Here is a 57,671-nt window from a genome sequence, read left to right on the forward strand (position 1 = left end):
AATGAGTTATTCTCCTGAACTCTGCCTGAGATACATGACAGGGTTCAGGGCCATTTTTCACTTGAACATGAAACGTAATATATCCTGTTGTTTGTAAGCGCTTTATAAAATTTCTGAAATCATATGTTATGAAATGACACAAAATAAGATTCAGTAACCCTTTGAGCAGTTTATACAACGGGATTAACGACCTTCAAAGGAGAGATCACATGAAATACCTTATTGCCATCCTTGGCTTACTCGTTGTTTTTGGACTGGCTTATATCGCCAGTAACGGAAAGAAACAGATTCGATACCGACCGCTTGCGGTAATGATTGTTTTACAGATTATATTGGCTTACGCTTTGCTGAATACGGAAGTGGGAACATGGCTGATTGGCGGATTTTCCACCGTATTTAAGAACTTGCTTGATTATGCAGCCGAAGGGATCACCTTTGTTTTCGGCGGTTTGATCAACATTGGAGCAGAAGGCGGGAGCGGTCCGTTTTTCCTGACTGTGCTAATGCCGATTGTGGTCATCTCTGCCTTAATTGGTATCCTGCAGTATATCCGAATCTTACCTTTTGTTATAAAATATATTGGTCTGGTATTAAGCAAAGTCAACGGAATGGGCAAACTGGAATCATATAACGCGGTTGCTTCTGCCATTTTGGGGCAATCTGAAGTGTTCATCTCGGTGAAAAAACAAATCGGGCTACTGCCGAAACATCGGCTGTACACCCTCTGTGCATCAGCAATGTCCACGGTATCGATGTCCATTGTCGGCGCCTATATGACAATGATTGAACCGAAATATGTAGTGACAGCGCTTGTGCTTAACCTTTTCGGCGGTTTTATCATTGCTTCCATCGTCAATCCGTATCGGGTTACGGCGGAAGAAGATATATTGGAAGTGCGGGAAGAAGAGAAACAATCGTTCTTCGAAATGCTGGGAGAATACATTCTGGACGGATTCAAAGTAGCAATTGTCGTAGCGGCGATGCTGATCGGTTTTGTCGCCCTGATTGCCTTGATTAACGGAATCTTTAGCGCTGTAATCGGTATTTCGTTCCAGGAACTGCTTGGGTATGTGTTTGCACCTTTTGCCTTTGTTATGGGTGTCCCTTGGAAAGAAGCGATTCAGGCAGGCAGTATTATGGCTACCAAAATGGTGTCCAACGAATTTGTTGCGATGCTGAGTTTGAGCGAGCAAACGGCATTGTCTGCCAGAACAACAGGAATCGTATCCGTCTTCCTCGTATCCTTCGCCAACTTCTCCTCTATCGGTATTATTGCCGGTGCGGTAAAGGGACTTCATGAGAAACAGGGTAATGTGGTGGCCCGCTTCGGTCTGAAGCTGCTTTACGGTGCATCGCTGGTCAGCGTGCTGTCTGCGATCATCACTGGACTGTTTTTGTAATTCGGATTATATGGAAGCTGGAAGGAGTGCTTAAGTTATGTCAACATTCAAAAGAGTACATCTGATCGTTATGGATTCTGTAGGAATCGGCGAAGCGCCGGATGCAGCAGAATTCGATGACTTTAACGTCGATACGTTGGGTCACATTGCACGTGAACGTGGTGGTCTGAACATGCCGAATATGGCAAGTCTCGGACTGTCCAACATTGAACCAATCCAAGGTATCCCTGTCGCGGATAAACCTAAAGCGTATTACACCAAAATGCAGGAAGCTTCCCGAGGCAAAGACACGATGACAGGTCACTGGGAGATCATGGGCTTATACATTGATACACCTTTCCGTGTGTTCGAGAATGGCTTCCCGGATGAGTTAATTCAGCGCATTGAAGAGAAAACGGGCCGTAAGGTCATTGGTAACAAACCAGCCAGCGGCACGGAAATTTTGGATGAACTGGGTGCGGAACATGTTGAAACAGGCGCGCTGATCGTATACACCTCAGCTGACTCTGTCCTGCAAATTGCAGCGCATGAAGACGTTGTACCTTTGAAAGAACTGTATGAGATCTGTGAGTTCTGTCGTGAAATCACGCTTGAAGACCCGTACATGCTTGGTCGCATTATTGCCCGTCCGTTCGTAGGTGAAGCGGGGAACTGGAAACGTACGGCGAACCGTCATGACTACGCGCTCAAACCATTTGGACGCACGGTGATGAATGAATTGAAAGATGGCGGTCTGGATGTGATTGCTTTGGGTAAAATCTCTGACATTTATGACGGTGAAGGGGTAACGAAAGCTGTTCGTACTGTGTCCAATATGGATGGGATGGACAAGTTGTCTGAGACGCTGGACGAAGAGTTCACTGGACTCAGCTTCCTGAACCTGGTGGATTTTGATGCATTATATGGTCACCGCCGTGATCCACAAGGTTATGCGCAAGCCCTTGAAGATTATGATGCACGTTTACCTGAGATTTTTGCGAAAATGACAAACGATGATCTGCTGTTGATTACAGCTGACCATGGTAACGATCCAACCTACCGCGGCACAGATCATACGCGTGAATATGTACCACTGCTGGCTTACTCCCCGCGTTTCAGCGAGGGTAAAAAGCTTGAACTACGTAGCACGTTTGCCGATCTCGGTGCAACCGTGGCAGATAACTTTGGTGTGAAATTACCGGAGTATGGCAAAAGTTTCTTGAATGAGTTGAAGTAAATTGCGTTCAGACGCGGATGTAATAACTTGAAACCAACAAGACTCGACATCAAGAACTCAAGGTTATCTATCGTAACAAAGATCATCTATATCGGAGGAGATTACACATGAGTACACATATCGGAGCAAAACCAGGAGATATCGCAGAAACGATCCTTTTGCCAGGAGATCCGCTACGCGCCAAATACATTGCTGACACGTATCTGGAAGACGTTGTTTGTTACAACGAAGTTCGTGGCATGCTCGGTTTCACAGGTACATATCAAGGTCACCGGATTTCGGTGCAAGGTTCGGGCATGGGGATTCCATCCTTCGCAATCTATGCGAACGAGCTGATTAGCGAATATGGCGTAAAAAACTTGATTCGTGTAGGTACTTGCGGAGGAATGCAGGAGCATGTACGTGTACGTGATGTGATCCTTGCTCAAGCAGCTTGTACCGATTCCAGCATGAACAAACATGTTTTCGGTGGATACGACTTCTCACCAATTGCAACGTTCTCGTTGTTGAAAGAAGCCTATGACCGTGCCACTGCAAAAGGCATGAAAATCCACGTAGGTAACGTATTTAGCTCCGATTCCTTCTATCGCGATGACCGTTCCGTGACAGAGAAATTGATGAAACACGGCGTGCTTGGCGTGGAGATGGAAACAACAGCGCTTTACACGATTGCCGCGAAATTTGGCGTGAACGCTTTGACAATCCTGACCGTAAGTGATCACTTGCTGACAGGCGAAGAAACATCAGCTGAAGAGCGTCAAAAAACATTTAACGACATGATGGTTGTGGCTTTGGATACAGCAATTACACTGTAAACATATCGAAACTGGTGTTGAAGCATGGAGTGGAGGAACCGGAATCGATTCTGGAGAAGCAAAGCGTGCGCCTTTGTCTCCGAATTTTAACCATGGAAATGGGTGATCAGAGAAATTTGGAGACAACAGCGATCGAAAGAACGATCCGGGTCCGTAACGGTCCCGCTCAACGGTATACCATAAAAATAATCCCTAATGATTGTATCGAAACTAGTGTTGAAGCATGGAGTGGAGGAACCGGAATCGATTCTGGAGAAGCAAAGCGTGCGCCTTTGTCTCCGAATTTTAACCATGGAAATGGTGATCAGAGAAATTTGGAGACAACAGCGCTCGTAAGAACGATCCGGGTCCTGAACGGCTCCGCTCAACACGTGTCCTAGACAATCCATTTTACAAAAGGAGAGATCATCATGAGAATGGTAGACATTATTGCTAAAAAACGTGACGGAAAAGAACTGACCACAGAAGAGATCGATTTCGTCGTTCAAGGATATACGCAAGGAGAAATCCCGGATTATCAGGTCAGCGCATGGGCGATGGCTGTATTTTTCAAAGATATGACGGATAAGGAACGTGCCGATCTGACGATGTCGATGGTAAACTCCGGCGAAACGATCGATCTTTCAGCTATTGAAGGTGTTAAAGTTGACAAGCACTCCACTGGAGGCGTGGGAGACACGACAACACTGGTACTTGCGCCACTCGTTGCTGCACTGGATGTACCTGTTGCGAAGATGTCTGGTCGTGGCCTGGGACACACGGGCGGTACTACGGACAAGCTGGAATCCGTTGCTGGGTTCCACGTTGAGTTGGAAAAAGAAGAGTTTATTCGTCTCGTAAACGAACATAAAGTAGCGGTTATCGGTCAAAGTGGCAACCTGACACCTGCGGACAAAAAGCTGTATGCACTTCGTGACGTAACGGCAACGGTAAACTCGATCCCATTGATCGCTAGCTCCATCATGAGCAAAAAAATTGCAGCAGGTGCAGATGCGATCGTACTGGACGTAAAAACAGGTGCAGGTGCGTTTATGAAAACAACAGAAGATGCTAAAGAGTTGGCACACGCCATGGTTAGCATTGGTAACAATGTAGGACGTAAAACGATGGCGGTTATCTCCGATATGTCCCAGCCACTGGGTCTTGCCATCGGGAACGCCTTGGAAGTGAAAGAAGCGATTCTTACACTACAAGGTAAAGGTCCGAAAGATCTGGAAGAACTGTGCCTGGCACTGGGACGTCAGATGGTATATCTTGCAGGTAAAGCAGATTCACTGGAGCAGGCGGAAGAGAAACTCAAAGAAGTGATTCAGAACGGTAAAGCACTGGAGAAATTTAAACATTTCTTGGCCAATCAAGGCGGCGATGCTTCTGTGGTCGATCACCCAGAGCGCTTACCACAAGCACAATATCTAATCGAAGTTCCAGCAGATCGTGACGGGTATGTAGCTGGAATCGTTGCAGATGAGATCGGAACGGCTGCGATGTTGCTTGGTGCAGGTCGTGCAACAAAAGAGTCCGAGATCGATCTGGCGGTTGGTTTGATGCTGAACAAAAAAGTTGGTGATTCAGTGAAAGCCGGTGAATCTCTGGTAACCATTCATGCGAATCGTGAAGATGTCGATGCCGTGATTGCGAAAATCAAGGAAAACATCACCATTGCAGATCATGCCGATGCACCTGTATTGGTTCATGATATCGTAACGGAGTAAAAGGAAAAATAAGGTAGAATAACGGAATAGATAAGCAAGGTAACGATGTACTCATAACTTACCTGCTGATTGCAGTCCGCTAGACTGCCACAAAACTGCCGCAAGATCCCTTACTGGCACACAGTTGTAGATACACACTTGTAAACATACAGGTGAACATAATATATGAAAGACGACGGAGCAGATATAATCTGCCCGTCTTTTTTTGTTCGGAGACGACGTGCACGTAAACTCGAAACACGGCTGAGTACATAATACGACAATCCTCAGTCCAATGTTCTGGTTCTCTATGAACCTTGAAAATGTTGCTTAACCGCTCTTCGTTAGTTTAAATTGTCATGATCATCATGATTATCATCAGCTCGGCTACTAACTTGTGTGCAAATGGGGCGTCTGAAACGATCCAATGAGATTAATTTTCTAACGATTACAAGGAACGCTCTTTGAGCTATTTCCCGCGTTTAAATATTCTAACGAAAACCTTATTTTAGAATTTTGATGTGAAAAAGGGCTTTTTCTTGTGTTTTTAGCAAAATAAGCTCTCTGGTGATCGTTAGAATTTCAAAAAGCCTATTTTCACCTAAGTAAGCTCGTCTGAGATCGTTAGAAATAGAAGTGTGCTGGCGATCTTTTCGTAAAGTGCTCCACTTCAACTCAATGATGCTCTACTTTCTCTCACTTACTCACTTACTTACGATCTTATCATATGCCTTAACGGAATCGGCATTGGTGTAAATATAAGGAGAGGCTGGCTGATTAATCGGTGTTACGGACGTTGCCTGAATTTCCATCGTATCTTTACCGTCGACTTGCGCGGAGCCAATGGTACCACGGATCTGTACCCAACTGTCCTTCTCAAACTTGTTGGCATCCGGAATATGAATCATCACGCCAAAAGGAGCGGCATCTGCTGGGCAACACATCACGAGAAAACGTCCTAATGCAAAATGAGATGTATGCTCCATGTTATCGTCCCGGTAAACAAATCCGGTCAGCATAATCTCTTTGCCTGTGAATTGGCGCTGGAACATATCGATGGTGCCGAGGGTTTCCGAGAATATCTCTGGATACACCTGGATGACAGGTTGTACGTATAACTTTTCTGCCAGCTCCGCGAATTCCCGGCTGTATTCATCCGGTGGTACAAACTGCACACTGGCAGGTAATTCGGATAACTTGTCATTTTGCTGCTTTATACCTTGCGTGACCGTATAATCCTGCACGTTCAACTTAGCAGACTCGTCTGGCAGTGGGTCTTTACGCCTTATTTCAGGTGGAGTATACGTCAGAGACATTCCTTTCTGACTTGCCATCGAACTGCCTAAAGCTTGATCCGGTAGTAGAAAACCGAGCAATAGCGGCAAAGCAATTAGACCGTAGACCATAAAACTGCGAATCAGGCCGGAAGGTGGAGCATGTTCACAATCGCAATCGAATTCATTTCGACCCCAAAAAGCATGCCATGCCATAATAACAGCAATAAACAGGAGAGGAACAGCACAACCGAGAAGCAGATTTTGCATCATAGGAGCCAGATAGTAATGTAGAGAGTTGCTCGATTTGAGGTGCATAATATACACAGCCAGACTGCCAATCCAGCCTGCTCGAATGAGCGTATGCCACTGAATGACGATCCTTTTTGAAAAAAAGTTCTTGTTCATCGCATGATTAGCGTGAGCCATGACTTGCACTCCTTTCTTGTATGAATCTCATCTATGGATCATTTCAAATGAGGAGATACCACCCGGTAAACTAATTAACAGCATTAATGATTAATGTTGTTAATAACATAACAAGTACTCTTCAGCTAAAAGCAGTTTCATCTCAATCACCCTAAGAAGTTCACGAGCCAAGACCCGGCAAAAACCAGAAGGATAATCGCCAGACTTAAGCCAATGACAAAATGGGTGCGGAAGGTGGAGAGTAACATAAGCGTGCTTTTGAAATCCAGCATCGGGCCGAGCACAAGGAAGGAAATCAGCGGACCCAAAGCAAACGTATGTGAGAAGGCTGACGCAACAAAAGCATCCGATGTAGAACATAAGGACAGAACATATGCAAAGCCCATCATAAATACATACGAGGCAACCGGGCCATTTCCCAGCGCAACAAGATCACTGCGACTCACAAATGTCTGAATACACGCAGTAATCAATGCTCCAATCACCAAATATTTGCTCATATCGACGAACTCTTCACCTGCATGGATGAAAAAGCTGCGCCAGTCCTTCTTATGAGAGTGATGATGGTCATGGTTGCCACCGTGCGAGTGAGAATGAGCTGAAGAAGCCATTTTGAACCCAGGATGTGTCTTTACTTCCGTCACGACCGTTTTGGGCATGCGCAGAGGATTGCGTTTCACAAAAACATACACAAGCCCACCAACGGCAGCAGCCACCGTAAAAGCCAGTCCCATTCGAGCGATGGTGATCTCTGGATGACTAGGAAATGCCATGAGAGTTGCTGTAAACACAATCGGATTGACGACAGGACCGCTTAAAATAAACGTCACCGCGATATATGCAGGCATGCCTTTATGCATAAGCCGCCGTACAACCGGAATCATTCCGCATTCGCAGATGGGAAAAACAATACCGAGCAGGCCCGCTACAAGCACGCCCCCAACCGGATGTTTGGGGGTCAGTCTTCGCACCATCTCTTCCGATACGAACCATTGCATCAGAGAGGACAGGAACACGCCCATGAGCAGAAAGGGGGCCGCTTCCAGAAAAATACTCACAAATACTGTTTTTATATTTTGCAACGCTTCACTATTCCAGACCTTATTGAGATCCGGGGCGAACGCAATAACAACCGGAACCAGAAAGGCACAGGGAACCAGGAAGGTGAGAAGTTTCAAACTAGCTGCGATTCTCATGAAAAGACCTCCGTAACTAGAACTTTGCTAGAATATATGCTTGTACTTGCCGTAACATACATCGATTCGGGCAGTTAATCAGTTGTTTTACGATTAAAAAGCTCGCTCAAAGGGACTCAGTTGACAAGCAAAGGTGGAATAAGGTATAGTTCTCGATGTATTTAATCGTAATAATTACGATTAAATACATCGCCCATATAACTAAATCAGCATAAGTACATCATCCATCATCTTAGTTCACCATCTAGATATCCCGAAAGGTTTGATGGATCACTTAAATTCACCCATAAGAAGTGGAGGAAGCAATAATGTCAGTATCAGAAAAACAACAACATATTCAAAATCGAGTGCCAGTTACGGTTCTTAGCGGTTATCTTGGAGCGGGTAAGACGACATTGCTAAACCACGTGTTACATAATCGGGAGGGCATGCGTGTCGCCGTCATCGTAAACGATCTGAGTGAAGTCAATATTGATGCAGGGTTGATTCGGGACGGAGGCGGTTTATCGAGGATTGATGAGAAGCTGGTGGAGATGTCGAACGGGTGCATCTGCTGCACACTTCGTGAGGATTTGTTAAAAGAGGTGGAGCGGCTTGCGCTGGATGGGTCGTTCGACTACATATTGATTGAATCGACGGGCATTGGCGAACCCGTTCCTGTGGCTCAGACATTTACGTACATTGACGAGGAACTTGGTATCGATCTGACTCGATTCACTCGTCTAGACACGATGGTAACGGTGGTGGATGCCGCTCAGTTTTGGCGTGACTTTTATTCGAAAGAGACGCTTAAGGATCGCGGACAGGAAGCCGGAGAAGATGACGTGCGGGGCATTGTGCATTTGCTGACCGACCAGGTTGAATTTTGCGACGTTCTTGTGCTGAACAAATGTGATCTGGTATCCGAAGAAGAGCTATCGAAGCTGGAAAAAGCACTGCATGCGATGCAGCCAGAGGCCAAGTTGGTTCGCACGACGCATGGACAGATTGATCCGAGAGAGATTTTGAATACCGGTCGGTTTGATTTTGAAAAAGCAAGCCAGTCCGCGGGCTGGATCCGCGAATTGATGAAAGAGGAGCATACGCCTGAGACCGAGGAATACGGTATTCATTCGTTTGTATATCACCGCAAACGCCCATTCCATCCCGAGCGCCTGCTGCGCTGGATTGCCAAATGGCCAGACAGTATCGTTCGCTCCAAAGGGTTAATGTGGATGGCTACTCGCAACCATATGGCCATTTCATTTAGCCATGCGGGTACGTCCAAACAGCTTGCACCGGCAGGAATATGGGTAGGGGCGATGAGTGAGGAAGAGCGGCAACTTCATTTTGGCGACACGCTTCCAGCTATTCCCGATTGGGATGAAGAGTGGGGTGACCGGGTAACCAAGCTGGTGTTTATCGGGATCGATATGGATCGTGCAGCCATTGAACGAACATTGGATGAGACATTACTTACAGATGAAGAGATGCAGATGAACTGGCGCGAGATGAAAGACCCTTTTCCACAGTGGAGCTAAGAGAAGAAGTTGACAAAAGAAAAGGCATAGGCTACTATCATTAAATAGTAATAATTACGAATAGATAAAGGGAGGCAACATCATGAGAGTCATTGTAACTTTAGCCTGCACGGAGTGCGGGGATCGCAACTATACAACAACGAAGAACAAGCGTAACCATCCGGAACGTCTGGAGATGAAGAAGTATTCGCCTCGTTTGAAGAAGATGACGATTCACCGGGAAACCCGCTAAAAAATTTTGATTTTTTTAAATCGTAATATTTACGAAAATGGAAAGAGGTTAACCCATGATTTTATCTTCCATGCGTGATGTCGTATTTGGATATGGTAAAGAGCCCGTCATTGATCATCTGTCGTTGGATATTCATGTGGGTGAATTTGTCGGCATCACGGGGCCGAATGGCTCTGCGAAGACAACCATGCTGAAGCTGTTGCTGGGGCTCTTGAAGCCCTGGAGCGGTTCGGTACATATGAATACACAGCAACTTCGAGGCAAAAAGCTGGAGATCGGTTACGTACCTCAGCAAGTAGCCTCGTTTAATAGTGGTTTTCCCAGTACAGTCATCGAACTGGTGCGATCCGGTTGTTATCACAGTTTAGGTCTTTTTCGGCGATTCACCTCAGACAAAGAAGCGATTGTTGAACGAAGCCTGCGTGAGGTCGGCATGTGGGAATACCGCAACGCACGCGTAGGAGAGCTTTCGGGCGGACAGAAGCAGCGAATCTGTATCGCACGAGCCCTGGCTGGACAGCCGCAAGTGCTTGTGCTGGATGAGCCCACCACCGGGATGGATCGGCGCAGTAGAGAAGGGTTCTATGAATTGATGCGTCACTATGCAGATGTTCATGGTCTCACCATCATTATGGTCACACACGGTCTCGAAGAAGTGGGTAACCGGCTGGATCGAACGATCACCTTGGAGAGACAAGAAAGTGAGGAATGGCAGTGTTTGAGTACGAATTCATGCAACGTGCTTTCTGGGCTGGAGGACTAATCGGAATCATTGCACCTATTCTGGGTGTATATCTGATGCTTCGACGGCAGGTACTTATGGCTGATACACTTTCTCACGTTTCACTGGCAGGGGTTGCCCTAGGTTCGGTTATGAACCTGAATCCGCTTCTAAGCGGCTTCGCTGTTGCAATTATTGGTGCTCTGCTGGTCGAGCAGCTACGGCGAAGCTATCGGACGTACAGTGAGGTGCCGGTTGCAATCATTATGACATCTGGTCTGGCTTTGGCTGTTGTATTAATGAGTCTAAAAATGAATCTTTCCAAAACTTTCAGTTCTTATCTGTTTGGTTCCATCGTCGCGGTGAGTAATATCCAGCTGTGGATGATGGCAGCGGTATGTTTGATTGGATTGACCTTTTTTTTCGTTTTGCGAAGACCGTTGTACAATTTGACCTTTGATGAAGAGACGGCCTCCATTGGAGGCGTACAGGTGAAAGGTTTATCATTTGCCTTTGCGATACTAACCGGAATGACCGTGGCCTCTGCGATGCCGATTGTCGGTGTGCTGCTCGTATCTGCACTTATTGTATTGCCGGCAGCATTAGCTTTGAGGGTTGCACGCAGTTTTGCCGCAGCCGTTGTTATTTCTATCGTTACAGGATTGATGGGCATTTTTAGCGGGCTCACCGCTTCGTATCAATGGAATACACCTCCGGGAGGAACCATTGCACTCATCCTGTTACTTTTCCTGTTGACTGGAATATCAGCCCAAAAGCTGATTTCACTATACAATCGTAAACGTCATCGCGCCGTTAAGCAGAAGACAGCAACATTATATATTCATTCAAAAAGCAACACATAAAGATGAAATGGGGAATTCAGACTATGAAATTGGGCAAAACTTCAGCGCTGGGAATTATCTTCAGTTTGGCAATTGTTGCAACAGGTTGCGGCCAAAAAACAACAACCTCCAATCCGGATCAAGCTGCAGCAGCTAGTACTCCAGCGGCTTCGGAGCAAAAATTAAATGTAGAGGTCAGCTTTTATCCAATGTATGATTTTACGAAAAATGTAGCGGGCGATCTGGCTGATGTACATACGCTTATTCCGCCAGCCATGGAGCCGCATGATTGGGAACCAACGCCTCAGGACATCGCGAGCATTGAAAAAGCAGATGTTCTCGTCTACAACGGGGCAGGCATGGAGTCCTGGATGGATCAGGTCAAAGACAGCCTAAGCAATAGCAAACTTGTGCAGGTGGAAGCCAGTCAAGGGATTAGCATTCGTGAAGGTGGAGAAGAAGAGGAACATGACCATGACCATGAGGACAAAGCAACAACCACTGAAGAACATGATCACGCAGATGACGCCTCTGCGAAGGAAGGTCACGAGCATGACCATAACGCCGTAACAGGTGAAGAGCATGACCACGACCATGGCGGGCTTGATCCTCACGTGTGGCTGTCACCAGCGCTCGCTATAAAGGAAGTACGAAACATTGAAGCTGGACTTGCCAAAGCGGCCCCGCAGCATGCAGACCAGTTCAAACAAAACGCCGATGCATATATTGCCAAGCTGGAAGCACTGGATCAGGACTTCAAAGCGGCTGTGAAGGACAGCAAACGGAAGGACTTTATTACACAACACGCGGCTTTTGCATATCTGGCAGCGGAGTATGGTTTGCAGCAGGTTCCGATTGCCGGGTTGTCTCCTGAACAGGAACCATCCGCAGCTCAGATGGCAACTGTCATTGATTTTGCCAAGGAACACAAGGTGAAAACAATCTTTTTCGAAACACTCGTTTCATCCAAAGTATCTGAAACTATTGCTAAGGAGATTGGAGCCAAGACGGCTGTGTTGAATCCTATCGAAGGTTTAACCGAGGATGAGGTTAAAGCGGGCAAGGACTACATTAGCGTGATGAGAGAGAATCTGGAAGCGCTGAAGCTGGCATTGAACGAATAGGAACTTTAATGAGCATTTGATGCTTTTCACCGAAAAAGGTACAATATAACAACATGCTGAGGAATGAACGTGACCTATTCCTTTGCCTTTTGCGAAGCAGAGAGCACAGTGATGTGCTCTTTTTCGTTTGAGACGTTTGGATATGCAGACCAGGAGGAACATGATGAACGTACATGAAGAATTTGAGGAACAGGAAGTACTGCTCAGTGAACAGCCTGTACATCTGTGGAGAAGACGGAAACAGGAACTGTTGCACTGGACCGAACGGGACAAACGAACCGTGTCTCCCAAACGGACGGTGATATGGAACGGGGTAGAGGTTGACGCAGAGCTGGTTCGCTCCCTGAGCCTGCTCCATGAAGCAGGGGTGCAGACCGAGTTTTCATGTGCCGGGGTTAGTCCGCTGGATGAACCTGTCGATCATTCACTATATGCGTATGTAACGCTTATCCAGAGCAAAGCCGCCGAACAGTTCGTGAACGATGCCATTTTGCGGATGCGAAATCGACTTTTGGTGACTTTTGAGAAAGGGCGTGGTCGATATGATCTATCTTCTTTTTTCATTGGGCACAATCGCAGCTTTTGCTGGTGGATGGAGCAATGCGCGCTTGACTTCAAAAGACGAAACGAAGCAGGGAAGCCTGACGTACTATAATGGATAGGCTCGCTAGTTGAAGGCAAGGAGGTTTGAACAGATTGAACAAGTGGCTCAAAACGATCCTTTTTCTAATGGCCTCTGTATTTCTGACCCGATTCATCCCGTTCTCATCCTTGTTCCGTAATCTCGATACGATGATTCATGAATTCGCTCATGCGCTGATGACACTGGTTTTGTCCGGTAAAGTGTTACGCATTGAATTATACGCCGATCATAGCGGTGTCACGTATTCATCTATGTTGACATCGGGGAGAGCGATATTTGTTTCGCTGGCAGGATACATTGGTGCATCGCTTTTTGCATGGCTTCTGTTTTACTTGTACCGCAAAGGGCGGCACATGTGGGGCTTGGGAGTTATGACGGCTGTGGCACTTGTGTCGCTGGTGTTATATGTCAGAGGCGAATTCGGAATGTTGTGGTTGACCGGGTTTATCGCGTTGAATGTAGTTATTATGATTTTTGGTGTGAAAATCGCGAAGTACTACTATCTGCTACTGGCCTTTATTACGCTCGAAGAGTCCGTTGTTAGTGCGATGTATATCGGTTGGGCATCTTGGACCCGTCCATCTCAGGCCGGAGATGCGGCCAATCTGGCGCAACAGACGTTCATGCCAGCTCTGTTCTGGGGTACGCTGTTTGCATTGTTTGCGTTATGGTGTGCAAAGGGAGCTCTTGCACTTTTCTTCCGAAAAGAAGGAACGGCAAGTCCCTCGAAGTCGAAATCCCGTGGATTAAACAGAGCATAGAACGTAATGTAGATAGGGCGAAAGTCCGAAGGATGAACAAAGAACACTTCCTTTTTTTTAAAAGGAGGTGTTTTTATATCGTTTTTTTGTTTTGTACCACTCAGCATAATTTGCGGGTTAGTTTCAACTCTCTTTGGATAGTGCGAAGTGTTAGTCCCCGAGGTTATCCCATAAGGCATAAAAATAATAAATTTCCTCCATAATCGCTTGATCATCCTGCGCCGCAATACCGCCCTGGATTCGTGCAAGTGCGCCCAGAATATCATAAATACTCTCACGCTCCACGCTGAATTGAATGCGGTTGACGATCCGATGCCAAGCTTGCAGGGAATACTCGATCTGATCTTTGGCTTGAGTCCACTGCTTGTCCAGAACCTGCTTCTCCAGCTTCTGGATGGATTCCAGTAAGCGATCTTGCGTGCCAAAAGGTTTTTTGAGCCAAGGGCCGCTAATCATGATCGCGATGAACAGCAAAAGCATGATAATGGGGATCGTATAGAGAAGCCATTTATGCTTTTTCATTTCCGAACCTCCCGGGACAAGTTTGGTCAGATTGTTTTTATGAGTTCAAATATATTAGATTCATTCAGATCAGTTACGTTTTTTTTTCTCATCCGTGCTGGTCATGTCTGATAACCGATCCTTATACAAATCGATATATAACTTGTCATTCGGTAAAATGGCAGCAAATGCAATGTCCTGAATCGTCAGGTTTTGTTTTTTCAATTGTTCGGTTAACCAGCTGCTGTCCTTATTGCGCTCGGCCAGTTTTTCTTTCATTAATACACCGTCGATAATAAGCTCGGTCATGAGTTTCTGGGATGGTGGGTGCATGTGCATATCCTTTGCGGTTACGGGCTGATTCTCTGGTTTCAAAGCAATGGATAAGGTGCCATCTGGCTCTAAAATGCCATAATCGACCGTGGTCAGGTCAAATACATCCTTTTGCCGTAGCATCATGGTGAGTTCGTCGAACTTCACGCGCATTTGATTCAGATTTTGTTCCAGAATTTTGCCATTCTGAATGACCAGGGTGGGATCGGAGTCCATAATTTGGGAGAAGGCTCGGCTTTTCAGCGTAATGTATTGAAAAATGATGGTGATCAAGGTGAAGATGGTTAACGCTACAAAATGAATCCACGCTTTGGACGACAAATCCGTGGCAAACGTACCGGCAATGGAGCCAATCGTAATGCCGTTAATATAATCAAAATAGGTCAGGTTGCCCATTTGTTGTTTTCCCAGTACCCTCGTATAGACAATTAAGGTGAGAAAAGCGATAATCGCTCGCACAGCAACGACCGTAGTTTCCTCCATCATATATGCATCACCACCCTTTACACCCTCAATCCTTGCCCACAACGATGCAATTTATTCCTTATCACTTGAGGGTCAAATCAACGCCAAAAAAACCGAAGCCCGTGAGCATATCACGAGGTTCGGTTGGAGTGTGAATCTGTTTCAGACAATCGATGTATCCAAAAATGAGGGCTACACCCCGGAATAAGCCATGAATCCGCCGTCTACAGGGACAACAATACCCGTTACAAAGCCGGACTGATGCTCATCTGCCAGCCACATTAACGTACCGAGCAGATCCTCCGGTTTACCAAAACGGCGCATTGGGGTATGCGCAATAATTTTGCTGGAACGCTCCGTAGGTGAGCCGTCTGGCTGCAAGAGCAAGTTGCGGTTCTGCTCGGTCAGGAAGAAGCCTGGAGCAATCGCATTGACCCGAATCCCTGACTCTGCCAGATGCACAGCGAGCCATTGTGTAAAATTGTTAATAGCCGCCTTGGCAGCACTATACGCAGGTACTTTGGTCATAGGAGATGGGGCACTCATGGACGATATATTAATGACCGTAGCCGGTACATCGCGCTCAATCATGTGTTTGGCAAAAATTTGAGTAGGGATGAGGGAGCCGACAAAGTTCAGATCCATGACCTGCCGAAACCCCTCTACACTTACATCAAAAAAGGTGGTCACATCAGGATTACCCAAATCCTCCGGTTTAAAAATTTCATTTGTTGTGTTGGCACTGGCGTTATTGCCGCCAGCACCATTAATCAATATGTCACATGGGCCGAGTTGCTCGCGAACAATATCTGCCGCCGCCTGAACACTTTCGGCTTGGGTGACATCACATGCAACGGCAATGGCACGGCCACCTGCTTTTTCAATTGCGGATTCAACGTCTTGACCTTTGGATACCGTCCGGTTCAGGATGGCCACCTTGGCGCCGTGTCTTGCGAGTTCTTCAGCCATGGAGCGGCATAATACGCCTGCCCCTCCGGTAATCACGGCTGTTTTACCTTGAAGGCGAGAAGTACGCTCCAGATTCAGGTTCGAATGGTGTTCGCTCATACGTTTGCCCTCCTTTGTAGTGAATCCCAGACACCCCAGAGATACATAATTCCGAGTGCACGATCATATAGTCCATAGCCTGGTCTACATTCTTCTCCCCACAGATGTCGACCGTGGTCCGGTCTGGCGTATCCTTCAAAACCAATATCGTGATAGGCTTCTACAACACCCGCGATATCTACACTTCCGTCCTGACTGCGGTGAGAGGTTTCGATAAAGTCACCATTTTCATAGACCTTCACATTCCGGATGTGAGCAAACGGAATCCGATCACTGAACTCATGAATCATACCGATGATATCATTGTCTGGATTGGCACCGAGAGATCCGCTACACAGCGTTACACTATTCGACGGACTATCATATAGATTCAGGTATCTGCGAACATTGTCCTGATTGATTATAATTTTAGGCAGACCAAAGATCGGCCATGGCGGGTCATCGGGATGAATCGCCATTCGAATGCCAAGCCGCTCGGCGGTAGGAATGATCTCTTGCAGGAAGTAACGTGCGTTCTCCCACATATCGTCCTCGGTCACATCTTTATAGGCTTCAAACAAACCTGTGAGATACTGTAGTCGTTCCGGTTCCCAACCCGGCATCGTGAGGGTGGAGTTTTCATTAATTTTGCGAACCAGTTCCAGTGGTTCAATGTTTTCAATTTTGCTAGCTTCATAGAAGAGGGCTGTTGATCCGTCCTCCATTTCTTTGTGCAGATCCGTACGCAACCAATCGAAGATCGGCATAAAATTATAACAGATCACTTTGACACCCACTTGGGCAAGTTTCTCCATGGTTTTAATGTAGTTGCTAATATATTTATCCCTTGAAGGCAGTCCAAGCTTGATATCTTCATGAATATTAACACTTTCTACGACATCCAGATGTAGTCCGGCTTGGTCCGCAGCTGTCTTGACAGCAAGTATTTTGTCCATCGGCCATTCTTCGCCTGCAGGAACATCATGTAGTGCCCATACAATGCCTTCGACGCCCGGAATTTGCCGGATCTGATCCAGCGATACCGTATCATTGCCTTCGCCAAACCAGCGAAAAACCATCTTCATCTCATTCACCTCATCCTCATTAGTGGAAGAAACAACATGTATTACGATGTGCAAGCAGAAATTCTTTACTTATTGGAAATAGGAAGGATATGTACTCCGCAGAACAGCCAGATCCGTGACTGTCAGATACAGATGTTCCTGCATCAGACGTTCTGCTTTCTCTGCATCATGCTGCTGAATCGCCTGAACCATGGATCGGTGCTGCTCGATTAAGTGATCCCAATGATGATCGGAAGACAGACGGAGCATCCGGCTGCGATTCAAATGCACATTCATCTGCTGAATCACCGTCCAGGTGTTGCTTTTGTTACAGCCAGCAAAAAGACTGCTATGGAACTCCTCATCCAGTTGAAACATGTGTTCATCATCCGGTTCGCTCAGGCATTGCTGCTGCTCTGCAAGATTTTGTTCAAGGGCCAACATCTGCTCTTCTGGAAATTGTGCACAAGCTAGACGGATGACAGCTCGCTCCAGCTGCTCGCGCATAAATCGGGCTTCTTCGACGAGATCCAGTTGAATCAGAGAGACATACGTTCCACGCTGGGGATACACTTCCAGCAGACCTTCCTGAGCGAGTCGGACAAAACTTTCGCGCACAGGAGTCCGGCTAACCTGAAAGTCCAGGGCGATTTCTTTCTCCGAAATGGCCGTACCTGGAGGTAACTGCAGACTCAAAATCTGTTGTTTCAGCGTGTCATAGACCAAATCTCGCGTCGAGTAAGATTGCTTGTTCAACGCCGAGAGGTGGCCTGACAAGGGCGATAAACCGGCTTTGGATGATAATCTGGGGGTATGTTCCACAACTTCAACTCCTTCATTGCCATACTACCATACAAGTATGGTAGAGTGGAAGCGTTTTATTTATAACGGATTGGTTTCTTTGAGCTATTTTGCTTGAGATTTTTGAGATAAGGAGGTACAATTCATCACATAGGTTTAAATGTTTAAACAAATAGAAATAAAAGCTATGAAGTTCGTAGAAGGATAGCGATCATATAGAACGCAGAATGATAATCGAGGTGTAAATATGGGTCAGAAGGCCATAACCATTTTCCAAACATGTATCCCGCTGTTTCAAGTTCTGAGTGACAACCATCGCCAATCGATTTTGCTCATGCTGAGTGAAAAAGGCCATATGACAGTGAATGAGATTACGGAACATTCCAGCCTGTCCCGTCCAGCGATATCCCACCATTTGAAGTTGCTGCTGGAGAAAGGGCTCATTTCCGTGGAACAGAAGGGAACGCAGCGTTATTATTCAGCTTCGCTGCACGCTTCCGTCGATCTGCTTAAACAGCTTGTAGCTGCGCTTGAAGAGGAATGCCTATAAATAAGTAGCTGATTCAGCGCTCGATTAATCTACAGTCGGATTGCACAACAACAAGAAAAGGCTTAACATGCTACGGCATGTAACGTATAGGTTCGTCAGTTTAAACCTTTCATCAATAATCAACGAAGGAGAGTGAGCATTATGACTACGTTTCAAGAATTAACACACGAAGATGTACACGTCATTCTGGAGAAACAACGTACATTTTTCCGTTCCGGTGCCACGAGACCAGCGGAAGTTCGAATAGAGCGTTTAAGACGTTTAAAACAGGCCATTCAGAAACATGAATCCGGATTGACCGAGGCACTCTATCAAGACTTGGGGAAAAGTGAATTTGAGTCGTATACGACAGAGATTGGATTTATGCTCGACAGCATTACACACACGATGCGTAAAATCAAAAAGTGGGTGAAGCCTGTTAAGGTTAGGACACAAGTGGCTCTCCTTGGCTCCAAAAGTTTTATCCTTCCTGAACCGTATGGTGCGGTGCTCATTATTGGGCCGTTCAATTATCCTTTTCAGCTCCTTATCGAACCTCTGGTTGGTGCGATTGCCGCGGGCAACACGGCGGTGCTCAAAGCTTCTGAGAACACGCCGGCTGTATCAGCTGTTATTAAGGAATTGATCGCTGAAGTATTTGAGCCGGAATATGTGCAAGTGGTCGAAGGAGCCAAAGACACAACAACAGCGCTTATCCATGCGTCGTTCGACTATATCTTTTTTACAGGCAGTGTACCCGTTGGTAAAATCGTGATGGAGGCCGCAGCGAAAAACCTTGTTCCCGTCACGCTCGAACTAGGCGGGAAAAGCCCTGTTATCGTGGATGAGAAGGCAGACATTCAAGTAGCAGCCGAGCGGATTATTTGGGGCAAATTGCTCAACACGGGACAGACCTGTATCGCCCCGGATTACCTGCTCGTACATGAGCGTGTAAAACAGCCTTTAATTGATGCGATGAAAGCTGCGATTGTAAACTTCTTTGGAACGGACATTCAGCGCAACAAGGACTATGGGCGCATCGTGAACAAGTCACACTTTAAACGTTTGACTGCTCTGATTGAACGAGATCGGGATCAAGTTATCTATGGAGGGACTTCCGATGAAGAGGATCGCTTTATTGAACCGACCTTAATTGACGCGGAATCGTGGAATGCAGCTACGATGGAAGACGAGATTTTTGGGCCGATTTTGCCAATTATCAGTTATAGTCATTTAGATGAAGCTATTAGTAATATTGTTAAACGCCCAAAGCCGTTAGCCTTGTACCTGTTCACATCCGATTCAGCTGTTCAGGATAAAGTGTTAAACGAGGTTTCTTTTGGCGGAGGATGCATTAACGATACGATTACACATGTGGCCAATCCACGGCTACCGTTTGGAGGAGTAGGTCATTCTGGTATTGGCTCCTACCATGGAGGGTACAGCTTCGAGACCTTTTCACATATGAAAAGTGTTTTGAAAAAGAGTACCAAGCTTAATCCGCATATGCTGTACCCGCCTTACAATAACAAATTGAATCTGATCAAACGTTTGCTGAAATAACGATATGTAACATAACCATCAGATAAAACAGCCTGCTGCTGGACATTACTCCAGAGCAGGCTGTTCCTGTCTATATTGTGAAGGGGACTTCCCCGACCACCGTTTGAATTGACGGCTAAAATGGGCGATATCCTTATATCCAAGCATCACTGCGATATTTTGTACAGAGAGCTGCGGATTACCTAGTAAAACTTTGGCCTCGTGCAGCACCATTTGGGATAGAACGGTACGGGGGGACTGCCCGAATATTTGTTTGAACACACGATTGCAATGCGAAGTACTGATGCCGAGTTCTGCGGCGATATCATCGATCCCATAGTGGCTGTCGGATTCATCGCCTTGTTTGAATTGCTGGCTCATTAGTCCTTGGAGCCGAGTACGAATCTGATGCGCCAGTTCAATCCGTTCGTACCCACCCGCAAACGTCTGGACTGCTTCCTGAGACACAGTCTCCCAGAGGTGACCAAACAGCTCAAATACCGCGGATTGCAGTTGCATGCGCTGTACCATAGCACTGGGGGATTGATCGTGGGCAGAGGACATGAGCTTGTGCAGCACAGGTTCAATCTGCTGGGTAACCGGGCTGTCTGCTCCGAATAATACTTGCTTGATTCGTGCCAGAAGAGAGAGAAACAGCTGATCATCAATATCAAAATGCATACAGAAGTAGGTGAAGCCTTGTCCGCTTCGGCTCTGGCTGGAATGAATGCTTCCCGGAGGGATCAGCAGGAGCTCGCCAGCGTTTTGTACATATAAATTACCGTTTATGGTCATATACTGCACACCCTCTGTTACATAATTGAGCTCATATTGAGGATGCTCGTGCGCCGGATAGTCCCAATCGGGTCCGACACTGCGCAGATGAATGGCGAACAAGTTAACGGTGGTTTGCACATCTGGGAAAAACACTTCATGCACACTTTCTCCCAGATCGGGAGGTAAATACGTGGAAGACATTTGAATTCCTCCTTATGTTGGGTCATGTTACACTAGGTTATGTACATATTTAAAACGAATTTATTAAAATTTTAAAAGTGTAACCGCTTTATATTTTATCATATTTCAGCTTGATTTGGGTAAATATCCGATTGATTTGTTCATGGTCTGGACGGACACTGCGTGATAGGATGGGGCTAATGAAAACGCATGCATATCTTATTCCGAGAGAGGTTATGAAGAATGAGTACATCCAATTCTATTTTTTACAATGCTCATCACGCACCAATCGGTGCATTTGCCAGTTTCACGCTAGGTTACAAAGGGGCTAAAGGTGGGCTGGGGCTTGAACTTGGGAAGCCGGCTGACCAAAACGTATATATAGGATTACAAGCTTGTGATGGAGAGCATTATCAGGCATTGCCTTTTTATGAAGCGAGTGAAGATGAGAGCAGCCGTTATGATGTGGAGAAGCTGGACAGTGGAAGTCAGTCTGACGGTGCGGGGGCAAAACCGTTGATCTCTGCGTTTCGGGATGAAGACATTACTCGGGAGTTCACTTCGGGGACAGATACATGGAATGCAGGAGATCTTGAATTCCGTATTTATTCGCCTGTACGTCCCGTTCCGCATCCGAAGAGTGCAGATCGTGAAGCGCTGATGGATGCACTCGTACCCGCAGTGTTGGTCGAGATGACCATTGACAACAGCCAAGGCGAGAAAACCCGTAAAGGGTACTTCGGTTATCAAGGTAGTGATCCGTATTCTGCGATGCGTTTAATTGGTGGACCAGAGGGAGGACCATTGACAGGGGTTGGACAAGGGCGTCTGACAGCTATTGTGTCGAAAAATGAAGGTCTGTGGCCTGCACGCGGATTTACGCTGGAGAAAATTTTAGAGGAAAAACATCGTGACAATCTGGCATTTGGCTTAGGATCTACCTCCGTATTGCTGATGGAAGTTCCGGCAGGCCAGAAACGCACGTTCCAATTCGCGGTATGTTTCTATCGGGGAGGAATTGTAACTACCGGTATGGACACCACATATTGGTACACACGTTACTTTGCTGACATTCTGCAAGCAGGTGAGTATGCACTCGATCGTTTTGATGCATTGACTGCATCCTGTGCCGAAGTAGATCGGCGACTTGGAACGGCAGCGCTTAGCGAAGATCAGTCCTATATGCTTGCCCATTCCATCCACAGCTACTATGCGAGCACCCAACTGCTCGATGCAGATGGCGAGCCGCTCTGGATTGTGAATGAAGGCGAATATCGGATGATGAATACGCTGGATCTGACCGCAGATCAGCTGTACTTCGAGCTTGCTCTTAATCCATGGACTGTTCGTAATGAGCTGGAGTGGTTTGTGAAGCGTTATAGTTATACGGATCAGGTTCGCTTCCCTGGAGAAGAGACACTTCATCCGGGCGGCATTACGTTTACACATGATATCGGAATCGCCAATGTATTTTCCCGTCCGGGTCATTCGGCGTATGAACTCGTTGGCATCGATGATTGTTTCTCACAGATGAGCCATGAAGAGCTTGTCAACTGGCTTTGCTGCGCAACGGTATATATTGAGCAGACGCAAGATCGGGAGTTTGTGACTGAGATGTTGCCGGTTATTCAGGAATGCTTCCAAAGTATGCTTAACCGTGACCATCCAGAAGAAGATCAACGTAATGGCTTAATGGGACTGGATAGCAGCCGTACACAAGGAGGGGCAGAGATTACCACGTACGACAGTTTGGACGTATCCCTTGGACAATCGCGGAACAATATCTATCTTGCGGGTAAATGCTGGGCTGTCTATGTTGCACTCGAAAAGTTGTTTGCAGCCGAGAAGCTCGCAGAGCTGTCTCATCAGGCAGGAAAACAAGCAGATCGCTGCGCGGCAAGCGTCGCTGCTCAATTGACTGATGGAGGTTACATCCCGGCGGTTATTGCGGAAAATAACGATTCGCGTATCATTCCGGCGATTGAAGGTCTGGTATTCCCGTATTTTACAGGTTGTGAAGCGGCACTCGATGTTAACGGCCGGTTCGGACCCTATATCAAGGCACTACACACGCATCTAAAAACGGTGCTAGTTCCAGGAATATGCCTGTTTGAAGATGGTGGCTGGAAGCTATCTTCGACAAGCAACAACTCCTGGTTGAGCAAAATCTATTTGTCCCAATTTATCACACGTGAGATTCTGGGTGTGGAGTGGGATGAGACTGGGAAAGCAGCGGATGCAACTCATGTGAAATGGTTGCTTCATCCGAAGGAATCCTACTGGTGCTGGAGTGACCAGATCTTATCCGGTGTTGCTGTCGGCAGCAAATATTATCCACGTGGCGTAACTTCTATACTGTGGTTGCTTGAAGGCAAAAATAATCGTCTTGCACAGATCTATGCAAGCAAGGAGGCTGTACAATGAGTCAAACTACCGTACAATCTGGACTGTCCGGCCCGCAATATGAAGCATGGCTAGGTTATCATGTTGCACTACCAGAAGCGAAAGGGTCTACGAGAACGAGAACGGCAGCTCCTCTCTGGAGCCGGCATATTGATGTACAGGAACAGCATCTGGTCATCGACACCGCTCTTACCGAGCTCAAGCAAGGGCTCGGTAAGTTATACGGTGAACAGCCCGTCATTCGCCATTCTCAGACCCAAAGCACGGATTCAGACGAACAACGTAAACCTTCAATCCGAGTGGGCACCTGGGCAGGGAACAATCAGGTGACAAGTGCGTTTACGGAGGCGGAACGTGCTGCTGTACAGGGTGAGGGTTTTATCATTCGTGAACATGAGTCTCTTCAGGAGCTGGTTATTGGTTCAGAGACGCCGCAAGGTGTTTTATATGCTGTTTTTCATTTGTTGCGTGAACTGACATTAAAGCAAGGTAAGTCAGAAGAGGCCGGTTCGGCTCTTGACGGGGTGAAGCCCTTATTTATTACAGAGCAACCCGTGAATCAACTGCGCATGATTAATCAGTGGGATAATGTGGACGGCAGTATTGAGCGGGGATATGCCGGACGTTCTATTTTTTACGAAAACGGTGAGTTCACGCAGGATTTAGGGCGGATTCGAGACTATGCCCGATTACTGGCTTCAACCGGAATCAATGCGATATCGATTAATAACGTGAATGTGCATAAACAAGAGAGTCTGTTTCTGACAGAGCGATACCTTGGTGATGTTGCGAAGGTAGCGGCTGAATTCAGAGCGTATGGTATTCGCTTGTTTCTTTGTGCCAATTACGCCAGTCCAATCGAAGTTGGTGGCTTGCAGACAGCTGATCCACTGGATGATCAGGTACGTGAGTGGTGGAAGATTCAAACGGCGAAGGTGTACGCTGCGATTCCGGATTTTGGCGGATATGTGATCAAAGCGGATTCTGAAAATCGTCCGGGGCCTTTCACATACAATCGTGACCATGCAGACGGTGCAAACATGCTTGCAGAAGCCCTTCGTCCCTTTGGCGGACTTGTCATCTGGCGGTGCTTCGTATACGACTGCAAGCAGGACTGGCGGGATCGTACTACAGATCGGGCTCGCGCGGCTTATGACCACTTTAAACCGCTAGACGGACGGTTTGCAGACAATGTCATTTTGCAGATTAAAAATGGACCTATGGATTTTCAGGTTAGAGAAGCAGTATCCCCTTTATTTGGGGCGATGGAGAATACGAATCAAGTGATAGAGTTCCAGATTACGCAAGAATACACAGGACAACAGCGTCATCTGGCTTATCTTGTGCCACAGTGGAAGGAAATTCTGGATTTTGACACGTATGCTAAGGGCAAAGGCTCAGAGATCAAGCGCATTGCAGACGGTTCGCTCTATCAGCGCCAGTACAGTGGATTTGCGGCTGTATCCAATATCGGCGCGGATGCAAGTTGGACAGGCCATCCGCTGGCTCAAGCGAATTTGTACGGATATGGCAGACTGGGGTGGAATCCTGAGCTCTCGGCGGAAGCCATCGCAGATGAATGGGTGAGATTAACGTTTGGACATGATGAGCAAGTGGTAGAACGGGTTACGGGTATGTTGCTGTCTTCACTTGACATCTATGAAAATTATACCGCACCTCTCGGTGTAGGCTGGATGGTAAACCCGGATCATCATTACGGACCTAATGTGGATGGTTACGAGTATTCCAAATGGGGAACGTATCACTTTGCCGATTGTCATGGAATTGGGGTTGATCGGACGGTGATGAGTGGTACAGGTTATACTTCCCAATATCATGCGGAAAATGCAGCAAGATATGAATCACTGGAGACTTGTCCCGATGAGTTAATTCTCTTTTTCCATCATGTCCCGTACACGCATGTGTTACATTCCGGTAAAACGGTTATCCAGCACATCTACGATACTCATTTCGAAGGTGCTGCGCAGGCTGAGGCATTACTCGAAACATGGAGAGAGCTGGAAGGTAAAGTGGATCCAGTCATCTTTAACAAGGTAGCTGCGCTGCAGGAGGAACAGGCAGATCACGCGAAGGAATGGCGCGATATGATTAACACGTATTTTTATCGCAAGAGCGGTATTCAGGATGAGCAAGCTCGAAAAATCTACTAATAATCATGCATGAAATAAACATGTACGAAAGTACGCAATGTTTTCTTTGAAACGAGAGACAGCACTGACATGCATAAGGAGGAGAATGCGTATGAGTGAACACGAACTGCCCGTAACGATGAAGGCTGCCGTCATGACAAAGCCTGGACATATTATCATTGAGGATCAACCTGTTCCCAGACCTTCATCCAATGAAGTGCTCATTAAGGTTATGGCCGTAGGCGTTTGTGGATCTGATGTACACTATTTTGAGCATGGTCGCATTGGCAGATTTGTTGTGGAGAAACCGATTATTCTTGGCCATGAATGTGCGGGGATTATCGTAGCGGTTGGTGCAGACGTTGCCCGAGTGAAGGTGGGGGATCGAGTTGCCATTGAACCTGGAGTGACGTGCGGACGCTGTACAGCTTGTAAGGAAGGACGTTACAATCTATGTCCTGAAGTTCAATTCCTGGCAACCCCTCCTGTCGATGGAGCATTTGTACAGTACATGGTCATACGAGAGGATATGGTATTTCCAATCCCGAATCACCTAACCTTTGAGGAAGCAGCCATGAATGAACCGTTTTCCGTTGGTATTCATGCGGCTCGCAGGAGTAAACTGGCTCCAGGAACGACACTGGCTATTATGGGCATGGGCCCCGTCGGACTGATGGCTGTTGCGGCAGCGAAATCCTTCGGAGTAGAGACCATAATTGTCACGGATCTAGAGGAAGTCCGGCTTGAGGCCGCACGCCGGATGGGAGCAACGCACACCATCAATGTGCGTCATGAGGATGCGCTTGCTGTGATTCGGGAAATTACCGAGGGCATCGGAGTGGATACAGCCTGGGAGACGGCAGGTAATCCCAAAGCACTGCAGTCGGCGCTATATTCTCTTCGCAGAGGTGGTAAGCTGGCCATTGTTGGATTGCCCGCCCAGGATGAGATTGCAATCAATGTACCGTTTATTGCCGACAATGAAGTCGATATCTATGGCATATTCCGTTATGCCAATACGTATCCTGCGGGGGTAGCCTTTTTAAGTTCGGGACAGCATGATGTGATGTCTTTGATCACCGATCGATATCCCCTTGAAGAGACACAACAGGCAATGGAGAGGGCGCTGCATAACAAAAGCGGTAGTCTTAAAGTGATGGTTTACCCGAACGGTATGTAATAAGAAAAGAGTGTGGGTTCTGTACACATATGTGTACAGGACCTTTTTTTAATTGTAACGGGAGTAGTCGTAATTTTTTTGTTTTTTCCGCATGAAAGGCATGGACAACCTGCCAGCACATGGTATAATTCATGTTGATTTTAATATATAAATGAAAACACATGATTACAGTTACTCATATTTTGGCGAAAGGAATTGAAAGTTGTGAGAACACATGAATTTATGATTCACGCGGATTTTCATCGGGATGAGTTACTGTCGGTATCCTCTCAAGCGTCACGTTTTGCTTCGGACATATCATTGTCTTATACGGAGGCTGATCATGAACATCGTGTAGATGTAAAGAGCCTGCTAGGCATGGCATTACTTCCGCTTCGAAACGGCAGTATGGTTCGATTACAGACGAGAGGAAGGGATGAACTCGAGGCGCTCGAGTACATATTGCATGTACTGGAAAAAGGCCCGGCGTAATGATGGATTTAGATACCCACTCGCATGGATTATAATTTTTTTGTCTTTTCGTCAATTCTTGCTGGTACTTCGTGCAAAAAAAGAGTATAATAAAATTTAGTTTGATTCTAGGAAGTACCCATATTAAAGGAGTGTAAATAGATTATGCCAAAAGTTGACATCCATCCTAAAACACAGCTCGTTATTTTCTACGATGCAAGTGCTGACTTCAAATTCCTGGCTTCTTCCACGAAGTTCTCGAATGAAACAATGGAATGGGAAGACGGTAACACTTACCCTGTTATCCGTGTAGATACTAGCTCTGCATCCCACCCGTTCTTCACTGGTAAACAAAGAAACGTGGATATCGGTGGACGTGTTGACAAGTTCAACCGCAAATACAACCTCAAAAACTAGTTCTCTTATAGATGAGGAGCAACCCTTGGAATGTTATTCCGGGGGTTTTTGTTTTTGGTTGTGTTTTCTTAGTTTCTTGTATGAAAGCTCATTGGTTCAATTCAACCAAATATTGCGCTTTCAGTGCATTCAGTTGTAAACTAGAGTACAGAGTCTGAACATAGTGGAGGAGGAAACAGAGATGAGCAGAATTACACATATGGTGACATTTACACTTTATGCAGGTAAAGATACAGCGGAGTCCGAAGTTTTTTTGAACGAAAGTAAGGAAGCGCTTGCGGAAATTCCAGGTGTTGAACATTTTCAAGTCCTACGCCAAGTGAGTGCAAAAAATGAGTTTGATTACGGGTTTTCTATGGAGTTTGCAGATCAGGCTGCTTATGACGCTTATAATGACCATCCCGTACACCGACAGTATGTTGCAGAGCGCTGGGAGAAGGAAGTCAGCCGTTTTCAGGAAATTGATTTTATGAAACACAATGAGTGAATAGAGATCTAAAAGTAACGTTGAAAATGGACTGAGGATCAAGAAAAACCTCCAAAGGAAAGTCTTGATATCCGAAAATGCAGGCGTCACGAGTATTCCAAAATTCACTTTTCGAAATCGTTTTAGAGTAGAACGGATAAGGAGGTGACCCAGGTCATGAAATTGGATTTAACGGGCAAAACGGCATTAGTTACGGGGGCTACGGGGCAATTGGGAAGAGTGATTGCTCGTACACTCGCAACTTGTGGCGCGAATCTGGCACTGCACTACATAAACAACGAAATGAAGGCCAAAGAACTGAAGGACGAGATCGAAGCACTGGGTTGTCAGGCCGTTATCGTACAAGGTGACATGACTAAACAGGCTACCGCATTTTGGATACGAGATGCCATCCAAAATACGCTGGGTAATGTGGATATCGTCGTTGCGAATGCAGTCATTCAATACGAATGGACTTCCGTTCTGGAGCAAGCACCAGAGGATTACTTGAGCCAGTTCGAATCATGTGTCATGCAGAGTGTATATCTTGCCAAAGCTTTCATTCCCCAAATGCAGGAAATGAGGTCCGGTCGCTTCATTGGGATTAATACTGAATGCGCGATGCAAAATTTTGCCCATCAATCAGCCTACACCGCTGGAAAACGCGGAATGGACGGTGTATATCGTGTGTTAGCGAAGGAAGTTGGCGAATATCAGATTACAGTTAACCAAGTAGCTCCGGGGTGGACAATTAGTGAACGCGATCGAACAAACGAACCAGGACATGATGAGGCTTATACTCGATCTGTACCATTGAGACGCAGAGGAGAAGACCAGGAGATTGCAAACGTCGTTGCTTTCCTGGCATCTGATTTGTCTTCTTTTATCACTGGAGCGTATATCCCTGTAAGCGGTGGAAATGTTATGCCAGCTATTTGATTAATTATGCTCTCAGGAGTAGATATCGTGTGAAAAACTCAAAAAATCCGTTTGCCTTCAAGGTAAACGGATTTTTTGAGTTTTCTCCAGATGCTAACGCAGATTGTGCTTATATACTTGTAGTGACATATGCTTTTGATTCTTTTTTCAAAATATTGGGGTATAAGAATAGGTATATTCAAGGGATGGAAACCTAATCAAGATAACGTTATAAAGGAGTGACTACGCATTATGAAAAAAACGATAGCAGACGTCCTTGTCGAAGCCTTATTAAATGCGGGAATTCACCGGATATACGGCATTGTTGGAGACTCGTTGAATGCGGTCCTCGACTCCATCCGCAAGTCGGGCAAAATTGAATGGATTCATGTAAGACATGAAGAAGTAGCGGCTTTTGCAGCGGGTGCAGATGCCCAAGTAAGTGGGAGCATTGCCGTATGTGCAGGTAGTAGCGGGCCTGGGAATATGCATCTTATTAACGGACTCTATGATTGCCATCGAAACCGTGTGCCGGTTCTGGCCATTGCTGCTCACATTCCAAGTGACGAGATTGGCAGTGAATATTTTCAGGCGACTCATCCAGAGTATTTGTTCCAGGAATGCAGCCATTATTGTGAAGTGATCACGACAGCCAAGCAGATGCCTCGTTCGCTCACAATGGCGATGCAGACAGCAGTAGCTCGTTCCGGTGTGTCTGTCATTGTGCTTCCGGGCGATGTTGCTGGACTTGAAGCGGCTGATCTGCCTGTTCCTGAGCATGTATACCATGCACCCCATCCGGTTGTACATCCTTCTGAACCCGAACTCGCCAAACTGGCGGGGTACCTGAATCAGGACAAAAAAATTACGCTTCTATGCGGGGCAGGATGTGCGGGGGCTCGTGAACTACTGCTGGAGCTCTGTGATCGATTGAAATCCCCTATGGTTATTGCGCTTCGAGGGAAAGAGTACTTAGAATACGACAATCCTTATTCAGTAGGGCTGACAGGCTTAATCGGATATTCTTCGGGATACCATGCCATGATGGACTGTGACGTGCTCCTTATGCTCGGAACGGATTTCCCGTACCGTCAGTTTTTCCCGGAAGATGCGACGGTGTTACAGGTGGATATTCAAACCTCGCATTTGGGGCGGCGAACCAAGCTGGATTACGGAGTGTGCGGTGATATCAAGGCGACGATTGAAGCGTTGCTTCCATACCTCACGGCTGAACATAGTGACAAACATCTGCGCAAAAGCGTGAAGCATTATACGAAAGTAAGGGAGGATTTGGACGAGCTTGCGGTGGGAAAACCAGGCAAAAAGCCTATTCATCCGCAATACTTGACCAAAGTGATCAGTGATGCCGCCGCGGAAAATGCAATCTTCACTTGTGATGTGGGGACACCAACGGTATGGGCTGCACGTTATATTCAGATGAGCCGTAACCGCAGATTGCTGGGTTCATTCAATCACGGAACGATGGCTAATGCACTGCCTCAGGCCATTGGGGCTCAGGTTGCTGATCCTGGAAGGCAGGTCATCTCGTTGTCCGGAGATGGGGGATTAGCGATGCTTATGGGGGATCTGCTCACGCTGAAGCAGCATAACCTCCCAGTCAAAGTGGTTGTGTTTAACAATGGCGCACTCAGCTTTGTAGAGTTGGAGATGAAAGCTGCCGGTTTCCTCGAATCGGGGACAGAGCTTGTGAATCCAAACTTCGCGATGGTGGCACAAGCAATGGGCATTGAAGGCATACGCGTAGAAGATCCTGCCGAGCTTGAGGGAGCCATAGAGCGCGCGTTGCAACACAATGGCCCGGTATTGATCGACGCTGTTGTGAATCGCCAGGAGCTGTCCCTGCCACCGAAAATTAATATAAAACAAGCGGAAGGATTCACGTTATGGATGATGAAAGCCGTTCTGAATGGCCGTGGCGATGAATTAATTGAGCTGGCGAAAACGAACTTGCTTCGGTAAGCAAAATCATATGGGTTGATATAATTTAGTTTGTTTTTAAATCAATTGTTTATTAAAATAGGTAAAGTCAGGAAGGAGTAATTTCCTTGCTGACCTACATAGCTCATCCATATCGAGGCGAGGAATGAATAGGTACAATCACAAATGACACATAATCGGAGGAGATCATCATGAGTCACGCAGGAAAAGTAGCCATTATTACGGGAGCAGGAAGTGGATTAGGTCAAGCCGCAGCACTGAAACTAGCGGAGCAAGGAGCTTCCATCGTTGTCGTAGATTTGGTGGAAAAGACAGGTCTTGAAACGGTGAAGCAGATTGAACAGCTGGGGAGCAAGGCAATTTTTGTTCAGGCTGATGTAAGTAAAGCTGTTGAGGTAGAGAATTATGTGAAAAAGACGATCGAAGAGTTCGGCCGAATTGATATGTTTTTCAACAATGCGGGAATTGCCGGCCCAGGGATCAAATTAATCGAACATACCATTGAGCAATTTGACCAGATTATTGATATTAATTTGAGAAGCGTATTTTACGGATTAAAATATGTTATTACCGAAATGCTCAAAACGGGTGGAGGTTCCATAGTGAATACAGCTTCTACCGCTGGAATTGTGGGTGTTCCGGCAGTTGCTCCGTATGCGGCGACCAAACATGGTGTTGTTGGTTTGACGCGCACAGCAGCGATTGAATATGGCAAGGAGAACATTCGCGTGAATGCGATTGCTCCAGGGACGATTGAAACACCGATGGTTGTTCAATTCGGTAAAGATAATCCGGAGGTTTTCCAAGCTACAGTAGATAGCATTCCATCCGGACGTCTCGGTAAGCCGGAAGAAATCGCTAATCTGGTTTCTTTCCTGCTTGGAAACGATGCACCGTACATCAACGGAGCTGTATATCCGATCGATGGTGCGGTAACTGCTCAGTAAGAAGTCAGGGCGCCATGAAAAAGAGTACTCAAAAGAGGAACTGTATGCGTTAATCCGCTCAGTTCCTCTTTCATTTTGAGGGCGATACAATTCAGTGCTTTTAGTTCACGATGTTTAGTATAATCATACCCTCATATAATAGATCGCTTTGGTCAATTCTGCCCCTATTGATCTAATGCTTCAACATAATCTTTAGCTTCTTTTAAAGAAAGGCTGCGGGCTTCACGAAGTTTTTTAATAGCTTGAATTTTGTTTCCGCCCCGTACCATTGCAAGCAATTCCTGATCCAACTCCGTATTCATGTCGAATCCGCTCTGAGGAAAAGAATCTGTGCTTGTAGATGGAGAAAAGGATGAAGCATTTTGGACAGAAGAAGCGTTCATGGCAAAACGATTTGCATCGAGAGACGAACCGTTTTGAAGTAGCTCTACCTCTGATTTCAGCTCATCTACCTGACGTTGCAGATTGCCGAGTTTGGACCAGAGAATTGGAATAATCAACAGGAATACCACGAATAAGAAACTGCTCATTTCAGTAGAACCGGAATTTCCTTGACGCCGCGAACGACCATGCCCGGTCTCCATTCCAGTGTATCCACATCTTTTTGTAACTTCATGTTAGGAAAGCGATTGATCAGCGTACTCACGGCAATTTCACCTTCAAGTCGGGCCAGCGGTGCACCGAGACAGAGATGAATACCTTTGCCAAAAGCGAGATGCGCACTTTTCTCACGTGTGATATCGAATACATCCGGATCTTTGAATTGCTCTTCATCACGATTCGCTGAATCCAGCGCCACAACCACAAGTTCACCTTTGGTAATCTGCTGCCCACGAAACTCCATATCCTCTGAAGCCCAGCGTGAGGTGCTGAACTCAACTGGTCCGTTATATCTCAGCATCTCTTCAATGGCTTGATGGATCAGTTCAGGCTCCCGAATTAACAAATCTCGTTGTTCCGGATGCTCAAGCAGGGCCAGAATACCGTTTCCAATAAGATTTACAGTGGTTTCATGTCCAGCAATAATAAGTAGTGAGACCACACCAAGCAATTCTTTTTCGGTCAATTGCTCCCCGGATTCTTCGGCAATGACTAGCTGGCTGATCAGATCCTGACCGGGGTCTTTACGTACTTTGGCGAACCAATCGGTCAAATATTCGATGAACTCCCGTTCATGTTGTTGGAATAGTTCTTCATTCTTGCCGGTGGAAGCCTCAATAACGGTGTTGGACCACATGCGGAATTGATCACGATCCTCAAGCGGCACGCCGAGAATTTCACTAATCACAATAATAGGCAGCGGAAAAGCAAAGTCATCGATGAGATTCATCGTTGCTTGCGAAGGCAACTTGTCAAGCAGATCATCGGCAATGCTCTGGATATGACTTCTCATATCTGCGACAAGTTTGGGAGTGAAAGCTTTTTGTACCAACCCCCGCAAACGACGGTGATCAGGTGGATCGGAGAACAGCATATTTTTTGAAAAAATACTCTTGCCCTCTGTCCCGTATCGTTTGACTATGTCTTTGCTGAAGCGGGAATCTTTTAAAATCTGAACAGCGTCTTCATATCGAGAAATGATCCAGCCAAACTCTCCACTCGGAAACATAACTTTGAAGACGGGGTCATCTTTTCTTAATTTTTCATATACCGGATAAGGATTTTGAGTAAATGATGCTGTGAAAAAATCTGGGCTAGAGGTCTCGTTGCTCTCATTCGTCTCATTAGATTCATTTGGATTCAAATGTGTAATCTCCTCTCCTTAGCAATAAGATATGTCACTTTGTAATTATTCCATATGTAAAGGTTCGAAACCTTGTTTTGCCATGATAAAAATGCGAGCGATGCAGGAATATCGTGTTGGACTCAAGAAGACAAGATTAGGAAGTCAATAATACGTTTTCAAAAATAAAAAAATGAGAGGGAGTACGGAAATGTCATATAGACAGTTGCCTTTACATGATCATCAGATTCCCGCGAGTCCTATCGTTCTGGGGTGTATGCGCTTTGGAGGAGATTGGGATGGAGCCCCCATTACTGAGGATTTGGTGGTCGAAGGCCGTCAAGCGGTAGAAGTCGCACTGGAGATTGGCATTAATCATTTTGACCTGGCGGACATCTATACACGCGGGAAAGCGGAGCATGTATTTGGGCGGATCTTATCTGAAAGGAACGGACTTCGGGAACAGATCATTATTCAATCTAAATGCGGAATTCGGCTGGTAGGGGATGATGAGGGACCACAGCGTTATGACACATCAGGGGCACATATTATAAAGAGTGTTGACGGGATTTTATCCCGGCTCGGCACGGAGTATCTGGATATTTTGCTGCTGCATCGTCCCGACCCACTTGCCCATCCGCAGGAGATCGGAGAAGCGCTGGCTAAACTTCATCAGGCTGGAAAAGTAAGAAACTTTGGCGTGTCTAATATGGGCTCTGAACAGATCCGTTTGCTTCAGATGCACAGTCGTATGCCATTCATCGTGAATCAACTGGAGATGAGCCTTGATAAAATCGGTTTTGTAGAGGCTGGCGTAACCGTGAACCGTGCGCAGGCGAAAGAAAATGTTTTCCCATACGGTACGATGGAGTACTGCCAGGCAGAGCGCATTCAGTTACAAGCTTGGGGTCCTCTCGCACAGGGAAGATTTACAGGCAGAGCGTTTGAAGGACAACGACCCGAGATTGAAGCAACGGCAGAACTGGTGGCTCGTATTGCTAAAGAGCGTGGTGTCACGAGTGAAGCCATTGTACTAGCTTGGTTAATGAAACATCCAGCCGGAATTCAGCCGGTGATTGGTTCGATTCGTCCAGAGCGGATTCTCGCTTGTCGTGATGCGGCTCAGGTTGAACTCACACGGTATGAATGGTACGAGCTGTACTCGTCTTCGTGCGGACGGAGAATGTAGTGTCTACAGAACAGGATATATGTTTTCATATAGTCGCTAATCTAGCGGCTTTTTGTTTATGGCTGTAGCCAGTTGAGTGCGTGAAGTGAGCGACAATATGCCGCCAATTATGCGGGTGGATGAAACACAGGAAGCACAGTTCTGTGTTTTGCATTCTTTTCTTTTTATGCAGTGATTAGAAGAGATGTTAGATTGTTTATAAGATTGTAGTGCCCTATCTCTGAAGTCCGGTCGTTAGTGTTGATAGGTAGAACTATATGCCTAAGCGATATTCCAAAGGATAGAATGAGAAATTGCTCTATTCTAGAGATAGACCGGGAGAGAGGATTCACATTTGTGCGGTGATGTAAGTCCTTGGACTTAGTCAAAAGTGCAGGTAAGAAGGACGTTTCAACCATTTTTGCCCGTTTTCAGACTTAATAACTTACGGCTGTGATAAAATGATGTGAATAGGAACATACGATCTGTTTATTTGAGAGGAGACATCTTGATGATAGAGATGCTTAAACCGCCTGCGGAGACATTATACGAGGCTGAGTTAAGGGCGTTACAACAGGAGGATCAGGGTCATCGTCCGCCCAACTGGTTATTATCTCCAGCTAATGTGCGGGATTTTATTATTGGTCGAGATAAGCCAGCGATGCTGGATGGAGAGAAGATCACCATTACACGTAAATTTTACGGGAATGATGTGTTGATTGAACGTGCAGTTGTTACCCTTGCAGGAAATCGCGGGTTGATGCTTGTCGGTGAGCCCGGTACAGCAAAAACAATGCTCAGTGAGTTGCTTACGGCAGCGATCTCGGGGACCAGTCTGAATACCATACAAGGTACAGCTGGAACAACGGAGGATATGATCAAGTATTCCTGGAATTATGCGATGCTTTTGGACAAAGGGCCTTCTGAAGCAGCTCTCGTGCCTTCCCCGTTATATAACGGCATGAAAAAAGGAATTTTAACGCGCTTTGAGGAAATTACACGTTGTCCGGCTGAAGCACAGGACAGCTTAATTAGTATTTTGAGCGATAAAGTCATGAGCATTCCAGAACTTGACGGGGGTGTGCTTTTTGCCAAACCGGGATTCAACGTCATTGCTACGGCGAACATTCGGGATAAAGGTGTAAATGAGATGAGCGGCGCACTCAAGCGACGTTTTAATTTTGAAACGATCAGACCGATCCAGAATGTGAAGATGGAAGCCAAAATCATTGAATCTCAGGCGAGAAACCTGTTATTACATAGTGGAATTGATACCGAAATTCAAACCGACGTGGTGGAGTTGCTGGCAACTACATTTATGGAGCTGCGAACAGGCATGTCACGTGAAGGGTACAAGCTCGATACACCTCAAGCGTCCATGAGTACTGCAGAAGCCGTGTCGGTATATGTGCAGAGCGCAATGACATCGTACTATTATGAGGGGAAATCTATTGCGCTGGATCGGTTGGTACAAAACATGCTGGGAACCATTGCAAAGGAAAGCGACAAGGACCTAGGCATTCTCAAAAACTATTTTTCCAAAATTGTCAAAGCTCGCTCTGCCGAAGAGGAGATTTGGAAAAATTATTATGAGGAAAGAAAATGGATCGGTTAGACCAAGTAGAGCCCGCCGACGTTGTTGGTTTATCGGATGTTACGGATTTCAATCAGCTTCAATCCTTATTCAATACGAGTGTATATAACTTAAATAATCGAACGGTTTATTTTCCAATACGGCATCATAGTCCATCTTGTTCCCATCATCTGTTGCATGTCATCGGAGATTACAAACCCGATATCATTTTGATTGAAGGGCCAGAAAGCGGTAATCCCCTGATACCTGTACTAACGGATGAAGCGACCTTGCCTCCGGTCAGTCTCTATTATACCTATGAAGATGAATATGGAAGAGAAGCCTGTTATTATCCGATGCTCCGGTATTCACCCGAATATGTTGCGTTGAAGCAAGCCCACCGGCTTGGCATTCCGGCACAATTTATAGATTTGGATTATCGGCATGTATCCAGAAACACGGAGAGTCCTTCGCAAATAAAACAGAAAGAAATCTCCGTTCAGGACGAAACACTGCTAGCCAGTTCAGAATTTATTAACCGTTTATGTGAGAAAACAAACTGCCGCAGTTTTGATGAACTATGGGAAAAGGTGTTTGAGATCGGTGGGCTACAGAAACCCACCTCTGCCTTTGTGCAGGATGTTTTCACGTATTGTACATTATCCCGAATGTGCTACACCCCGGAGCGGCTGATGACGAGTGGTGACCTGGTGAGAGAAGCCCATATGGCAAAACGAATCAAGGAAGCTGAAGAGCAGTATCAGCGTGTGCTTGTAATTACGGGAGGTTTTCATACTTTTGGGTTAGTGAATTCTACTGTTGAGGAAAAGGAAACCAAGGGCAATTCGACTCGGCACGATACATCTGATTCAGGAAATGTTCAAGAACAGGTGTATCCGATGGTGTATACATTTGCCGAAGCTGATCGATTGAATGGCTATGCCAGCGGTATGCCTTATGTGTATTTTTACGATCAAATCTGGGATCAACTGCTCCATACTTCACGTTCTCCTTACCGTGTAGCTACACTGAACGTGTTATCCAGATTGATGCGCAAGCTGCGAGAACGGGAAGAACATGTTTCCACGAGTGATGCCATTGAGGCATATAGTATGATTCAAGGTCTGGCGGAGCTTCGAGGCAAGCAGGAAGGCGGAGTGTACGAGCTGATGGACGCGGCCCTCTCTTCATTTGTCAAAGGAGAGCTTACACTTGCCACCGACAAGCCGCTTCAGGAACTACAACTTCTGTTGACCGGAGACGCCATAGGGAGCGTTGCACCTAATGCTTTTCATATTCCTATCGTTGAGGATTTTAAAGCGCGATGCACAGAATTCAAACTTCAGATTCGAACAACGGGTCAGCATAAAAAGGTACTTGATCTGTATGCCAAGCCGGAACATCGTTTGATTAGCCAGTTGTTTCAATGCATCTCTTATCTTGTTCCCGAGTTCGCGAAGCGACAGGCGGGACCGGATTGGATCGCGCAACGTGATATGAATCTGGTTCGTGAAACGTGGGAATACATGTATTCCTCACGAATTGAAGCCAGGCTTATTGAAAATTCTTTATATGGCGGAACACTTGCCACAGCAGCTACTCGAAAGATGGAAGAGCAGATGCGAGATATTCCTGATCATCACAGCGGTGAACTTGCTCAAAAAATGCTTCAGGCACTATTAATGGGACTTCAGGAGACAGCAATGCAGCTGTACACCAAGGTTCGTGATGCTCTGCGGAGAGATGGACATTTTCTGTCACTATGTAACAGCTTAACGATTCTGAATCGGATTCATCAGCATCGCCGGCTGTTAGGACTATCGGATGACCCTCATCTTCCTGAGTTAGTATCTGAAGCTTACCGTAACGCGGTGGACAAGCTGCAACAACTTTCGCGAACGAATGCGGACGAGCATGAGGGTATTATTCAGGGAATAAAGCTACTTGCAATGCTGGCCGAGTCTGCCGAAGAGCAATTCCAGGATACGGCATTTCGAAACCATTTGCACGAGCTCTTGTCGGATTCGAAGCTTCCAGCTCAGCTCGAAGGGGTCTGTATCGCTATTGCTTCGGGACTTGGTGATCGATCTAGAGAAGAGATCGTGGAGCGTGCCCGCGGGTATATCCGGGGAACGCCGGAACAGACGCGTCAAACGGCTTTATTTTTACAAGGTGTGTTTACCGTGGCTCGAGATGCATTTCTATATGAGGACCAGCTGTTACAAGAGCTAAACGGGTTAATTGAGCAGTTATCCTATGATGAATTTATTGCTATGATTCCAGAACTACGTCTGGCTTTCACTTATTTTACGCCAATGGAAACAAATCTGATTGCCGAGCGTGTGGCCAATCTGCATCAAGTGAGGTCGGATGAAATGTTGATGCCTGTGCTGGACGAGCAACTGCTTATTCGTTACAGAACGCAGGACGAGGCGCTTCGAAAGGAGTTTGCTGCATGGAAGTTAATATGAATGATGCCCGTCGCGGCCAGGACGAAATGTTGCCAGAGTTGTCTTCCTCGGAAGAACGAAGTGCTGTTGAAACGTTGAACCGTTGGCGCCTGATTTTGGGGGAATCTGCAGAGGAAGGTCTTTGTGAATCGGATCAATATAAAACGGGTGAATTTCAGTATGTTGAATTGGACGAGATTCTGGGGTACCTCTATAACCGTGAATACGGTGAAGAACAAGGTTACCGAAAAGAGGGTGGACGTGGTTCATCCGAGCTTACCGTACCCAATTGGTTACACAAGGTCAGAGATCTTTTTCCCAAATCAACGGTTGAAATTTTGGAGAAGCAGGCACTTGATCGTTATGGACTGACGGAGCTCTTAACCGATAAAAAACTGCTGGAGTCCCTTGAGCCTAATATGAACTTGCTCAAAAACATCATGCAGTTCAAAGGGCGAATGAAAGGTGATGTACTGCGGAGTGCAAAAGATATTGTACGCACAGTGGTTGAGGAACTGCGCAGGAAACTGGAGTCTCATACCCGGGCCAGTATTATGGGGAAACGCAGTCGGTACGCATCAAGTTCGGTGCGATCCCTGCGCAACCTGAACTTTAAACGAACGATTACTCGTAATCTTAAAAATTATGATAAACACAAACGAAGGTTTGTGATCGATCGACTTTATTTTGACGGAAATTTAGAGCAACACAATAAGTGGAACATCATTATCGGTGTAGATGAAAGCGGTAGTATGATGGATTCGGTGATTTACAGTTCGGTCATGGCGAGTATTTTCTATCGATTGAATGCGCTACGCACAAAGCTGTTCATCTTTGATACCAAAGTTGTGGACCTGAGCGACCGACTTGAGGACCCCGTAGATGTATTGATGAATGTGCAACTCGGTGGAGGAACCCATATCGCCAAAGCGCTACGTTATGGGGAGACGCTGATTGATAATCCTGGAAAAACGATCTACATTTTGGTAAGTGATCTGGAGGAAGGTTACCCGATTAATCAAATGTATCAAGCCTGTAAGGATATTATTGATGCGGGATGCAAGTTGCTTGTGCTTACCGCTCTCGATTTCAACGGAGATTCGGTGTACAACAAACATGCTGCACAGACTTTAGCCAATATGGGGGCACATGTAGCAGCGATTACACCTAACGAACTTGCCGAATGGATCGGCGAAATTATCACTTAAACATACTTTATAGGAGGAATAAAATCATGCTGACCGCAGACCGTGGAGTAGAGAGTTTGGTTGAAAAGTTCGCTTCCATTTGTTCAGATGACTACTCGCTCAAAACAGATCGTAGCTCAGATATTATCGATTACGTCATGGGTGCAACCGAAAAGTTCCCGGAGATGATGGGTAAAACGAGTCATTATGTCTATCGAACGGTAGAAGCTCTGTCCAAGCTTGGCAAAAAAGATGATGGAGATATCTTTTTTCGTGCCGGAGCTATTGCCATGCATTTGGAATCGAATTATTTCCGTAGAAGTCCTTGGGGGGTTAACGCATTCACAGCTTGTCTGGGTGATGATTCGGAGGCTTACGGATTAAATGGGAAAAGCAAGAGTTCGGATCGGATGGGGACCTTGTTATCTCGTTTGAAGAAAATGAAGCAATATGCGGGTGAAGAAGAAATTCTCTCTGAGCTTAAGAGGCGCGTGAAGCGAGCACAATGGCTATTCGATTCCAAAAAAGCAGATAGTCAGGGTAATTTCAGAGATGTGATTGATGCCATGATGCTTGTTCATTTGTGTGTGCAACCGGATGTGGAATTTGCGAATAAGCAAGAGATCGAGGATATGAGTTCCGTCCTGCCCGAGTTGTTTCAGCATGTTATGGCGAACGATGCGGCAAATCTTCATAAAGAGCTGTACCGCTTGATTGAACCTTTGGTTGCAGGCAACGTTCAAGGCAAACAAAACGGTTCGTCACAGTTGCTGGAAGAGGAATTCCTGAAACAGAAACGTAGCGAATTGATTGCCAAGCATTATCCTGAAATCACTTACTCCGCGAAACATCATGTTTCACATGCGGAATTCCATCAGACGATGGTTTTATTGAGCAGTGCAGTCTTGTATCTGACGAATATCAATGGAGGAAAGCAACGCTTTCTGGATAACGTTAGTGACGTTGGAAAGGTACTACTCGAAGTCATTCATCACCTGCATGAACTGTATCCGATGGAGGTTCGTAAGTATTTACTTAGCATGAACCCTCGTTCAAGAAGTGAAGATGATCTGCTGTCCGGGCTAATCCCTCTGAACGAGCCCTATCAATTGATTGAAATGATGCAACTCGAATTGAATTCGTACCGCGTGTCTTGGATTATAATCAAAGCGGCAATTGCTAATCAACCTGAGCAAGCCAAACGAGCATATGAGATTGTCAGAGCACCATTCCTGAAGTTGTGTCTTCATAAAATGATGTTGGATCAAGCTATCAATGGAATTCAACCGGAAAGCACAATTGAAGATGCTGTATTCCAAGTGTTGCGTCAACCGCTCGAAGGTGGGAGACAAGGTCTTGCCATTGCGAGATATTTAAGTGGCGAGTACACGCTTGAAGAGTATTGGGAAGACAAGGACAGCCGTGGATTGTTTAATCATGTCAACCGGGATCGGAAGCGGATTAACAATCTCATTAGTATCAGCTTCCTGCCAATTGATTCGGAGCCAATGCACCGCTTTGCGATTTTGCTAACTCATCCGGAATGGACGCTGGACATTGTCTCGGACATGTATCATTCTTATGCTTTTAGTGGTGAGCAGATTTTAAATACGTATGGTGACGACCCTCAGGTGAAACGAGAACAACTGCTGACTAGTCTGATCTCGCTGAATGGTATGACAGATTATACGTATCAATCGATGCCGCAGGATGAGTATCGCCGTATTTTACAGCAAAACCTGGAGTATGCATTGAAACAGTATAAAAAACTGCCAACGGATACACGTCTTTTAACGCTTGAGGTTGCATTTGAGCAGCGAGATACCCTGCCTAAGCAACAATTGGTAGCAGCTATTCAGGTAGGTTTACAGGATGCTTCTAAACGGGCGAGCAGTATTGCTTTGGCTGAGTTCAACCGGGTTCCGGATCAAGAACTGTATATGATGATTTACCGTGCGGAGAAAAAGGCTTCGATTAAAGAAATGGCGCTAACAGCGATCCGTAGTCTGGATAATAGTAAGGAATTATACACTGAACTCTTGCAAAATGAGAAAGCCACCGAATGGAAAAACCTGATTCAAATTCTGCTTGATACGGCTGACCTAAGCCCTGAATATTCACATGCAGCGTTAGCTGACCTGGCCGATGCGAAAAAGATGTCTCGGATCAGCTGGTTACCTCTAAAGGAACTGCCTGCCTTGATTCGATCCACAGATGGTTTGCCATTAGATGATCGGATCAAACAGTATGTATTACTGCAATCGATTGATCATGGGTCTGGCCCGAATGAGCGGTTAAATGAATTGCGAGAATATGTAAGCGAAGCTTCACTTATTCGTTTTTCAAAGGAATTGTTACAGCTATGGATTCAGGATGGTGCACCTGCGAAAGAAAAGTGGATCATGTATGTTTCCGCACTGTTCGGTGATCTTCAGATTGTTCATATATTGACCCCACAGATTAAGGAATGGACAGAGAATAGCCGCGGGGCTATAGCAGCCGAGGCAGTGAAAGTACTCGCATTTCTAAAAGAACCTGCCGCACTGATGGCAATTGACAAGGTTAAACGCAGTGTCAAGAACCGTCAGGTAAAAGGCGCAGCCGAAGAAGCATTGCAGCTTGCAGCAGAGAATATGGGATTGACTGCAGAACAGCTTGAAGACCGTCTAGTCACTTCCCTTGGTTTTGATGAAAAAGGCACGTTACAACTTAGTTACGGTGAACGGTCCTTCCAGGTCAAAGTTAATGCCGATCTACAGGTTGTGGTCGTAAACGAAGAAACAGGTAAAGCCGTTAAAAGTTTGCCTGCTCCGGCACAAAAGGATGATCCTGAGCTCGCGGCAGAATCCAAGGCACGTTTTACCCAGTTGAAGAAGGATCTGAAAACGATGGTTACAATCCAGACTGCACGCTTGGAAGAGTCTTTATCCAAACAGCGTTTATGGACAGCTGAGGAATGGACTTCCCTATTTGTAGACAATGTCATCATGCAGAAATTTGCCGTTGGATTAATCTGGGGCATTTATGAGCAGGGTGAGTTAATCCGTACATTCCGTTATATGGAGGACGGTACATTTAATACGGTGGACGAGGATGAAACGGATCTGCCATCAGGAGCTCAGGTGGGTCTTGTACATCCGCTTGAACTGGACCAGGATACACTTGAAGGCTGGACTACTCAGCTTGAGGATTATGAGGTCAAGCAGCCGTTCGAACAATTGAAACGTCAAATCCATTTAATTGAGGATGAAGATCGGACCAAGACTGAATATGATGGTCTTCCAGAAGAGGAATTTTCACCAACAGCTCTCCCGAAAGCATTGGAGAAATACGGATGGATTAAAGGTCCTGCGCAAGATGGCGGCTGGTTCAACGAGTTTTACAAAGAGTACGGAGAGATTGTTGCTGAACTTCGGTTCAGCGGTACAAGTATCACGTATTATGAAGGGATGGACGACGTGACGCTGGAATCGTTACATTTCTTCAAACCAAATGGCAAGAGACAGCACTATTATTATGCAGATAACAAATCCATTCCTTTGGGCCAAATTTCAGGCCGAGTATTCAGTGAGACTCTCTATGATATTTTGAGAGCAACGGGGCGTTGATTTGGTGGTTATGAACGATTTCAGTGAATTCAAGCAGAAATTCAGACACTTTACAAAATTGTGCACAGAGGATTATCTCATTCGTTATGCGAACAAGGGGCTATATAAAAGGGCGCTTAAAGAGCTAGATCAAGGTGTACAAGTACAGTACACCTGGAATACAGCTTCAGTGAGCTGTCAGTTAAGTGAGGGTATCGAGTGTACCCTCTATGCTACGCTGGATGAATGGCAGTGCTCCTGTCCCTCGGAGAATATCTGCAAGCATGTATTGATTGGGATTCTATATGATCAGCGACAGCAGATAACTGAAAACAGTGCTATGGGCGAGGATATTGTGGAAGTTGCGCAAGTTGCCAAGCCTTCAGCAGACATTCCTACATCTTCTCCGTCAGCCTTGGATCTAAAACCATCTTCTGCTGATTTTGCAGATCCTGACACTATTAAAGAATACGAGCTTCAGACGCAGGATAAGTTTCATCAGATTAACGAGTCAGAAAGGCTGGATTACGGTTTGCAGTCTCATGCGCCGGAGGGACATGTCCGTTTTCGCTGGATGCTCGAAGCCGATCTTACTCCCATCCTGAAATCATATACTTCGACGATGGTTGAAGAGGTCGTTTTTCGTTTACGTTATCCCGAAGACATTCAAATTATGGAAGACACACTGCTCACTGTACTTTTAAAAATTCAGAATATAGAGGTTTCCTTCACAGAAGAACCTCAGCTGACCAAAGCTTTATGCAAGTTAAAGCAGACCGCGGGAAAAATGGCCAAGCTTGAAGCTTTGCTGAGATATCGTATGTATCATGGGGTGGATGACACGGACGCTTTGAGTGTCCGCGCATATGAGCCCAAGTTCTCGCTTCAAACGATTCAGGAATGCCGCGACATGTTGGGAGGCATGCTTAAGACAGGGCTCGCCAGACTGCCTCAGTCATATAATGCGCAGCTGGAGACGCTGGCCATTGCTGCACATAGTGGTAACCTTCCAGAGATTGAACGTAGTTTACGCGGCATTCAGGGAGAACTCCAGCTTTTTTTCAAGCGTCATGTACGTTTCTCCATGCAGACGATGCTGGATCGTATAAGTAAGCTATATCTCGCGCTAGAAGTGCTTGAACAAGGCGAAATCCCTGTTAGGCAACAAAGTCAGCTGGTTGGCAGTTTCCGAAGTAAGTACTTTACCGTACCTTCACTGCATCTCTATGGGCTAGGAGCAGACTCTTGGGAGACACGGTCAGGATTTCGCGGCATTACGTATTATTTCTATTGCTTTGATGATGGGCAGATCTATACGTACAGTGATGTACGTGCGGTGTACTATGAGGATCAACAATTCTCGTTTGCCGAGCATTATGCAGCGTTTACCCCCTGGTTGCCAAGTTTGACATTTAGTCAATTTACGGGAGAAGAAGTTCAGTTTCAGTCGGTTAAAGTGAATGAAGAACGACGAATTTCTTCAGGTGATGGAGCGAAACTCACTATTTTACCACGAACCGGAGTGACTGAGGTTCATTTTGGAGAGTACCTGCTAGACATACCTGCAGCACTTGAACGGGAGCCCGATTCTATTGATCTATTCGCTGAACCAAAAGAACGGTTGGCACTAATTGAGGTTGCCCGTATTACAGAGCATAGCTTTAACAAACAAACGCAGGATCTGATCCTTATGGTCGAGAATACTGAGGGGGCGCGCTTGCCTCTCACACTTCCATACTCATCGGATTGGCAATCTATGATTAACAGACTCGAATCAGGATTTGGTTCTCAAAAACTTGAACATTTTTATGCATTTGTTCGAATAGAAACGAAACGTATTAGTCCAATCAGTTTTCTAAAGGGCCAGACGTTGCTAAGCTTGAAGCTGGATTCCAGTAGTGGAAGGATGGGACGTTTTGGAAGAAGATAGTGGATTGATACAGCAGTTATCCGATTGGTCTGAAGAACTACTTCTTCGGGGGTTATCTCAATTTTCGATTCGAGATACGCAACTGCTTGAGCAACTGGATGCCAACGCGCAGCGATTGCAGATGCACTTCCTGCATGAATTGATCAGTGGTGTTCTAGAGGCAGGGCGCAAAGTGGCACTAGGCGAAGCACAAGATGAACGGCTCTTGGATCAATATTGTCGTCTGAGTCAATATGTTCAGCTTAGTGTACAATCACAAACTTGATCTCTCTAGTTAACTTGTTTAACGTTATGGCTGATTTAGAGAGCGATGAACAGTGTTAAGTCTGTACTAAGGTATGGTATGAAGTAATTCTTGGGCTGGTTGTAGTCCTAATTCGATAGAAATAATCTAAAAAAATTGCAGGTGGCTGAGCCCCTGCGATTTTTTTGTTGTTGAATGTGAGTAAAAGTGATTTGATCAACGAATATATGTAGGAAGCTCATGTTTACAAAATAACGTTGCAGTCACAGGGGATGAACATGGAAAGGAGGCAGATGTAATTGTGAAGGAAGAACAGATCAGGAAGGCCATAGTGAATCGCAATCCTGAGGCTATGGAATGGGTGATGAATCAATACGCAGGATTGTTGTGGACGATTGCACATTCTATTCTCCAACATGTTTCCAATGAAGAGATCGAAGAATGTGTAGCAGATACTTTCTTCACATTCTGGCAGCATCCAGAGGCGTTCCAAACAGAGCGAAGCAGCCTAAAAAATTATCTTGCGACAATTGTAAAACACAAAGCGATTGATCGTTACCGGAAAATAAATCGAAGATCCGAGATTACATATGAAGAGCACATTCATTCAATAGAAACGGAAGATGTTTTACTACAGCTTATTCGCAAAGAGAATGATATAGAGCTTGATCAAATGATTCATTCTTTCCCGGAACCTGAACGCGAGATCATGAAACGTCGTTTTTATAATGGTCAAAAGCCACATGAAATTTCAGAAGATCTGTCGTTGCATGTCAGACAAGTCCATAACAAACTGTATCGTTCCAGACAACGTTTGAAAACATGGTGGAACAATAGGAAGTAAAAAAGGAGGTGATCCTATGGGGAAATCCAAAAATCAATTCAACGAGCAACACCTATCCAATATTAAGAGACGGTTTTATGACAAAATAACGAAGGCTGAATTAGAGCCGAATGTTCTATCTGAATCATCGTTTAGCAGACTTAAACAAACACAAAGAAGTATAAGCAATCGGAGAAGATATCGTAAATTCATTTATATTCCTGTGACCGTAGCGTTATCTCTATGTATATTTACTGGTGCAGCTGCCGCGATCGGGATTCTTGACCTGACTTCAGTTCTTCATTTTTTGGGAGTAGATCGAATTGCTATTCTCCAGCCAGTTCATCAGGAGAGTGAAGATCAAGGAATACATGTGGAGGTTATCGGGGCAGTTAGAGATGGGGATACAACCGAAGTTTATGTTTCTGTATCCGATCTGATAAGTAACCGTATTGACGAGAATCTCGATGTGTATGATTACAGATTAACTGGAGGAAAAGCAAGTAATGCTCAAATTATTTATTATGATAGAGCCGCCAAAACAGCAATTGTTCGATTTGTAACCCAGGGTAAAGTTAGTACCAATCGGATGACTGTCCGCATAAATACTTTGATGTCGGGAGCGGCTAGGAAGGATGGCTATTCCGTCCCTGTGGACTGGAAATCATTGTTACAACAAAAAGAGAAAAACAGTTACGAAATGTTGAATTCAGATCAAATCAGCGGACTTGGTGGTGAAATTGCAAATGAAATGGATAAAGATTCGTTCCAAGTACTGCGAAAGGATCAAACGAACATTGCCATTCAGGGTGTGAACTGGATGTATATATCTAATATCGGCTTCGTTAATGGAAAGCTGCATGTGCAGATTAATCCGGATAATGAGGTGGGTGGATATAATCATGGATTTTTCTATTTCATAGATGAACAAGGTCATAGGCTCGATATTCCTGAAAACTCCATCAGCTACGGTTATTATATGAAAGATGGCGTAGGTTATGGTGGAGATTATATCGAGTATATATATGATATTTCATCAGTTAAAGCACTAAATAAGCTTAAGCTACGAGGCAGTTTTACAAATATCGGTGAAGTTATTCAAGGTAAGTGGGAAACGAGCTTTAACCTGAACCAGCTTAACAAAAGTAAACGTGGACATGTAAACCTGGGTAAGAATTCAGGCACACAAGTGGAAGCAACTCTTTCACCAATCGGTATTACGTTAACAGGCGAGGCCTTAGGCATGATTCGTATGGAGGACTTGAAAATCGAATTGCAGCTGAAGGACGGCACAAAAATGTCTGCTTTAACCGGTTTTATTCAATTGCACAATGATCTGGTCAAATGGATATCTTCTAAAACCATTCGCGTAGAAGATGTAAGCAATCTTGTAATCAATGGACAGAAGGTGAATTTAGAAGAGTAATAGGATGAAGTAGAGGTGTCACAATACATTTTCATGTCATATCCCGAGTTATGTTGCATACCATTAGGCGAATGCGGTCATAAGGGAGGAAGCGGAGATGTCGATGAGTGAACCGCTATTACTGCAAATTGTAAATCAACATATTCCGGCGGGGGCAACGGTCATTACGATAGATAAGCCAATTCAACATCCGGCAGTGTATGCGGCTGATCTTACAGGTGATGGAATGCCTGAGATTTCTACAGTGTATCAGTTGAATAGTGAATTGTATCTGCTTATATTAAAATTCGTTCAAGGGCATTGGATTAAAATGGCTTTGACAAAAGGATTAGGTTATGGCGTTACGTTACTGACAGCAGCGCCTGTAACTTCAACGGCAAGAAATAATCTAATCGTAGGCTGGCAGATTGGAGCCATTTGGTCAAAACTCGCTGTATATGAGTGGACCGAATCCGGTCTTACGGACATTGCCCCAGACGATTTGTATTACAGCTACGCTGAGATTGTGGATATACCTGGCGTTCACGGGCGAGATGGAAAGGTAGAAATAGCGCTCTGGATTCATGACACTGGTGAAGCTTATCGAGTGGAGATTATTCGGTGGCAGCAGAATCAGTGGGTTCCAGCAACAGATGTATACCGAGCCTATTTTCCTAAAGTCGTGAAATATTATGAGCAGTTAACGAAGCAGTATCCCGATTATGTATTCTATTGGTATTATCTTGCGGATGCCCAGTTTTATGCCGGCTCCTATCCCGTGGCACTCATTTCGGTTCAGGAAGCGCTGCGTTTTCCGGAAGCGTATCCTTCAAGAGAGAACTTGCTTGAACTAGAGAATAAAATAAAGCAGGCGATGACTGCAACGGCAGGCACACATGCCAGAGTGACAACGTGGTTATATCCCGTCTCTGTTCGAACAACAAGCGGGACGCGCTGGGGTTATATGGATGCACAGGGACATATCCGTCTAGAGCCGGTGCTAGAAGACGCTCAGGCGTTTCAGCCTAACGGATTGGCAGTCGTCGTTAAGAACGGTCGTGCCGGTGTCATCAATCTTCAAGGGCAGTATGTGGTTCAGCCTGTGTATGATTCCATTAATTCTTTTTCCGAAGAGCGGGCCATGGCCATTGATTCTCAAGGGTTTAAAATGATCAATGAGCAAGGTACCGTGCTCACCAAACGAACTTATCCGTTTATCGCAGATATGCATGAAGGCAGAGCGATGTTTTATAATGAAAATCCGAATCAGACGAATGGATCATCTAGCTTGTATGGATACCTGGATGCTTCAGGAAATGAAGTGATCCAAGCGCAATTTGCTTCAGCAAATGATTTTCAGCAGGGTAAAGCCGTTGTACAGATTAAGGATCAGGAATACGCCCTTATTGATCGGAACGGAAATCGATTAGCGACTTACCCATATGCCTATGTAGGGCCGCTAGGGGATGGTTTGCTTGCTTTTCAAAAAGAATCCTCTGGAAAATATGGGTACATCGATGAACGGGGTAACATTCGTATTCAGCCTAAGTTTACTTCTGCATTTGCTTTTAACGATGGGCAGGCTATTGTTAATACTGCAGAGGATTACAAATCGAACTATGGTGTCATTAATATGCAGGGATCATTTGTGATTCAACCGGCTTATAACGATATTCGGGAGCTTGGGGAGAACAGGTACGCACTCGGGAAAGCCATTGATGCAGAACAACCTTACATCGGCTCGTTGTATGCAATCGCTGAATTGAATGGAAGAATACTAACGGAGTTTTTCTATCGTAATGTGGAAAATTACAAACATGGTCTTGCATCTGCATCAGACGGAAATCAGACGTATCTTCTGGATTTGAGCGGTAGACCGGCTCCAGGATATCCTCGTGTAACAGGGGCAGGATCGATGGAAGTGGTGGCGCCGGATCTGATTAAAGTGTTTGTGGATCAACGTTTATCCTATGTGGACCGGGCTGGACGTATGATTTGGCAACAGAATACGATCGTACCGCTACATCCGCCTTATCAGGTGCGTGAAGAGAAGTATAAACCCAACCGGGATTATCTCGTTTATTATCCGCAGGTTGACGGATTAGCCAATCAGATAGAGCAGGGTAAGCTTAATGCTAAGCTGAAAGAACTTTCCCAAGTAAAACCGATTCCTGCAGATCAACAACTGGACTATACTTATACCGGTGATTTTGATATAACTTTCTATCAGAAGCAATTGCTCCAACTCCAGTTGACGGGTTATAACTATCCAGCAGGAGCTGCACATGGGATGCCAACGATGGTGTATGCCATTATTAATCTAACCGACGGTCAGCTCTATGAATTGAAGGATCTGTTTAAGCAGGACAGTGATTATGTGAAGGTATTAAGCCAAATTGTAGGGGACCAGATCAAAAATGATCCGCAGTATTCGTATGTTTTTCCAGATACGTACACTGGAATAAGTGCGGACCAGCCTTTTTTTGTGACGGCAGATGCACTACATCTGTATTTCAACCCTTATGATATCGCGCCATATGCTGCGGGATTCCCGACCTTTACGATTCCGTTTAGTCAGATCATGAGCATTATTAATACAGAAGGATCATTCTGGAGAGCATTTCATTGATGATTATAAGAGCAGGGTAAATATACTTCCAGGCCATATGTGTAATATGGCTTTTTCTTTATTTTGGAAGTAATAGAAGAGAGGGATTACGCGAAAAGGTGAAGTCTAAACATATTAAATGCATCTATATAATAGTTAATAATTTCACAAAGTGGGAAGAAAGATATTTGGGAGATAAAAATGAATAATATGAACCAAATGGTATATATTTCTTGTATAATATAAATAACCATGCATCAAGGTATGACAAAATAGTTTGGAGGAAATGATTTTGTACAAATCAGGTTTTTGGATTAGGCTTGCAGCGAGTTTCTTGGATGGACTTATTATTGGAATACCAACAGTAATCATCGCAGGTGTGCTTACTGGTAATTATGATTCAGATGAACCAATTGCGAAGATATTAAGTTCGTTATATGCGATTTTTTTACCTGTTTATTGGTATGGCCGAACGGTTGGTAAACGAATTTGTGGGATTCGAATTCAGATATATGACACACAAGAATCGCCTAAAATTACTACAATGTTAATGCGAGTTTTAGTTGCTGGACTTGTGTACGTATTGACGCTAGGTATTGGAATTATTGTGAGCGCGTTTATGGTTGGTATGCGAGAGGATCGTCGTGCAATACATGATTTTATAGCAGGAACAGAAGTTGTGTGGGATTAAGTTAAAAATGAGCAGAACCGCAATGGGATATAAATTATAAATTCATAGCGGTTCTTTTAATTTCCTAAGTACTGTTTCACAAAACTCGTATTTTGTACATATGTATCATTCCTTCCAGACAATGCAGACTTCATCATCCATCAATAAACAAAACTCAGTTGTCCAAGTCTACTGAACATTATCCACATGGATACGCGCACTCTGTTGCTTCTTCTCGAAGATCCCCTACTACTTCTATGCCTTCGTTAAGAACCATTGCCTCTACGTCGGCAGCTCAGCCCATAAAAACTCGTTCAGCAATAAGTGCATGGTATTTCTTTTCTGCGTGATCCATTTTACTTACCTTCTTTCAAGAATTGCTCGATACGAGCTTTAATTGAATCACGAACCTCAGCGAATGTAGCTTTGATTTCTTCCTCTGTGCCTGTCGCCTTAGCTGGATCATCGAATCCCCAGTGCCATCTTTCAGCTTTGTCATTACGTACAACGGGACAATTATCGTTGGCATGACCACAAAGCGTGATGATGTAGTCTGCTTGTTTTAAAATCTCAGGATCAATCACATCCGATGTATGATTCGAAATATCGATTCCAGCTTCTTTCATCGTTTGAACCGCACGAGGATTTAAGCCATGCGCCTCTAATCCAGCACTTCTCACCTCATATTTGTCACTACCAAGTTACTTTAAAAATCCATCGGCGATTTGGCTTCTGCAAGAGTTTCCTGTGCACAAAAAGTAAACAAGTGGTTTGTTGTTCATGATTATTGATCTCCTTTATCTTTGGTATGGCTTACTTGTATTTTGGTTTCACTCATTTTTGAGTTAGTCAACGTTTTTATGACCATAGCAATAGCAACCAATGCTACTGTGATTACAGCAATCATTAACCAAACGTTTATATGTGTTGAATGAATCAGGTATAACCACAGATACAGTCCTGTTAACGTGATAAAGAGCGTTGGAATGGTGAGCACAATCCCGATTTTGAAATAACTTCCCCACGTGATTTTTACATCCTTACGGGACAGTACATGTAGCCACAAAAGTGTGGCTAGCGATCCGATCGGTGTAATTTTAGGACCCAAGTCACTGCCGATAATATTGGCATAAATCAGCGATTCCCGAATGACACCTTCCGTGCTGGTTCTGTCAATAGCAAGCGCATCAATCATCACCGTAGGCATATTGTTCATAACCGAAGACAATACTGCAGCTAGAAAGCCCATGCCAAGTGTGGAGGTGTAGAGCCCCTGGTCGGCAATAGCTTGAATGACCTTCCCAAGTTCATCCGTCAATCCCACATTTCGTAGTCCATAAACGACGACGTACATACCGATAGAGAAAATCACGACTGCCCATGGAGCCCCTCTAATGAGCTTCCAGGTTTGAATAGCGTGACTCTGCCTTGCAGCTAAAATAAACAAGATGGCGATAACCCCAGCGATAACAGACACCGGAACTTGAATGAACTCGCTCATCAAGTACGCTACCAGTAGCACGGCTAAGATCACCCAAGATATGTTGAACAGTTTCTTGTCCTTGATTGTTTCAGCTGGCTTTTTGAGCTGACTGACTTCGTAGTTGCCTGGAATACTCTTTCTAAAGAAAAAAAATAAGACCAGAAGACTTGCCAATATTGAAAAGAAATTCGGAACAATCATACGACTCGCATACTCCACAAAGCCAATACCGAAGTAATCGGCAGAAACAATATTGACGAGGTTGCTCACGACGAGTGGAAGTGAAGTTGTATCTGCAATAAAACCACTAGCGATGATAAAAGGTAAAATCATCTTGTGATCAAATTTGAGTGCTCGGACCATCGCAAGCACAATAGGCGTTAAGATCAGTGCGGCACCGTCATTTGCAAAGAACGCTGCCACCCCTGCCCCAAGTAGCACAACATAAACGAACATCAACTTACCATTACCTCTTGCGAGCCTTGCCATGTGTAGTGCAGCCCATTCAAAAAATCCAATTTCATCTAAAATCAGTGAAATTAAAATAATAGCTACGAAAGTAAGAGTGGCGTTCCATACGATTCCTGTAACCGTACCTACATCAGATAGACTGACGACACCAAAAAGAAGTGCAAGGACAGCTCCAGCTGACGCTGACCATCCAATATTAAGTCCTTTAGGTTGCCAAATCACAAACGTCAGTGTAAGCAAAAAGATTAATATCGCGATAATGGTCATGCTTCCTCCTGAGGACCGCAGCAGTTATTCAATCCTGCTATTTTATCTTTCATAGATGGCAGATACGGATACACACACTGCACATATGCTTCTGCATCTGGATTAAGAGAGTAGTACACCCACTGCCCTTTTTTCTTTTCATTAAGGAGACCGGCTGCCTTTAGTTTTCGAAGATGCTGACTGGCGTTTGGTTGTGACATGCCAATAATGTCTGTGATATCACATACACAAAGTTCCTGTTCCTGAAGTAGCGCAATAATGGTCAAACGTGTTTTATCAGCTAATAACTTATACGCCTCAGCCATCTCCTGAATTCTTTGTTCCATATGTACACCTCTGTGATTAGTCTTGTCTGCTTCATTTAATGATATAAGTATATAATAATTCACTTATATAATCAATGACGAATATAAGGGGTACAAATACACCAAAAAAGTCGGCAATAAAGTTACCGAATTTACTCTCGAACTAAAAATTCACATGTTGACTTCATAAAATAATGACCGTCTTTTATCTTAACTATATCTTTCGTTTGATACTCAATGACTCCACCTTAATTTAATAATTCATCATGCTGAGATTCGATTGCTCACAATCTTTTCACAAGCGATTGTACAGCTTTTTTCGCATCCTTCCCTGAGCCTCGAATCGTAGCCGAAGCAAAAGAGGTCTGCCACGGTATACCTACAAAATGAATTCTATCATCGCTTTGTTTTAATGGTACACCTGATGAGTCAAGAACATTCAAACCACTAAGATATTCGAAATTCGGAATATACCCTGTGGCAAAAATAACGGTATCCACATTTTCACGAATCTCATCTGCCCACACTATCCCATTTTCCGTAAAAGCTTTAAACATCAGTTTGGTATCAGGCTTACCTTGGTCAATAGCACTTTTATAAATACCAGTATCAAGGACACCTTCACTGCTTTTTTGCAATAACCGTTTACCCCAATTGGATTGATCAATCCTAAGTATGGTTAGCCAAAAGTGAATATCTTTCCCTGCAATGACCTGCGACTTGAATTTGATCGGGCTTCTGGATGCAATCGTTACATGCGCCGTCCTATCAAGTTCAACCGCTATTTGTACCGCCGAATTGCCTCCTCCCACAACAATAATCCGTTTGTTTATAAACTCTTTCTCATTTGGGTAGTCCTTGGCATGAAGCATCTCCCCCTTAAATTCATGCATACCAGGAATGTCTGGAATATGAGGATTTACGAATGCCCCGCTTGCACAAATGATGGACCGTGTACGAAACTGTTCTCCCCTTGAGGTATGGACTGTATAGATATTACTTTCCTTATCCACTTTGATTACTTCTCGCCCTGAGTGTATTGGAAAATTGTATGTAGCCGCATAAGACTTTAAGTATTGAACAACCTCATCTCTGCACGGATAAACATTTGCACCGCCTGGAAATGGGAGTCCTGGCAATGAGGAATACGGTGCAGGAGAGAACAATGTTAAGCTATCATAGTAATTTGCCCATGATCCTAAATGCTCTTCGCTTTTTTCAAGGATGATAAAGTTACGTTTAGCTTCCTGTAAGTAGTATGCTGCTGCCAAACCAGATTGACCAGCACCAATAACGATGCAATCATATATCATGTTTTTCAATGTTCTCCCTCCTTCTATAAAAAGCTACTGCATCACGATTCGGATGCAGTAGCTCTGAATTCTTGATTATCCGCAACAGGAACTTGATCCTGCCTTTTCCGTTTTTGCAGGAGAGCAACAATCCGAAGATGCTTCCTTCAGTTGAACTGGTTCACAGCAGCTGTCCGTGCTACTCGCACCTAGACTACAAACCCCCGTCTCGGGCAGTTCCAGTTCTACTTTTTGTGCTGACTCCATATCTCCCACTAGTGCTGTTACAATGGATCTGACTTGCTCATATCCCGTTGCCATTAGGAAAGTTGGGGCTCTTCCATAACTTTTGGCACCCACGATATAAAAGTCCTTTTCTGGTTGACGGAGTTCTTTTTCGCCATGTGGTCGAACTGTTCCGCAGCTGTGGATATTGGGGTCAATTAATGGCGCAAGTTCATAAACACATTCTAAGCTTGGGTCCGTTAATACCCGCACTTCGCGGACAATCGATAAGTCAGGACGTGAACCCGTGTTACCTACAATTTCATCAATATGATCAATAACCACTTTTTCATTTCGAATGGCTCCGGAAACCTGTATTTTTCCACCTTGTTTTTTAAATTCTTCAATATGGAATGCCGCCATGACTTTTACTGTACCGGATTCAACCACCTTTTGAATTCGGGTACCCAGTTCTCCTCTCGCCTGAAATCCATCCAGTTCTCGTCCGAAATCGGTAAGCAGAATAACTTTTATAAGTTTGTTCTTTTCCCTTTCCATTTAATACACTTGGTCAGAGCCTATATCATAATGCTGGATACCGAGAAGTAGGTGTATTTCAGAATCAAGGCGTTTTAGAAGGGGAATTTGTAGATGTGATGGCAATGGAGAAAATTTTATAAGCATCGCGAGCCGTATTGATCTTACAATACTAGGTTTTCGAATTACTTGAACACGATACATTAAACTATCCTTCCCGTTAGTTTAATGTATTGAAGGGCAGGACGCCGCTTAGATATACGTCTAATCGGCAATAGGAACATGTTCTTGTCCTTCGACATAACTGGGAGTTATGCGTAATTAAGATTCTTTGAATTACTTCTCTCTAACTATTACAAGCCTTGCTTCAGAATATTTTATTTTATATTTCCTTTTGCAGTGGCTTAATATTAATGATACTTACCATGGACCATTTTTTATTTATTTCCAGCGGGTGTCTCACTTCATATTACAATCCATCATTACTGTTCCCTGTTCCCTCTTCACTTACATTTAAGTAAGTTAACATGCAGGTTAGCTACAGAAACAGATTACATTATCCCACTCGACAGTTTGGAGTTCTCACCCTATTCAACACTGGAACGGAGATTTTGCCTCATTGGAAATATGGCTGAGTAAATTTAAAACTTGATCTGTATTTCTTCGGTGATTTTTTCCAGTCTAGGGGGCAACTTTGTGTCATTCGTAATAGCAGTGATTCGATAGATAACAAAAAGGACCTGCCGAATAAAACCGACAAGTCCAAATGGATAAATAAGACTTACGAAAAATATACGTATTCTTTTAGGCTAATACAAACTCAATAACTTCCCGATTGAATTTTTCTTTTTCCTCATAGAAAGGGGCATGTCCGCTGTTTTCAAAACGAACAAGTTTTGACGTCGATACGATTTCGTGAGCTTGTTCGGCGGCGGGGAATGGACACACTTGATCGTGAACTCCATGCAGCATCAGTGTCGGGACACGGATGGCTTCAAGATCGGAGCGAAGATCCTCGCTGCCGATCGCTTTTACCGTTTCGATCGTAGCATGAACATTCGCCTTCATCCCCATGTGCCATAACCAGTTTTCTATCCCTTGGGAAGGCACCGTGTGGAAAAAACCTTTAAACATATTTGTTAGCGTTTGCGGCCGATCGGCTTGAAGTCCAGCGATCAATCCGTTTACCGCTTCTTCAGGAAGTTTACTCAATGTCGCTGCTCCGAAAAGCATCAGTTTGGAAACTTTATGTCCCAGATGTCTGCCCATATACCGCGTTACAACGCCGCCGCCCATAGAAAAACCGGCCAGTGTAACGTCGTTGAGATTAAGCTGGTCGATCACTGCCTTAATATCGTCTGCCATTCGATCATAAGTGTAACCGTTCAGCGGGTGGTCGGAACGGCCGTATCCTCGCAGATCGATTCCGATAAAACGGATACCATGTTGAGGCAGTACCGATTGCTGATACTCGTAGATCCTATGATTGACAGGCATACCGTGTACAAATACAACAGGTCTGCCTTCGCCTACATCTTCCACATAAAGAGTGACATTTTCCTCGACCTCAATATAATGACCATTATCTGTATGCAACATTATAATTTCCCCCTTGTAGTTAAGCGTTCCGCTCTATATCGTCACGGTAGACTTCATAAGCGCGGTCGTACTCCATGATTCGGGCTACCTCCGTAATGAAATCTTCGTCATAACCCGCTTTTCTGAGCAAA

Annotated in this window: 49 protein-coding genes and 2 pseudogenes (1 of these 51 cut by a window edge); 34 read left to right on the plus strand and 17 right to left on the minus strand. The window is 45.1% G+C overall.

The genetic code is table 11. From position 1 onward, the window contains the following. Positions 1-209 precede the first annotated feature (209 nt). The 4 genes from H7T88_RS17310 to H7T88_RS17325 all read left to right on the plus strand — a co-directional run bounded on the left by H7T88_RS17310 (position 210) and on the right by H7T88_RS17325 (position 5,143). Complete coding sequence (locus tag H7T88_RS17310; RefSeq protein WP_090924846.1) at positions 210-1,400, plus strand: NupC/NupG family nucleoside CNT transporter; 1,191 nt, start codon at positions 210-212, stop codon at positions 1,398-1,400. Positions 1,401-1,437: 37 nt separating this feature from the next. Further along, entirely contained in the window at positions 1,438-2,616 is a 1,179-nt protein-coding gene (gene deoB / locus H7T88_RS17315) for a phosphopentomutase (protein WP_154890359.1), read from the plus strand. Between the two features lie 107 nt (positions 2,617-2,723). Then, positions 2,724-3,431, plus strand: coding sequence for a purine-nucleoside phosphorylase (gene deoD / locus H7T88_RS17320; protein WP_056691414.1), 708 nt, complete (start codon positions 2,724-2,726; stop codon positions 3,429-3,431). 410 nt (positions 3,432-3,841) lie between these two features. Continuing rightward, on the plus strand, positions 3,842-5,143 hold the full coding sequence (locus H7T88_RS17325) for a pyrimidine-nucleoside phosphorylase (protein WP_090924848.1): 1,302 nt from the start codon (positions 3,842-3,844) through the stop codon (positions 5,141-5,143). Between the two features lie 683 nt (positions 5,144-5,826). Here the strand turns inward: H7T88_RS17325 and H7T88_RS17330 are convergent. Continuing rightward, on the minus strand, positions 5,827-6,825 hold the full coding sequence (locus H7T88_RS17330) for a TIGR03943 family putative permease subunit (protein WP_260510970.1): 999 nt from the start codon (positions 6,823-6,825) through the stop codon (positions 5,827-5,829). A 146-nt stretch (positions 6,826-6,971) separates the two neighbouring features. After that, the gene (locus tag H7T88_RS17335) at positions 6,972-8,021 is read right to left on the minus strand and encodes a permease (RefSeq protein WP_221789506.1); all 1,050 of its coding nucleotides are present in this window, start codon (positions 8,019-8,021) and stop codon (positions 6,972-6,974) included. 308 nt (positions 8,022-8,329) lie between these two features. On the opposite strand from H7T88_RS17335, the gene H7T88_RS17340 reads away from it, so the two are divergent. The 7 genes from H7T88_RS17340 (at position 8,330) to H7T88_RS17370 (ending at position 13,864) form a co-directional block, all read left to right on the plus strand. After that, on the plus strand, positions 8,330-9,541 hold the full coding sequence (locus H7T88_RS17340; RefSeq protein WP_221789507.1) for a GTP-binding protein: 1,212 nt from the start codon (positions 8,330-8,332) through the stop codon (positions 9,539-9,541). An 82-nt stretch (positions 9,542-9,623) separates the two neighbouring features. Next, positions 9,624-9,773, plus strand: a complete 150-nt coding sequence (gene rpmG, locus H7T88_RS17345) for a 50S ribosomal protein L33 (RefSeq protein WP_036613813.1) — start codon at positions 9,624-9,626, stop codon at positions 9,771-9,773. Positions 9,774-9,828: 55 nt separating this feature from the next. Next, entirely contained in the window at positions 9,829-10,536 is a 708-nt protein-coding gene (locus H7T88_RS17350) for a metal ABC transporter ATP-binding protein (protein WP_221789508.1), read from the plus strand. After that, complete coding sequence (locus H7T88_RS17355) at positions 10,482-11,357, plus strand: metal ABC transporter permease (protein ID WP_221789509.1); 876 nt, start codon at positions 10,482-10,484, stop codon at positions 11,355-11,357. Before H7T88_RS17350 ends, H7T88_RS17355 begins: the two co-directional genes overlap by 55 nt. A 23-nt stretch (positions 11,358-11,380) precedes the next feature. Then, positions 11,381-12,460, plus strand: coding sequence for a metal ABC transporter substrate-binding protein (locus H7T88_RS17360; RefSeq protein WP_221789510.1), 1,080 nt, complete (start codon positions 11,381-11,383; stop codon positions 12,458-12,460). 160 nt (positions 12,461-12,620) lie between these two features. After that, entirely contained in the window at positions 12,621-13,115 is a 495-nt protein-coding gene (locus H7T88_RS17365; protein WP_312027632.1) for a hypothetical protein, read from the plus strand. A gap of 41 nt (positions 13,116-13,156) precedes the next feature. After that, the gene (locus tag H7T88_RS17370) at positions 13,157-13,864 is read left to right on the plus strand and encodes a M50 family metallopeptidase (RefSeq protein ID WP_090916441.1); all 708 of its coding nucleotides are present in this window, start codon (positions 13,157-13,159) and stop codon (positions 13,862-13,864) included. A gap of 150 nt (positions 13,865-14,014) precedes the next feature. Here H7T88_RS17370 and H7T88_RS17375 read toward each other — a convergent pair whose 3' ends face one another. From H7T88_RS17375 to H7T88_RS17395, 5 genes are all read right to left on the minus strand, one after another. Continuing rightward, positions 14,015-14,386, minus strand: a complete 372-nt coding sequence (locus H7T88_RS17375) for a DUF4363 family protein (RefSeq protein ID WP_221789511.1) — start codon at positions 14,384-14,386, stop codon at positions 14,015-14,017. Positions 14,387-14,455: 69 nt separating this feature from the next. After that, positions 14,456-15,184: a DUF421 domain-containing protein gene (locus tag H7T88_RS17380; protein ID WP_221789512.1), complete on the minus strand. Its 729-nt coding sequence runs from the start codon at positions 15,182-15,184 to the stop codon at positions 14,456-14,458. A 171-nt stretch (positions 15,185-15,355) separates the two neighbouring features. Next, complete coding sequence (locus H7T88_RS17385; protein ID WP_221789513.1) at positions 15,356-16,231, minus strand: SDR family oxidoreductase; 876 nt, start codon at positions 16,229-16,231, stop codon at positions 15,356-15,358. After that, positions 16,228-17,295 carry a mannonate dehydratase gene (gene uxuA, locus H7T88_RS17390; protein ID WP_221789514.1) on the minus strand — a complete coding sequence of 356 codons (1,068 nt, stop codon included), beginning with the start codon at positions 17,293-17,295 and terminating at the stop codon, positions 16,228-16,230. The genes H7T88_RS17385 and uxuA overlap by 4 nt, the downstream gene beginning before the upstream one ends. A gap of 69 nt (positions 17,296-17,364) precedes the next feature. Then, on the minus strand, positions 17,365-18,051 hold the full coding sequence (locus H7T88_RS17395) for a GntR family transcriptional regulator (RefSeq protein WP_423246144.1): 687 nt from the start codon (positions 18,049-18,051) through the stop codon (positions 17,365-17,367). A gap of 271 nt (positions 18,052-18,322) precedes the next feature. On the opposite strand from H7T88_RS17395, the gene H7T88_RS17400 reads away from it, so the two are divergent. Beyond that, complete coding sequence (locus tag H7T88_RS17400; protein ID WP_090916431.1) at positions 18,323-18,625, plus strand: ArsR/SmtB family transcription factor; 303 nt, start codon at positions 18,323-18,325, stop codon at positions 18,623-18,625. 141 nt (positions 18,626-18,766) lie between these two features. Beyond that, the gene (locus tag H7T88_RS17405; protein WP_221789516.1) at positions 18,767-20,167 is read left to right on the plus strand and encodes an aldehyde dehydrogenase; all 1,401 of its coding nucleotides are present in this window, start codon (positions 18,767-18,769) and stop codon (positions 20,165-20,167) included. A gap of 45 nt (positions 20,168-20,212) precedes the next feature. Here H7T88_RS17405 and H7T88_RS17410 read toward each other — a convergent pair whose 3' ends face one another. After that, a complete protein-coding gene (locus tag H7T88_RS17410) occupies positions 20,213-21,124 on the minus strand; it encodes a helix-turn-helix domain-containing protein (RefSeq protein WP_221789519.1) in 912 nt (303 codons plus the stop codon). A gap of 222 nt (positions 21,125-21,346) precedes the next feature. Between H7T88_RS17410 and H7T88_RS17415 the strand changes: the two genes are divergently transcribed. The 9 genes from H7T88_RS17415 (at position 21,347) to H7T88_RS17455 (ending at position 31,993) form a co-directional block, all read left to right on the plus strand. After that, the gene (locus H7T88_RS17415) at positions 21,347-23,527 is read left to right on the plus strand and encodes a glycoside hydrolase family 52 protein (RefSeq protein WP_221789520.1); all 2,181 of its coding nucleotides are present in this window, start codon (positions 21,347-21,349) and stop codon (positions 23,525-23,527) included. Further along, the gene (locus H7T88_RS17420; RefSeq protein ID WP_221789522.1) at positions 23,524-25,677 is read left to right on the plus strand and encodes an alpha-glucuronidase family glycosyl hydrolase; all 2,154 of its coding nucleotides are present in this window, start codon (positions 23,524-23,526) and stop codon (positions 25,675-25,677) included. The genes H7T88_RS17415 and H7T88_RS17420 overlap by 4 nt, the downstream gene beginning before the upstream one ends. 85 nt (positions 25,678-25,762) lie before the next feature. Next, on the plus strand, positions 25,763-26,836 hold the full coding sequence (gene gutB / locus H7T88_RS17425; RefSeq protein ID WP_260510971.1) for a sorbitol/xylitol/iditol dehydrogenase GutB: 1,074 nt from the start codon (positions 25,763-25,765) through the stop codon (positions 26,834-26,836). Positions 26,837-27,040: 204 nt separating this feature from the next. After that, entirely contained in the window at positions 27,041-27,307 is a 267-nt protein-coding gene (locus H7T88_RS17430) for an HPr family phosphocarrier protein (protein WP_244159217.1), read from the plus strand. 144 nt (positions 27,308-27,451) lie between these two features. After that, positions 27,452-27,703: a type B 50S ribosomal protein L31 gene (locus H7T88_RS17435; RefSeq protein ID WP_090916418.1), complete on the plus strand. Its 252-nt coding sequence runs from the start codon at positions 27,452-27,454 to the stop codon at positions 27,701-27,703. 181 nt (positions 27,704-27,884) lie between these two features. Further along, the gene (locus H7T88_RS17440; protein ID WP_154959271.1) at positions 27,885-28,190 is read left to right on the plus strand and encodes a Dabb family protein; all 306 of its coding nucleotides are present in this window, start codon (positions 27,885-27,887) and stop codon (positions 28,188-28,190) included. 156 nt (positions 28,191-28,346) lie between these two features. After that, complete coding sequence (locus H7T88_RS17445; RefSeq protein ID WP_221789527.1) at positions 28,347-29,108, plus strand: SDR family NAD(P)-dependent oxidoreductase; 762 nt, start codon at positions 28,347-28,349, stop codon at positions 29,106-29,108. A gap of 231 nt (positions 29,109-29,339) precedes the next feature. After that, positions 29,340-31,067 carry a ubiquinone-dependent pyruvate dehydrogenase gene (poxB, locus tag H7T88_RS17450; RefSeq protein ID WP_221789529.1) on the plus strand — a complete coding sequence of 576 codons (1,728 nt, stop codon included), beginning with the start codon at positions 29,340-29,342 and terminating at the stop codon, positions 31,065-31,067. Between the two features lie 170 nt (positions 31,068-31,237). Continuing rightward, complete coding sequence (locus H7T88_RS17455; RefSeq protein WP_221789531.1) at positions 31,238-31,993, plus strand: SDR family NAD(P)-dependent oxidoreductase; 756 nt, start codon at positions 31,238-31,240, stop codon at positions 31,991-31,993. 164 nt (positions 31,994-32,157) lie between these two features. Here H7T88_RS17455 and H7T88_RS17460 read toward each other — a convergent pair whose 3' ends face one another. Both H7T88_RS17460 and H7T88_RS17465 read right to left on the minus strand, forming a co-directional pair. Continuing rightward, on the minus strand, positions 32,158-32,493 hold the full coding sequence (locus H7T88_RS17460) for a ribosomal protein L7/L12 (RefSeq protein WP_221789533.1): 336 nt from the start codon (positions 32,491-32,493) through the stop codon (positions 32,158-32,160). A 26-nt stretch (positions 32,494-32,519) separates the two neighbouring features. Continuing rightward, positions 32,520-33,737 (minus strand): cytochrome P450 family protein, encoded by a 1,218-nt coding sequence (locus H7T88_RS17465; protein WP_221789535.1) that lies wholly within the window; start codon positions 33,735-33,737, stop codon positions 32,520-32,522. A 190-nt stretch (positions 33,738-33,927) separates the two neighbouring features. On the opposite strand from H7T88_RS17465, the gene H7T88_RS17470 reads away from it, so the two are divergent. The 11 genes from H7T88_RS17470 to H7T88_RS17520 all read left to right on the plus strand — a co-directional run bounded on the left by H7T88_RS17470 (position 33,928) and on the right by H7T88_RS17520 (position 51,382). Further along, positions 33,928-34,905, plus strand: a complete 978-nt coding sequence (locus tag H7T88_RS17470; protein WP_221789538.1) for an aldo/keto reductase — start codon at positions 33,928-33,930, stop codon at positions 34,903-34,905. Between the two features lie 493 nt (positions 34,906-35,398). Beyond that, positions 35,399-36,499, plus strand: a complete 1,101-nt coding sequence (locus tag H7T88_RS17475; protein ID WP_208606751.1) for an ATP-binding protein — start codon at positions 35,399-35,401, stop codon at positions 36,497-36,499. Next, the gene (locus H7T88_RS17480) at positions 36,487-38,928 is read left to right on the plus strand and encodes a DUF5682 family protein (protein WP_221789540.1); all 2,442 of its coding nucleotides are present in this window, start codon (positions 36,487-36,489) and stop codon (positions 38,926-38,928) included. Before H7T88_RS17475 ends, H7T88_RS17480 begins: the two co-directional genes overlap by 13 nt. Positions 38,929-38,954: 26 nt before the next feature. Further along, entirely contained in the window at positions 38,955-40,115 is a 1,161-nt protein-coding gene (locus H7T88_RS17485) for a VWA domain-containing protein (protein ID WP_260510985.1), read from the plus strand. 26 nt (positions 40,116-40,141) lie between these two features. Further along, positions 40,142-43,702, plus strand: coding sequence for a DUF4132 domain-containing protein (locus H7T88_RS17490; RefSeq protein WP_221789545.1), 3,561 nt, complete (start codon positions 40,142-40,144; stop codon positions 43,700-43,702). A 10-nt stretch (positions 43,703-43,712) separates the two neighbouring features. Continuing rightward, complete coding sequence (locus H7T88_RS17495; protein ID WP_221789547.1) at positions 43,713-45,611, plus strand: hypothetical protein; 1,899 nt, start codon at positions 43,713-43,715, stop codon at positions 45,609-45,611. Then, positions 45,598-45,876 (plus strand): hypothetical protein, encoded by a 279-nt coding sequence (locus H7T88_RS17500; protein ID WP_154959260.1) that lies wholly within the window; start codon positions 45,598-45,600, stop codon positions 45,874-45,876. The genes H7T88_RS17495 and H7T88_RS17500 overlap by 14 nt, the downstream gene beginning before the upstream one ends. Positions 45,877-46,156: 280 nt before the next feature. Beyond that, positions 46,157-46,699 carry a sigma-70 family RNA polymerase sigma factor gene (locus H7T88_RS17505; protein ID WP_154891848.1) on the plus strand — a complete coding sequence of 181 codons (543 nt, stop codon included), beginning with the start codon at positions 46,157-46,159 and terminating at the stop codon, positions 46,697-46,699. A 16-nt stretch (positions 46,700-46,715) separates the two neighbouring features. Then, positions 46,716-48,104 carry a hypothetical protein gene (locus H7T88_RS17510; RefSeq protein WP_221789549.1) on the plus strand — a complete coding sequence of 463 codons (1,389 nt, stop codon included), beginning with the start codon at positions 46,716-46,718 and terminating at the stop codon, positions 48,102-48,104. Between the two features lie 97 nt (positions 48,105-48,201). Continuing rightward, on the plus strand, positions 48,202-50,712 hold the full coding sequence (locus H7T88_RS17515) for a WG repeat-containing protein (protein WP_221789551.1): 2,511 nt from the start codon (positions 48,202-48,204) through the stop codon (positions 50,710-50,712). A 265-nt stretch (positions 50,713-50,977) separates the two neighbouring features. Then, entirely contained in the window at positions 50,978-51,382 is a 405-nt protein-coding gene (locus H7T88_RS17520) for an RDD family protein (protein ID WP_221789552.1), read from the plus strand. Between the two features lie 335 nt (positions 51,383-51,717). On the opposite strand, the pseudogene arsC reads toward H7T88_RS17520, so the two are convergent. From arsC to H7T88_RS17545, 5 genes and pseudogenes are all read right to left on the minus strand, one after another. Then, positions 51,718-52,143: pseudogene (gene arsC / locus H7T88_RS17525) on the minus strand (arsenate reductase (thioredoxin)). A gap of 2 nt (positions 52,144-52,145) precedes the next feature. Beyond that, complete coding sequence (arsB, locus tag H7T88_RS17530; RefSeq protein ID WP_221789555.1) at positions 52,146-53,582, minus strand: arsenic transporter; 1,437 nt, start codon at positions 53,580-53,582, stop codon at positions 52,146-52,148. Next, complete coding sequence (locus tag H7T88_RS17535; protein ID WP_221789557.1) at positions 53,579-53,908, minus strand: ArsR/SmtB family transcription factor; 330 nt, start codon at positions 53,906-53,908, stop codon at positions 53,579-53,581. The genes arsB and H7T88_RS17535 overlap by 4 nt, the downstream gene beginning before the upstream one ends. A gap of 263 nt (positions 53,909-54,171) precedes the next feature. Beyond that, the gene (locus H7T88_RS17540) at positions 54,172-55,200 is read right to left on the minus strand and encodes a flavin-containing monooxygenase (RefSeq protein WP_260510987.1); all 1,029 of its coding nucleotides are present in this window, start codon (positions 55,198-55,200) and stop codon (positions 54,172-54,174) included. Between the two features lie 75 nt (positions 55,201-55,275). Further along, complete coding sequence (locus H7T88_RS17545; RefSeq protein ID WP_312027633.1) at positions 55,276-55,854, minus strand: hypothetical protein; 579 nt, start codon at positions 55,852-55,854, stop codon at positions 55,276-55,278. A gap of 66 nt (positions 55,855-55,920) precedes the next feature. Between H7T88_RS17545 and H7T88_RS28785 the strand changes: the two are divergent. Further along, a pseudogene (locus tag H7T88_RS28785) lies at positions 55,921-56,084 on the plus strand (arsinothricin resistance N-acetyltransferase ArsN1 family A); the annotation flags it as partial. 661 nt (positions 56,085-56,745) lie between these two features. Here the strand turns inward: H7T88_RS28785 and H7T88_RS17550 are convergent. Further along, entirely contained in the window at positions 56,746-57,540 is a 795-nt protein-coding gene (locus H7T88_RS17550; protein ID WP_221789560.1) for an alpha/beta fold hydrolase, read from the minus strand. A 19-nt stretch (positions 57,541-57,559) separates the two neighbouring features. Then, positions 57,560-57,671: the 3' portion of a type 1 glutamine amidotransferase family protein gene (locus H7T88_RS17555; protein WP_260510972.1), read on the minus strand. It continues 92 nt past the right edge of the window; only the last 112 of its 204 coding nucleotides appear in the window; its start codon lies off the right edge, out of view — the gene reads right to left on this strand; its stop codon occupies positions 57,560-57,562.

Origin of the sequence: Paenibacillus cucumis (ex Kampfer et al. 2016), from assembly GCF_019748695.1 — a bacterium.
In the GTDB taxonomy this organism is placed as follows: Bacteria; Bacillota; Bacilli; order Paenibacillales; family Paenibacillaceae; genus Paenibacillus; species Paenibacillus polysaccharolyticus.

Bases quoted from the DNA above. Each gene is read 5' to 3' on its own strand.
- H7T88_RS17310 (WP_090924846.1), top strand. From the start codon at position 210: ATGAAATACCTTATTGCCATCCTTGGCTTACTCGTTGTTTTTGGACTG.
- deoB (WP_154890359.1), top strand. From the start codon at position 1,438: ATGTCAACATTCAAAAGAGTACATCTGATCGTTATGGATTCTGTAGGA.
- deoD (WP_056691414.1), top strand. From the start codon at position 2,724: ATGAGTACACATATCGGAGCAAAACCAGGAGATATCGCAGAAACGATC.
- H7T88_RS17325 (WP_090924848.1), top strand. From the start codon at position 3,842: ATGAGAATGGTAGACATTATTGCTAAAAAACGTGACGGAAAAGAACTG.
- H7T88_RS17330 (WP_260510970.1), bottom strand. From the start codon at position 6,825: ATGGCTCACGCTAATCATGCGATGAACAAGAACTTTTTTTCAAAAAGG.
- H7T88_RS17335 (WP_221789506.1), bottom strand. From the start codon at position 8,021: ATGAGAATCGCAGCTAGTTTGAAACTTCTCACCTTCCTGGTTCCCTGT.
- H7T88_RS17340 (WP_221789507.1), top strand. From the start codon at position 8,330: ATGTCAGTATCAGAAAAACAACAACATATTCAAAATCGAGTGCCAGTT.
- rpmG (WP_036613813.1), top strand. From the start codon at position 9,624: ATGAGAGTCATTGTAACTTTAGCCTGCACGGAGTGCGGGGATCGCAAC.
- H7T88_RS17350 (WP_221789508.1), top strand. From the start codon at position 9,829: ATGATTTTATCTTCCATGCGTGATGTCGTATTTGGATATGGTAAAGAG.
- H7T88_RS17355 (WP_221789509.1), top strand. From the start codon at position 10,482: ATGGCAGTGTTTGAGTACGAATTCATGCAACGTGCTTTCTGGGCTGGA.
- H7T88_RS17360 (WP_221789510.1), top strand. From the start codon at position 11,381: ATGAAATTGGGCAAAACTTCAGCGCTGGGAATTATCTTCAGTTTGGCA.
- H7T88_RS17365 (WP_312027632.1), top strand. From the start codon at position 12,621: ATGATGAACGTACATGAAGAATTTGAGGAACAGGAAGTACTGCTCAGT.
- H7T88_RS17375 (WP_221789511.1), bottom strand. From the start codon at position 14,386: ATGAAAAAGCATAAATGGCTTCTCTATACGATCCCCATTATCATGCTT.
- H7T88_RS17380 (WP_221789512.1), bottom strand. From the start codon at position 15,184: ATGATGGAGGAAACTACGGTCGTTGCTGTGCGAGCGATTATCGCTTTT.
- H7T88_RS17385 (WP_221789513.1), bottom strand. From the start codon at position 16,231: ATGAGCGAACACCATTCGAACCTGAATCTGGAGCGTACTTCTCGCCTT.
- uxuA (WP_221789514.1), bottom strand. From the start codon at position 17,295: ATGAAGATGGTTTTTCGCTGGTTTGGCGAAGGCAATGATACGGTATCG.
- H7T88_RS17400 (WP_090916431.1), top strand. From the start codon at position 18,323: ATGGGTCAGAAGGCCATAACCATTTTCCAAACATGTATCCCGCTGTTT.
- H7T88_RS17405 (WP_221789516.1), top strand. From the start codon at position 18,767: ATGACTACGTTTCAAGAATTAACACACGAAGATGTACACGTCATTCTG.
- H7T88_RS17410 (WP_221789519.1), bottom strand. From the start codon at position 21,124: ATGTCTTCCACGTATTTACCTCCCGATCTGGGAGAAAGTGTGCATGAA.
- H7T88_RS17415 (WP_221789520.1), top strand. From the start codon at position 21,347: ATGAGTACATCCAATTCTATTTTTTACAATGCTCATCACGCACCAATC.
- H7T88_RS17420 (WP_221789522.1), top strand. From the start codon at position 23,524: ATGAGTCAAACTACCGTACAATCTGGACTGTCCGGCCCGCAATATGAA.
- gutB (WP_260510971.1), top strand. From the start codon at position 25,763: ATGCGTATGAGTGAACACGAACTGCCCGTAACGATGAAGGCTGCCGTC.
- H7T88_RS17435 (WP_090916418.1), top strand. From the start codon at position 27,452: ATGCCAAAAGTTGACATCCATCCTAAAACACAGCTCGTTATTTTCTAC.
- H7T88_RS17440 (WP_154959271.1), top strand. From the start codon at position 27,885: ATGAGCAGAATTACACATATGGTGACATTTACACTTTATGCAGGTAAA.
- H7T88_RS17445 (WP_221789527.1), top strand. From the start codon at position 28,347: ATGAAATTGGATTTAACGGGCAAAACGGCATTAGTTACGGGGGCTACG.
- poxB (WP_221789529.1), top strand. From the start codon at position 29,340: ATGAAAAAAACGATAGCAGACGTCCTTGTCGAAGCCTTATTAAATGCG.
- H7T88_RS17455 (WP_221789531.1), top strand. From the start codon at position 31,238: ATGAGTCACGCAGGAAAAGTAGCCATTATTACGGGAGCAGGAAGTGGA.
- H7T88_RS17470 (WP_221789538.1), top strand. From the start codon at position 33,928: ATGTCATATAGACAGTTGCCTTTACATGATCATCAGATTCCCGCGAGT.
- H7T88_RS17480 (WP_221789540.1), top strand. From the start codon at position 36,487: ATGGATCGGTTAGACCAAGTAGAGCCCGCCGACGTTGTTGGTTTATCG.
- H7T88_RS17485 (WP_260510985.1), top strand. From the start codon at position 38,955: ATGTTGCCAGAGTTGTCTTCCTCGGAAGAACGAAGTGCTGTTGAAACG.
- H7T88_RS17490 (WP_221789545.1), top strand. From the start codon at position 40,142: ATGCTGACCGCAGACCGTGGAGTAGAGAGTTTGGTTGAAAAGTTCGCT.
- H7T88_RS17495 (WP_221789547.1), top strand. From the start codon at position 43,713: ATGAACGATTTCAGTGAATTCAAGCAGAAATTCAGACACTTTACAAAA.
- H7T88_RS17510 (WP_221789549.1), top strand. From the start codon at position 46,716: ATGGGGAAATCCAAAAATCAATTCAACGAGCAACACCTATCCAATATT.
- H7T88_RS17515 (WP_221789551.1), top strand. From the start codon at position 48,202: ATGTCGATGAGTGAACCGCTATTACTGCAAATTGTAAATCAACATATT.
- H7T88_RS17520 (WP_221789552.1), top strand. From the start codon at position 50,978: ATGATTTTGTACAAATCAGGTTTTTGGATTAGGCTTGCAGCGAGTTTC.
- arsB (WP_221789555.1), bottom strand. From the start codon at position 53,582: ATGACCATTATCGCGATATTAATCTTTTTGCTTACACTGACGTTTGTG.
- H7T88_RS17535 (WP_221789557.1), bottom strand. From the start codon at position 53,908: ATGGAACAAAGAATTCAGGAGATGGCTGAGGCGTATAAGTTATTAGCT.
- H7T88_RS17540 (WP_260510987.1), bottom strand. From the start codon at position 55,200: ATGATATATGATTGCATCGTTATTGGTGCTGGTCAATCTGGTTTGGCA.
- H7T88_RS17550 (WP_221789560.1), bottom strand. From the start codon at position 57,540: ATGTTGCATACAGATAATGGTCATTATATTGAGGTCGAGGAAAATGTC.